Origin of the sequence: Paenibacillus glycanilyticus, from assembly GCF_030161375.1 — a bacterium.
Lineage (GTDB): Bacteria > Bacillota > Bacilli > Paenibacillales > Paenibacillaceae > Pristimantibacillus > Pristimantibacillus glycanilyticus_B.
Window position 1 is genome coordinate 1 of record NZ_BSSQ01000030.1, and the last position, 57,178, is coordinate 57,178.

The 57,178-nt window shown below is 49.8% G+C and carries 61 protein-coding genes, 2 tRNA genes, 1 other RNA gene and 1 riboswitch (1 of these 65 cut by a window edge); of the genes, 19 read left to right on the plus strand and 45 right to left on the minus strand.

What is annotated here, in order from left to right:
- Positions 1–220: 220 nt before the first annotated feature.
- The 14 genes from QQK89_RS28390 to rpoE form a co-directional block, all read right to left on the minus strand.
- Complete coding sequence (locus tag QQK89_RS28390) at positions 221–484, minus strand: pro-sigmaK processing inhibitor BofA family protein (protein ID WP_284242132.1); 264 nt, start codon at positions 482–484, stop codon at positions 221–223.
- Positions 481–798: a DUF2508 family protein gene (locus QQK89_RS28395; RefSeq protein WP_284242133.1), complete on the minus strand. Its 318-nt coding sequence runs from the start codon at positions 796–798 to the stop codon at positions 481–483. The genes QQK89_RS28390 and QQK89_RS28395 overlap by 4 nt, the downstream gene beginning before the upstream one ends.
- 147 nt (positions 799–945) lie before the next feature.
- A complete protein-coding gene (gene recR, locus QQK89_RS28400; RefSeq protein ID WP_284242134.1) occupies positions 946–1,545 on the minus strand; it encodes a recombination mediator RecR in 600 nt (199 codons plus the stop codon).
- A gap of 101 nt (positions 1,546–1,646) precedes the next feature.
- Positions 1,647–1,958, minus strand: a complete 312-nt coding sequence (locus tag QQK89_RS28405; RefSeq protein WP_284242135.1) for a YbaB/EbfC family nucleoid-associated protein — start codon at positions 1,956–1,958, stop codon at positions 1,647–1,649.
- 26 nt (positions 1,959–1,984) lie between these two features.
- Positions 1,985–3,757, minus strand: coding sequence for a DNA polymerase III subunit gamma/tau (gene dnaX, locus QQK89_RS28410; protein ID WP_284242136.1), 1,773 nt, complete (start codon positions 3,755–3,757; stop codon positions 1,985–1,987).
- A gap of 157 nt (positions 3,758–3,914) precedes the next feature.
- Positions 3,915–4,182, minus strand: an RNA gene (gene ffs / locus QQK89_RS28415) — signal recognition particle sRNA large type.
- A gap of 61 nt (positions 4,183–4,243) precedes the next feature.
- Positions 4,244–4,678 carry a hypothetical protein gene (locus tag QQK89_RS28420; RefSeq protein WP_284242137.1) on the minus strand — a complete coding sequence of 145 codons (435 nt, stop codon included), beginning with the start codon at positions 4,676–4,678 and terminating at the stop codon, positions 4,244–4,246.
- Positions 4,679–4,756: 78 nt separating this feature from the next.
- Positions 4,757–4,954 carry a 50S ribosomal protein L31 gene (gene rpmE / locus QQK89_RS28425; protein WP_284242138.1) on the minus strand — a complete coding sequence of 66 codons (198 nt, stop codon included), beginning with the start codon at positions 4,952–4,954 and terminating at the stop codon, positions 4,757–4,759.
- 109 nt (positions 4,955–5,063) lie between these two features.
- On the minus strand, positions 5,064–6,317 hold the full coding sequence (locus QQK89_RS28430; protein ID WP_284242139.1) for a radical SAM protein: 1,254 nt from the start codon (positions 6,315–6,317) through the stop codon (positions 5,064–5,066).
- A gap of 24 nt (positions 6,318–6,341) precedes the next feature.
- Complete coding sequence (rho, locus tag QQK89_RS28435; protein WP_284242140.1) at positions 6,342–7,706, minus strand: transcription termination factor Rho; 1,365 nt, start codon at positions 7,704–7,706, stop codon at positions 6,342–6,344.
- 109 nt (positions 7,707–7,815) lie between these two features.
- On the minus strand, positions 7,816–9,069 hold the full coding sequence (locus QQK89_RS28440; protein ID WP_284242141.1) for a UDP-N-acetylglucosamine 1-carboxyvinyltransferase: 1,254 nt from the start codon (positions 9,067–9,069) through the stop codon (positions 7,816–7,818).
- Between the two features lie 304 nt (positions 9,070–9,373).
- Positions 9,374–9,772 carry a response regulator gene (locus QQK89_RS28445; RefSeq protein ID WP_012772140.1) on the minus strand — a complete coding sequence of 133 codons (399 nt, stop codon included), beginning with the start codon at positions 9,770–9,772 and terminating at the stop codon, positions 9,374–9,376.
- 132 nt (positions 9,773–9,904) lie between these two features.
- Positions 9,905–11,509: a CTP synthase gene (locus tag QQK89_RS28450; protein WP_284242142.1), complete on the minus strand. Its 1,605-nt coding sequence runs from the start codon at positions 11,507–11,509 to the stop codon at positions 9,905–9,907.
- 378 nt (positions 11,510–11,887) lie between these two features.
- On the minus strand, positions 11,888–12,433 hold the full coding sequence (rpoE, locus tag QQK89_RS28455; protein ID WP_284242191.1) for a DNA-directed RNA polymerase subunit delta: 546 nt from the start codon (positions 12,431–12,433) through the stop codon (positions 11,888–11,890).
- Positions 12,434–12,844: 411 nt separating this feature from the next.
- On the opposite strand from rpoE, the gene QQK89_RS28460 reads away from it, so the two are divergent.
- Entirely contained in the window at positions 12,845–13,975 is a 1,131-nt protein-coding gene (locus QQK89_RS28460; RefSeq protein WP_284242143.1) for a S8 family peptidase, read from the plus strand.
- A gap of 493 nt (positions 13,976–14,468) precedes the next feature.
- Here the strand turns inward: QQK89_RS28460 and argS are convergent, their stop codons facing one another.
- The 4 genes from argS to speE all read right to left on the minus strand — a co-directional run bounded on the left by argS (position 14,469) and on the right by speE (position 18,147).
- On the minus strand, positions 14,469–16,148 hold the full coding sequence (gene argS, locus QQK89_RS28465) for an arginine--tRNA ligase (protein WP_284242144.1): 1,680 nt from the start codon (positions 16,146–16,148) through the stop codon (positions 14,469–14,471).
- A gap of 5 nt (positions 16,149–16,153) precedes the next feature.
- Complete coding sequence (locus tag QQK89_RS28470) at positions 16,154–16,594, minus strand: DUF1934 domain-containing protein (RefSeq protein WP_284242145.1); 441 nt, start codon at positions 16,592–16,594, stop codon at positions 16,154–16,156.
- A gap of 79 nt (positions 16,595–16,673) precedes the next feature.
- A complete protein-coding gene (locus QQK89_RS28475) occupies positions 16,674–17,213 on the minus strand; it encodes a DNA-deoxyinosine glycosylase (protein ID WP_284242146.1) in 540 nt (179 codons plus the stop codon).
- Between the two features lie 106 nt (positions 17,214–17,319).
- Positions 17,320–18,147, minus strand: a complete 828-nt coding sequence (gene speE / locus QQK89_RS28480; RefSeq protein ID WP_284242147.1) for a polyamine aminopropyltransferase — start codon at positions 18,145–18,147, stop codon at positions 17,320–17,322.
- Positions 18,148–18,299: 152 nt separating this feature from the next.
- On the opposite strand from speE, the gene QQK89_RS28485 reads away from it, so the two are divergent.
- From QQK89_RS28485 to QQK89_RS28515, 7 genes are all read left to right on the plus strand, one after another.
- A complete protein-coding gene (locus tag QQK89_RS28485; RefSeq protein WP_284242148.1) occupies positions 18,300–20,393 on the plus strand; it encodes a transglycosylase domain-containing protein in 2,094 nt (697 codons plus the stop codon).
- Between the two features lie 127 nt (positions 20,394–20,520).
- Complete coding sequence (locus QQK89_RS28490) at positions 20,521–20,829, plus strand: hypothetical protein (RefSeq protein WP_284242149.1); 309 nt, start codon at positions 20,521–20,523, stop codon at positions 20,827–20,829.
- 222 nt (positions 20,830–21,051) lie between these two features.
- The gene (gene cyoA / locus QQK89_RS28495) at positions 21,052–22,020 is read left to right on the plus strand and encodes a ubiquinol oxidase subunit II (RefSeq protein ID WP_284242150.1); all 969 of its coding nucleotides are present in this window, start codon (positions 21,052–21,054) and stop codon (positions 22,018–22,020) included.
- Between the two features lie 24 nt (positions 22,021–22,044).
- A complete protein-coding gene (locus QQK89_RS28500; protein ID WP_284242151.1) occupies positions 22,045–24,021 on the plus strand; it encodes a cbb3-type cytochrome c oxidase subunit I in 1,977 nt (658 codons plus the stop codon).
- Positions 24,022–24,648, plus strand: a complete 627-nt coding sequence (gene cyoC, locus QQK89_RS28505) for a cytochrome o ubiquinol oxidase subunit III (protein WP_284242152.1) — start codon at positions 24,022–24,024, stop codon at positions 24,646–24,648. It begins immediately after the preceding gene.
- Position 24,649: 1 nt separating this feature from the next.
- Entirely contained in the window at positions 24,650–24,982 is a 333-nt protein-coding gene (gene cyoD, locus QQK89_RS28510) for a cytochrome o ubiquinol oxidase subunit IV (RefSeq protein ID WP_284242153.1), read from the plus strand.
- A 130-nt stretch (positions 24,983–25,112) separates the two neighbouring features.
- Positions 25,113–25,838 (plus strand): peptidylprolyl isomerase, encoded by a 726-nt coding sequence (locus QQK89_RS28515; RefSeq protein WP_284242154.1) that lies wholly within the window; start codon positions 25,113–25,115, stop codon positions 25,836–25,838.
- 56 nt (positions 25,839–25,894) lie between these two features.
- Here the strand turns inward: QQK89_RS28515 and QQK89_RS28520 are convergent, their stop codons facing one another.
- The 5 genes from QQK89_RS28520 to QQK89_RS28540 form a co-directional block, all read right to left on the minus strand.
- Positions 25,895–26,527: a hypothetical protein gene (locus QQK89_RS28520; protein WP_284242155.1), complete on the minus strand. Its 633-nt coding sequence runs from the start codon at positions 26,525–26,527 to the stop codon at positions 25,895–25,897.
- Positions 26,528–27,691: a hypothetical protein gene (locus QQK89_RS28525; RefSeq protein ID WP_284242156.1), complete on the minus strand. Its 1,164-nt coding sequence runs from the start codon at positions 27,689–27,691 to the stop codon at positions 26,528–26,530.
- A 16-nt stretch (positions 27,692–27,707) separates the two neighbouring features.
- Complete coding sequence (locus QQK89_RS28530; RefSeq protein ID WP_284242157.1) at positions 27,708–28,268, minus strand: zf-HC2 domain-containing protein; 561 nt, start codon at positions 28,266–28,268, stop codon at positions 27,708–27,710.
- Positions 28,265–28,861 carry an RNA polymerase sigma factor gene (locus QQK89_RS28535; RefSeq protein ID WP_284242158.1) on the minus strand — a complete coding sequence of 199 codons (597 nt, stop codon included), beginning with the start codon at positions 28,859–28,861 and terminating at the stop codon, positions 28,265–28,267. The genes QQK89_RS28530 and QQK89_RS28535 overlap by 4 nt, the downstream gene beginning before the upstream one ends.
- A gap of 119 nt (positions 28,862–28,980) precedes the next feature.
- Positions 28,981–29,502 carry a YwhD family protein gene (locus QQK89_RS28540; RefSeq protein WP_284242159.1) on the minus strand — a complete coding sequence of 174 codons (522 nt, stop codon included), beginning with the start codon at positions 29,500–29,502 and terminating at the stop codon, positions 28,981–28,983.
- A gap of 104 nt (positions 29,503–29,606) precedes the next feature.
- On the opposite strand from QQK89_RS28540, the gene QQK89_RS28545 reads away from it, so the two are divergent.
- The 3 genes from QQK89_RS28545 to QQK89_RS28555 all read left to right on the plus strand — a co-directional run bounded on the left by QQK89_RS28545 (position 29,607) and on the right by QQK89_RS28555 (position 33,386).
- Positions 29,607–31,613 (plus strand): M1 family metallopeptidase, encoded by a 2,007-nt coding sequence (locus tag QQK89_RS28545; RefSeq protein ID WP_284242160.1) that lies wholly within the window; start codon positions 29,607–29,609, stop codon positions 31,611–31,613.
- Between the two features lie 10 nt (positions 31,614–31,623).
- Positions 31,624–32,445: a hypothetical protein gene (locus tag QQK89_RS28550; RefSeq protein WP_284242161.1), complete on the plus strand. Its 822-nt coding sequence runs from the start codon at positions 31,624–31,626 to the stop codon at positions 32,443–32,445.
- A 311-nt stretch (positions 32,446–32,756) separates the two neighbouring features.
- Positions 32,757–32,913, plus strand: a riboswitch (cyclic di-AMP (ydaO/yuaA leader).
- Between the two features lie 5 nt (positions 32,914–32,918).
- Positions 32,919–33,386, plus strand: coding sequence for a C40 family peptidase (locus QQK89_RS28555; protein WP_284242162.1), 468 nt, complete (start codon positions 32,919–32,921; stop codon positions 33,384–33,386).
- A 117-nt stretch (positions 33,387–33,503) separates the two neighbouring features.
- Here QQK89_RS28555 and QQK89_RS28560 read toward each other — a convergent pair whose 3' ends face one another.
- Complete coding sequence (locus tag QQK89_RS28560; protein ID WP_284242163.1) at positions 33,504–34,730, minus strand: MFS transporter; 1,227 nt, start codon at positions 34,728–34,730, stop codon at positions 33,504–33,506.
- Between the two features lie 102 nt (positions 34,731–34,832).
- On the opposite strand from QQK89_RS28560, the gene QQK89_RS28565 reads away from it, so the two are divergent.
- Positions 34,833–35,360 carry a GNAT family N-acetyltransferase gene (locus QQK89_RS28565; RefSeq protein ID WP_284242164.1) on the plus strand — a complete coding sequence of 176 codons (528 nt, stop codon included), beginning with the start codon at positions 34,833–34,835 and terminating at the stop codon, positions 35,358–35,360.
- On the opposite strand, the gene QQK89_RS28570 is transcribed toward QQK89_RS28565, so the two are convergent.
- Both QQK89_RS28570 and QQK89_RS28575 read right to left on the minus strand, forming a co-directional pair.
- Positions 35,357–36,595 carry an EAL domain-containing protein gene (locus QQK89_RS28570; RefSeq protein ID WP_284242165.1) on the minus strand — a complete coding sequence of 413 codons (1,239 nt, stop codon included), beginning with the start codon at positions 36,593–36,595 and terminating at the stop codon, positions 35,357–35,359. The two genes, QQK89_RS28565 and QQK89_RS28570, sit on opposite strands and share 4 nt — an antisense overlap.
- A 24-nt stretch (positions 36,596–36,619) precedes the next feature.
- A complete protein-coding gene (locus QQK89_RS28575; protein WP_284242166.1) occupies positions 36,620–36,913 on the minus strand; it encodes a hypothetical protein in 294 nt (97 codons plus the stop codon).
- A gap of 168 nt (positions 36,914–37,081) precedes the next feature.
- On the opposite strand from QQK89_RS28575, the gene motA reads away from it, so the two are divergent.
- Both motA and motB read left to right on the plus strand, forming a co-directional pair.
- Positions 37,082–37,879 carry a flagellar motor stator protein MotA gene (gene motA / locus QQK89_RS28580; RefSeq protein WP_284242192.1) on the plus strand — a complete coding sequence of 266 codons (798 nt, stop codon included), beginning with the start codon at positions 37,082–37,084 and terminating at the stop codon, positions 37,877–37,879.
- A complete protein-coding gene (gene motB / locus QQK89_RS28585; protein WP_284242167.1) occupies positions 37,866–38,684 on the plus strand; it encodes a flagellar motor protein MotB in 819 nt (272 codons plus the stop codon). Before motA ends, motB begins: the two co-directional genes overlap by 14 nt.
- 62 nt (positions 38,685–38,746) lie before the next feature.
- Here the strand turns inward: motB and rluF are convergent, their stop codons facing one another.
- The 3 genes from rluF to QQK89_RS28600 are packed head-to-tail and all read right to left on the minus strand — an operon-like array spanning position 38,747 to position 42,091.
- The gene (gene rluF / locus QQK89_RS28590) at positions 38,747–39,451 is read right to left on the minus strand and encodes a 23S rRNA pseudouridine(2604) synthase RluF (protein WP_284242168.1); all 705 of its coding nucleotides are present in this window, start codon (positions 39,449–39,451) and stop codon (positions 38,747–38,749) included.
- A gap of 6 nt (positions 39,452–39,457) precedes the next feature.
- Positions 39,458–40,198, minus strand: coding sequence for an NAD-dependent epimerase/dehydratase family protein (locus tag QQK89_RS28595; protein WP_284242169.1), 741 nt, complete (start codon positions 40,196–40,198; stop codon positions 39,458–39,460).
- Between the two features lie 18 nt (positions 40,199–40,216).
- On the minus strand, positions 40,217–42,091 hold the full coding sequence (locus tag QQK89_RS28600; RefSeq protein WP_284242170.1) for an ATP-binding protein: 1,875 nt from the start codon (positions 42,089–42,091) through the stop codon (positions 40,217–40,219).
- Positions 42,092–42,306: 215 nt separating this feature from the next.
- Between QQK89_RS28600 and tadA the strand changes: the two genes are divergently transcribed.
- Entirely contained in the window at positions 42,307–42,777 is a 471-nt protein-coding gene (gene tadA / locus QQK89_RS28605; protein WP_284242171.1) for a tRNA adenosine(34) deaminase TadA, read from the plus strand.
- 5 nt (positions 42,778–42,782) lie between these two features.
- Here the strand turns inward: tadA and QQK89_RS28610 are convergent, their stop codons facing one another.
- On the minus strand, positions 42,783–42,974 hold the full coding sequence (locus QQK89_RS28610; RefSeq protein WP_284242172.1) for an aspartyl-phosphate phosphatase Spo0E family protein: 192 nt from the start codon (positions 42,972–42,974) through the stop codon (positions 42,783–42,785).
- 275 nt (positions 42,975–43,249) lie between these two features.
- Here QQK89_RS28610 and QQK89_RS28615 point away from each other — a divergent pair.
- Positions 43,250–43,327 (plus strand) — tRNA-Arg (locus QQK89_RS28615).
- A 46-nt stretch (positions 43,328–43,373) separates the two neighbouring features.
- On the opposite strand, the gene QQK89_RS28620 is transcribed toward QQK89_RS28615, so the two are convergent.
- Positions 43,374–43,949, minus strand: coding sequence for a hypothetical protein (locus QQK89_RS28620; protein ID WP_284242173.1), 576 nt, complete (start codon positions 43,947–43,949; stop codon positions 43,374–43,376).
- Between the two features lie 12 nt (positions 43,950–43,961).
- Entirely contained in the window at positions 43,962–44,693 is a 732-nt protein-coding gene (locus QQK89_RS28625; RefSeq protein WP_284242174.1) for an MBL fold metallo-hydrolase, read from the minus strand.
- Between the two features lie 158 nt (positions 44,694–44,851).
- Between QQK89_RS28625 and QQK89_RS28630 the strand changes: the two genes are divergently transcribed.
- Both QQK89_RS28630 and QQK89_RS28635 read left to right on the plus strand, forming a co-directional pair.
- Positions 44,852–45,121, plus strand: coding sequence for a hypothetical protein (locus QQK89_RS28630; protein WP_284242175.1), 270 nt, complete (start codon positions 44,852–44,854; stop codon positions 45,119–45,121).
- Positions 45,122–45,496: 375 nt separating this feature from the next.
- Positions 45,497–46,012: a DinB family protein gene (locus QQK89_RS28635; RefSeq protein WP_284242176.1), complete on the plus strand. Its 516-nt coding sequence runs from the start codon at positions 45,497–45,499 to the stop codon at positions 46,010–46,012.
- Between the two features lie 7 nt (positions 46,013–46,019).
- Here QQK89_RS28635 and QQK89_RS28640 read toward each other — a convergent pair whose 3' ends face one another.
- From QQK89_RS28640 to QQK89_RS28650, 3 genes are all read right to left on the minus strand, one after another.
- Positions 46,020–46,622 carry a methionine ABC transporter permease gene (locus tag QQK89_RS28640; RefSeq protein WP_284242193.1) on the minus strand — a complete coding sequence of 201 codons (603 nt, stop codon included), beginning with the start codon at positions 46,620–46,622 and terminating at the stop codon, positions 46,020–46,022.
- A gap of 22 nt (positions 46,623–46,644) precedes the next feature.
- Positions 46,645–47,427 (minus strand): methionine ABC transporter ATP-binding protein, encoded by a 783-nt coding sequence (locus QQK89_RS28645; RefSeq protein ID WP_284242177.1) that lies wholly within the window; start codon positions 47,425–47,427, stop codon positions 46,645–46,647.
- A gap of 116 nt (positions 47,428–47,543) precedes the next feature.
- A complete protein-coding gene (locus QQK89_RS28650) occupies positions 47,544–48,350 on the minus strand; it encodes a glycosyltransferase family 2 protein (RefSeq protein ID WP_284242178.1) in 807 nt (268 codons plus the stop codon).
- Between the two features lie 135 nt (positions 48,351–48,485).
- Here QQK89_RS28650 and QQK89_RS28655 point away from each other — a divergent pair, with 135 nt between their 5' ends.
- Positions 48,486–49,814, plus strand: a complete 1,329-nt coding sequence (locus QQK89_RS28655; RefSeq protein ID WP_284242179.1) for a nucleotide sugar dehydrogenase — start codon at positions 48,486–48,488, stop codon at positions 49,812–49,814.
- An 80-nt stretch (positions 49,815–49,894) separates the two neighbouring features.
- Here QQK89_RS28655 and QQK89_RS28660 read toward each other — a convergent pair whose 3' ends face one another.
- From QQK89_RS28660 to QQK89_RS28705, 10 genes are all read right to left on the minus strand, one after another.
- A complete protein-coding gene (locus tag QQK89_RS28660; RefSeq protein WP_284242180.1) occupies positions 49,895–50,620 on the minus strand; it encodes a DsbA family oxidoreductase in 726 nt (241 codons plus the stop codon).
- Positions 50,621–50,645: 25 nt separating this feature from the next.
- A complete protein-coding gene (locus QQK89_RS28665) occupies positions 50,646–51,704 on the minus strand; it encodes a hypothetical protein (protein WP_284242181.1) in 1,059 nt (352 codons plus the stop codon).
- Between the two features lie 121 nt (positions 51,705–51,825).
- Complete coding sequence (locus QQK89_RS28670) at positions 51,826–51,975, minus strand: small acid-soluble spore protein P (RefSeq protein WP_284242182.1); 150 nt, start codon at positions 51,973–51,975, stop codon at positions 51,826–51,828.
- A gap of 23 nt (positions 51,976–51,998) precedes the next feature.
- Complete coding sequence (locus QQK89_RS28675) at positions 51,999–52,175, minus strand: hypothetical protein (protein ID WP_284242183.1); 177 nt, start codon at positions 52,173–52,175, stop codon at positions 51,999–52,001.
- Positions 52,176–52,187: 12 nt separating this feature from the next.
- A complete protein-coding gene (locus QQK89_RS28680) occupies positions 52,188–52,532 on the minus strand; it encodes a hypothetical protein (RefSeq protein WP_284242184.1) in 345 nt (114 codons plus the stop codon).
- A gap of 249 nt (positions 52,533–52,781) precedes the next feature.
- Positions 52,782–52,870: transfer RNA gene (locus tag QQK89_RS28685), tRNA-Ser, on the minus strand.
- Between the two features lie 78 nt (positions 52,871–52,948).
- Positions 52,949–54,232, minus strand: coding sequence for a serine--tRNA ligase (gene serS, locus QQK89_RS28690; protein ID WP_284242185.1), 1,284 nt, complete (start codon positions 54,230–54,232; stop codon positions 52,949–52,951).
- 30 nt (positions 54,233–54,262) lie between these two features.
- On the minus strand, positions 54,263–54,850 hold the full coding sequence (gene pdxT, locus QQK89_RS28695; protein ID WP_284242186.1) for a pyridoxal 5'-phosphate synthase glutaminase subunit PdxT: 588 nt from the start codon (positions 54,848–54,850) through the stop codon (positions 54,263–54,265).
- Positions 54,851–54,881: 31 nt separating this feature from the next.
- The gene (pdxS, locus tag QQK89_RS28700; protein ID WP_284242187.1) at positions 54,882–55,763 is read right to left on the minus strand and encodes a pyridoxal 5'-phosphate synthase lyase subunit PdxS; all 882 of its coding nucleotides are present in this window, start codon (positions 55,761–55,763) and stop codon (positions 54,882–54,884) included.
- Between the two features lie 154 nt (positions 55,764–55,917).
- A protein-coding gene (locus QQK89_RS28705; protein ID WP_284242188.1) for a D-alanyl-D-alanine carboxypeptidase family protein crosses the window boundary here: on the minus strand, positions 55,918–57,178 show its 3' portion. The gene runs 26 nt beyond the window's last position; the window shows 1,261 of its 1,287 coding nt (coding positions 27–1,287); its start codon lies beyond the right edge, outside the window; the stop codon is at positions 55,918–55,920.

The window sequence follows — 57,178 nt, forward strand, 5'->3', positions numbered from 1 at the left end:
GTTTCGCTCGTTGTTCAGTTTTCAAAGAACAATTTTTTCTCGTTGTCTTCGCTGTGTTTCAGCGGCGACTTTTATAATATATCACAGCTGCCTAGATGATTGCAAGTACTTTTTTTAAAAAGTTTTTTGAAGCTTTTATTTCCTTGCACTTGGCGCGAGAAGTAATATACCACGAATAAAAGGACGAGGTCAACCCTTCGTCCAAAAAAGTTTGTTTTCCTCAAACGATAAAGTATTGAACCCCTGCGATTAAAGCGATACCCGGGACTCCAAGGACGACAACAGTACCTATTGTAACCGGATTTAGCGGAATATATATATTCGGAATTAGGCCAGAGAAATTAAGTACATATAAGACGAAAGCCGCAAGCACAAAATGAATAGCGAAGTTACGGATCCAGCTCCATGACAATTTGCTTCTAAGTACAACTGCCACTAAAGCAACCGAAGATAAAATGAGCATCGCAAGCCATATGGTTTTCATTGAAGCGCCCCCCTCCAATGCGGCCAAGCGCTGCATGTGCGTTTGGCGATTCGAATAAGCATTTCATATCGCTTCTCCGCCGTAATAAGGGCAAAGATCGCATAATCTATTTGATCTTCGCCTACAGCGACGTTAAAGAAGCGCGTAGCGTTAATCCACTCTTTATGGGCCTCGGCTATTTCTTCGCGCAAGTGCTCCCTCCACTCCGCCGTATCGGCCTCAGGCACAGGTTCTACATAGGTTTTCTTTGCCCCTAATTGCAAAGTGTATGTTTCGTTCGATTGTTTTGTTGTTTTGCCTAGGTTACTCAACACACATCGCCTCCTTATAGCTCGTCCATTCGGACGAGACATTTCTATATATGTATAGAGGCTTGGACGAATTTAGAACGTACGCGTCACCGAAAACAAAAGAAGAGCCGCTTCCGATAACGGAAAGGGCTCCTCTTCATCTATTATGAATCATCTTAATTCCCGGCGACCTTCCAACGCTTTGGATAAAGTAACCTCGTCGGCATATTCGAGATCGCCTCCCACAGGTAAGCCATGGGCAATGCGCGTTACCCGAATGCCAAACGGTTTAACTAGCCTCGAGATATACATCGCCGTTGCTTCACCTTCGATATTCGGATTCGTTGCCAAGATCAGTTCTTGCACTCGCTCATCGCTCAAACGACGAAGAAGTTCAGCAATCTTGATCTGGTCCGGACCGATTCCCTCAATAGGCGAAATCGCTCCCTGAAGGACATGGTAATAGCCTTGAAATTCTTTTGTCCGCTCCATCGCCACAAGGTCCTTGGATTCCTGTACAACGCAGATAACCGAGTTGTCCCGCGATTTATCCTGACAGATCCGGCAAGGATCGGTATCGGTAATATTACAGCATACCGAGCAATACGTTAGGTTTCGCTTAACGCTTACCAGCGCCTTCGCGAAATCGATGACATCGTCTTCTTTCATACGGAGCACATGGAATGCCAATCTGGCAGCGGTCTTTGGTCCCACGCCGGGAAGCCGCGTAAAGGCATCGATCAATTTTGCAATCGGTTCGGGGTAAAACAAACGCTTTAGCTCCTTTCAAGCCTAGCGTAAACGGCTGACGCCGCCCTGAAGGCGGCGTCAGCAAACGTTTAAGCATGTATAGGATGGGACGTTACTCAGGCTTAGAACAAGCCCGGAATTTTCATGCCGCCAGTAAATTTGCCCATGTCTTGGTTTGCGATTTCGTCAACTTTGGCCAAGACGTCATTAACAGCCGTCAGAACAAGGTCTTGCAGCATTTCTACGTCGTCCGGATCTACCGCTTCCGGTTTGATCGTAATGCTCGTAATTTTCTTATGGCCGTTTGCTACGACAGTTACAACGCCGCCGCCCGCCGTACCTTCAACTGTTTTGTTTACGAGTTCTTCTTGCGCCTTCATCATTTGCTCTTGCATCTTCTTCACTTGCTTCATCATTTGATTCATGTTATTCATACTAATCACCTCATCATTATAGTTAATCAATCTTCTTTAATGACAACCAAATCCTCACCAAAAAGCTTAACCGCTTCCTCTACCCATTGTGGACGCTGTGCCTCTCCGGTGTCAATCGCGTCAGGCTGTAATTCCAGCGTTTCGCCTTGTTGATCGCCTGAACGACTGGCTGCATTCTGCCATTCCTTGATCATGCAAGTAGCAAGCCTCGTTGGGTTGCCGAATACGTCCTGCATCACCCGCTCGATAATCTCGCGGTGTGCCGGTCTTTCCGTAGTCTCCCGGTGCATGGTGTTCTTAAAGGCCACCAGAACCGTTCCATCGTTTGCCGATACCGGTTCGCCGTCAACCAGCCACGCATGGACCGTGATTCTAGCCTCCTTCACCCGATGAAGCACCTCGTTCCACTTCATCCGAACTTGCCCCGTACCCGGAGTTCCCGCCGCAGCGACAAAAGGATCCAGCTTCACAGTAGCTCTGCTGATCGCGGCGCTGCTTCCGCTAAAACCGCCTTTGCGGGATTGGCTGGAAGCCTGGCGAACCGCTCCTCCATCGGAAGCACTCGCAGCGGCAGCACCGCCACTCTGGATCAACTGCTCAAGCTTACGTTCCAGGATCTCAACTTGCTGGCGAAGTCGCTGTACCTCAGCAGAGGCGGCCGGCGCAGCGGCAGAAGCCCCTGATCCATCGCCTGCCCCGGAACCTGAAGCGCCTTCGTTGCCAATTGTACAAATTTTCATTAGAGCAACTTCAAACAACGTCTGCGGTTGTGAAGCATGCTTCATATCGGATTGATAGGTATTAAGCGTATCAATCATCTTAAATAACCGTTCGGAAGTAAAAGCATCCGCCATCTCCCGGAACCGATCGGCGTCAACAACCCGTTCCGTGACTGCCCCTTGCGGAGCTAGCTTTAACACAAGCAAATCGCGGAAATAAAACACTAAATTTTCCATGCATTTGTCCGCGCTTTTACCGGCTTGCGTCAAACCTTCCACGAGCGGCATAATGGCCGCAACGTTCCGGTCTCTAATTGCCTCCGCAAGCGCATAGAACTGATCCGCAGCCATGCCGCCCGTTACATCTACCGCTCCGTCCAGCGTAATTCTCGAACCGCCAAATGCGGCTACCTGCTCGAGCAGGCTGATCGCATCACGCATCCCGCCTTCGGACAATCTCGCGATGTAAGCAATCGCATCTTCTTCGGCCTCAATTCCTTCTTCCTGGCAAATCTCCCGAAGACGTTCCGATTGCTCTTCAAGCGATACTTGACGGAAGTCAAATCGTTGACAACGCGATATAATCGTTGCCGGCAGTTTATGCGGCTCCGTTGTAGCCAGAATAAAGATAACATGTCCGGGCGGCTCCTCCAACGTCTTCAGCAGCGCATTAAACGCCTCGGTGGTGAGCATGTGAACTTCGTCAATAATATATACTTTATACCGGACTTCAGATGGCGCGTACCGTACTTTGTCGCGGATATCGCGAATCTCATCAATACCCCGGTTAGACGCCGCATCGATCTCCACAACATCCATTATATGCCCCGCTGTTATGCCGCGGCAGGCATCACATTCATTACAAGGCTCCTCAGCAGGTCCGCGTTCACAGTTAACCGCTTTCGCCAACACCTTGGCAGCCGTTGTTTTCCCCGTTCCCCGGGGTCCGTTAAATAAATAAGCGTGCGAGACACGATTCTCCCGAATCGCATTTTGCAGCGTTTGTATGATATGCCGTTGTCCGACCATGTCCTGGAACGTCTGCGGACGCCAGGCACGATATAATGCAATATGACTCACGCGTTAACGTTCCTTTCGCAACTGCTTTTTATTCTTCTATTATACATCATGATGTCTATAAGCAAAACAAAAACACCTGCATTCTAGGCATCTGACTTTGGCAGCAGATACGCTTAGCTGGTGTTCCTCATTTGAAAACTATGAATAAATCTAGGTACCGTGCACCTGCCCTCGATAACATGCGATCCAGGCGGCACTCTTGCGTCTCAGCTCGGGTCAGGCACTCCCTCGGCACATGAACTAACTTGCTTATGGCTGCTTCCTTCCGGACCTGACCAGGTTCACAAGCGTCCATTGCGAAGGACCCAACCGTCAACACTGATTGCAAACGCCAAACCCTGCATCACATAACCTAAAGCAGGAATTCAACCTCGCTAAAGCGGATTGCGAGTTACAGGGCACCGCTAACTCCCCATCTAGCACGGCAAAACTAAGTATAGCCCATCCAAACGCAAAGCGCAACCGTAGTATAATGGCTGCCGCCTATTAACGGGATACTTTAACCTTGACATGGTAACGCGGCATATTAAATGCCACAACCTGCTGGACCTTGGCCTCAAGCGCCTCCATTTGGTCAGCCGTCAGTCCCGGAGTAGGATAAATGCGCACATTCAGATCTTCCCCGTTAAAAGAAACGCGGCTGCTCTTAACTCCGTCAATCGGTTGCAATACTTGATTAACCAGCTTCCTGTCCGATTCGTAGTTAAGGAAAGTCAGGTTATTGGGCAGGTTGGGATTACTGTTGGAATAACCCATGTACCCATCATGTCCATAGGTTTCCGACTTGCCGTCATTGGTCCGGTGGCCATTGTTGATGCCATCAGCCGCACAGCCGGCTAAGCTTCCAATCAGTAGAGCAGCAATAGCAAATCCCATAAATATTAAGCGCAGTTTGCGGCGCAGCATTTTTTTGGTAAGCAATCAAAAAACCTCCCTTTAACCATAGGATGGCTAAGGGAGGTTTTCTTATTCTGCCAATTTATGCGGCAGATGATGAGATTAGATGCCGTATTTCTTTTTGAAACGATCGACGCGACCGCCTGCATCCAAGAACTTTTGCTTACCCGTGAAGAACGGGTGGCATACGGAACAAACCTCTACGCGAAGGTTCGCTTTGATCGAACCAGTCTCGAACGTGTTACCGCAAGCGCAAGTGATGTTGGATACGTGGTATGTCGGATGAATACCTTGTTTCATCTCGTTCACCTCTTTCTGCCCTGAACCACATGCGGGTCCAGAGTTATAAATCACACAACTCGGATTATAGCACGACGATTACAAGCATGCAATGCCGATGTTTTGCCAACTACCTGCGTGCCGCAGCCGGCGGGAGATGCGTATACGAACCGATCACGACATCCGGAAGTTCTTCTCGAAGGATTTCGAGCATCTGCTTCATGCCGTAAATCTCGCCTTGGGCAGGCGGGATAAGCTGCAGATAGCTCTCCGGGTCGATATTGAGGTTCCTCATCTGAATCAACTTCAGACCCGTACGCTTCGCGAATCCGATCATTGCTTCGATCTCTTCCTCGCGATCCGTAACGCCAGGGAAAATGAGGTAGTTAATGGACGTATATACCCCTTTGTCCGTTGCGTACTTCAACGATTTCTCCACATTGGCCAGCGTATAAGCCCGCGGTTTGTAGTACGCATTATAATGATCGTCAAGCGCACTGATCGTGCTGACGCGCATAAGATCGAGACCCGCATCTACAATAGCCCGCATAAAATCGGTAAGTCCGGCGTTCGTATTGATATTAATATAGCCTTGCTTTGTCTGACTTCTGACAATCTTCATCGCTTCAACAATGATTTTGGCCTGCGTGGAAGGTTCGCCTTCGCAGCCTTGACCAAAGCTGATGATCGATTCCGGCGTCTTCAGATGCTCAAGCATAACTTCAACAATCTCATCGACCGTTGGTTTAAAGTTCATCCGTGTCTGAGGAGCGACAAAACCGCTGTCATCCGGCTGCTCCGAAATACATCCGAAACATCCCGCGTTACAGGAATAGGAGACAGGTACGCCGCCCTCCCAGCGCTGCAGAAACGTATTTGATGAAGTGAGGCATTCATAGCCGAGCGCGCAATGCGACAAATGCTTGTACAAACGGTTTTCCGGGTATTTCGCGGTCAGAAGTTCTACCCCTTTGCGCACATCTCCCCGGTCGCAGTTCAGCGGATCCCATTTGTAAGGATCATCGCTTTGCTCGGCCGCAACGTAAAACTCGCCGTCTTTCCAAACGACGGACGTGTATCCAAAGAGCGGAAACTTCTCATTCTTATCGGTCTTCACATAACTTGGCAGCGCCAACCGCGTAAAGCCTTGAGGAAGTAAAGCCCCTACCGCTTGATAGTTGCCGGAGAGCATTTGCATCTCACCGGTGTCCGGATCCATAAAGACCGGCCGGGTATGCGGCAGTCCTACTAGCGTAGCCCCCCTTGGCAAAGGGATCAACTCTTCCTCCATCAGCTCGACGATCATGTCGCCGCTCCGTCCAAGCGCAATATAATCGGGATGATCAAACACATTGCCTTTCTCATCCGCGTATACGAGATTCATCTTGATGTCCTCCTTCCAGCGGCACTACGAGCCGTGCGTCGTGCGCGGCGCTGGTCGCCTTCCGGTTGCTGCGCTGCTTTTGAGCCCCGTACCTGTCGCGCTTGATCCCGAACTTGTCCGCTGCTGCGGCGTAGGTTTATCTTCCAATGTATCAAGCGACATAAGGAATTCCTCATTCGTCTTCGAATCGGCAAGCTTCTTAAGGAAGCCGTCCACGAAGTCAGGCGTATCGGTCATATTGCGGCGCACAACCCATAATTTATCCAGTTCTTCTTTTGATAAAAGCATTTCTTCGCGGCGCGTACCCGATCTGCGGATATCCAGCGCCGGGAAAATACGGCGTTCTGCAAGCTTGCGGTCAAGATGCAGCTCCATATTGCCCGTACCTTTAAATTCTTCATAAATGATATCATCCATACGCGACCCTGTCTCAATAAGCGCCGTAGCGAGGATCGTCAAGCTGCCGCCCTCTTCCACGTTCCGTGCAGCGCCGAAGAAACGTTTCGGACGATGGAATGCTGCCGGATCAATACCGCCGCTAAGCGTACGGCCGGATGGCGGAACGACCAAGTTGTAGGCGCGGGCAAGACGAGTGATGCTGTCGAGCAAGATAACAACGTCTTTCTTATGCTCCACTAGACGCAAAGCTCTCTCAAGCACAAGCTCGGCCACCTTGATATGGTTCTCCGGTACTTCATCAAACGTCGAAGCAATGACTTCGCCTTTCACAGAACGCTGCATGTCCGTAACTTCCTCCGGACGTTCATCAATTAGCAACACAAACAATTCGATATCGGGATGATTTGTCGAAATACTGTTCGCTATTTCTTTGAGCAGCAAGGTTTTACCTGCTTTGGGCGGTGCTACAATCAATCCGCGTTGACCTAAGCCAACAGGTGCAAGCAAATCCATAATTCGTGTAGAAAGTTTGGAAGATGCCGTCTCCAGCACGAGTTTTTTCTGTGGATAAAGAGGAGTTAGCGCGGGAAAATGAAGTCTTTCAGCCGCTTGTACAGGATCGGTGCCGTTCACGGCATTTACCTGGAGGAGGCCAAAATATTTCTCCGAGTCTTTCGGCAGGCGGCATTTGCCTGATACTAGGTCGCCGGTACGCAGGTCAAACTTTCGAATCTGTGAAGCGGAGATATAAATATCCTCTTTGCTAGGCAAATAGTTGATCGGCCGGAGGAAACCAAAGCCTTCCGGTAAGGTTTCAAGTACACCTTGCATAAACATAAGGCCGCTTTTTTCCGCTTGCGCGCGTAATATTGCAAAAATCAGTTCCTTCTTCTTCAGCTGACCGTAATACGGAATTTGATACTGCTTCGCCAATTTGTACAGTTCGGTCAGCTTCATTTCTTCGAGATCGGAGATCTGAAGATCTGTCATATTCTCACCACTTTGTATTCAGTTTTAGCTATCATTATATACCCGATTTGGCGTCTTCTATTCGTTCTAACCCGCAGAAAGACGCCAAATCAAGATATTAAAATCCTACTTACTCCGACTCCCGCCAAACATCGGCGCCAAGCATGCGCAAATTATCAACAAGGTTGTCATATCCGCGATCGATGTACTCTACGCCCGTAATTTCCGTAATACCTTCCTTCACGGTTAAACCGGCGATAACTAGCGCAGCGCCTGCGCGCAAATCCGCCGCTTTGACTTTGGCCGCGAACAGCTCTCCGCCTTCAATAATGGCCGAACGGCCTTCAACACGGATATTAGCGCCCATGCGGTTGAGCTCCGGTACGTGCTTAAACCGGTTGCTATATACGTAATCGCTCAAGATACTAACACCTTTGGCCATAGCAAGCAAGGTAGTCATCGGAGATTGGAGATCCGTTGCAAAGCCCGGATAGACAAGCGCCTTAACGTCAACGGACGTGTAATCCGGAGCGCCGATAATGCGAATAGACTCATCCATCTCCTGAACCTTAACGCCCATTTCTTCCAGCTTGGCCGTCATGGCTTCCATATGTTTGGGTATGACGTTGTCGATCGTCACATCGCCGCCCGTTGCAGCGGCTGCAATCATATACGTGCCTGCTTGAATCCGGTCGGGAATGATCGAATGACGGCAGCCATGCATGCTGTCTACCCCTTCAATTCGGATCGTCTCCGTCCCAGCACCCTTAATTCGCGCACCCATCGAATTTAGAAGAGTTGCTACATCTATAATCTCCGGCTCTTTTGCCGCATTTTCAATGATGGTTGATCCTTTGGCACGCGATGCCGCCAGCATGATGTTAATGGTGGCCCCTACACTGACAACGTCTAAATAAATTTTAGCTCCGCGCAGCTCTTTTGCGTGAATACGCATCGAGCCTTGCTCGTTCGTAACCTTAGCTCCCAATGCTTCGAAACCTTTAATGTGCTGGTCGATTGGTCTTGGCTCGAAATTACAGCCGCCTGGCAAACCGATAATCGCTTCGCCAAATCGCCCAAGCATTGCACCCATCAAATAATAAGATGCACGAAGCAGCTTCACTTTACCGTTAGGCATCGGCTTCGACTCAAGACGCGATGGGTCAATCTTCATCACATCGCCCTGCCAGCTTACGACAGCGCCAAGGTCCTGCAGGATCTCACTATATACGACAACATCGCTTAAATGGGGCAAATTGTCCAATACCACTTCTGATTCTGCCAGTATAGCTGCCGGAACCAGAGCGACGGCACTGTTCTTCGCTCCGCTTATTTGGACGGTGCCTCGCAGTGGACGTCCACCGCGTATCATCAATTTCTCCATCAAATATAGTCCTCCCGAGATTTAAGAAGAGACAAAGGAAAACCGCCTTAGGGGCGAGCTTATAATAAAAGACTCGCTGTAATGGGCGGCTCATGATCCCGTGCTCCTATTATGCTTTTTCAAGAAATGCCTCAGTAGAAAGAAGCGGAATGTATTCATTTTAAAAAAATAGCAACATATCTATTAGACTTTTTATTCTGAGCCATTATACCATATCGGGACATGGAATGGTATTTGACTTACAGAAGTAGGCAAGTACTTAAAAATTATTAATTATTATCTCATAAAATAAAAAAAGGGCCCCTTAGGACCCTACCGCAAAGCGGTTGTTCGAGTTGCCGCCGTGAAGCTGCATATTAACCGCAATTCGCATCTCGTCAATATCAAACGGCTTCGTGAAATGCATAACGGCACCAAGATCCGTCGCTTCCTTGATCATGTCCAGTTCACCGTAAGCGGTCATCATAATGACTTTGATATCTCGGTTAATTGCCTTAACATGTTTCAAAATTTCGAGCCCGTCCATCCCCGGAATCTTCATATCAAGAAGAACAAGGTCAGGATTTTCCGCTTTCACAATTTCCAGCGCCAGCCTACCGTTTGAAGCTTGGAAAGTATTGTAGCCTTCACTGCTGAACACTTCCATTAGAAGCACTCGGATGCCATTCTGATCATCAACGATCAATAGCTTCTTCTTCTCCAAGATATTACCTCCCGCGACTCGAGCGACAACTGGTCAACTCTTCCATAATCGTTAATATATTCGAGCCGAGAGAGGCATTATCCTGCTTTCCTGTTAAAAAAAATGAAACATTCAATATTAGAACAGCCGTTCTTATTGGCCGGAGTAATTTAATGCCGCGCGCACAAATCCGCGGAAGAGCGGTTGCGGACGGTTAGGACGCGATGTAAACTCCGGATGGAATTGTACCGCGAGGAACCATGGATGCTCTGGAAGCTCCACCATCTCGACTAGACGGCCGTCTGGCGAAGTACCGGAAATCTTAAGACCCGCCGATTCAATGCGTTCACGGTATTCATTGTTGAACTCGTACCGGTGACGGTGACGCTCGTACACAAGCTCGTCGTCATATTCTGTAGCCGCAAGCGAACCCGGCTTCAATTTGCAAGGGTAAAGGCCAAGGCGCATCGTGCCGCCCATGTCTTCGATATCTTTTTGGTCAGGCATAAGGTCGATAACCGGATACGGCGTCGAAGGATTGATCTCCGCACTGTTCGCATTGAACAAACCAGCTACGCTGCGCGCGTATTCGATAACGGCAACTTGCATGCCAAGACAGATTCCGAAGAACGGAATTTGCTGCTCGCGGGCATAACGGATCGCCGATACTTTCCCTTCAATACCACGATCGCCAAAGCCGCCAGGCACCAAGATGCCATGTACGCCTTTCAACATTTCCGAAACATTATCGTCGTCGATTTCTTCGGCATTGACCCAACGCAGCTTCACTTCGGAATCCGCATCGATTCCCGCATGTCCAAGCGCTTCTACGATGGACAAATAAGCGTCGTGCAAAGCAACGTATTTACCAACGATCGCAATCTCCGTTGTTTTGTGGAGCGATTTCACGCGCTCAACCATGCTCTCCCACTCCGCCATGTCAGGCTGATTGGTCGTCAGCTTCAAGTGGTTCACAACGATATCGTCGAGGCCTTGTTCGCGAAGCATCAGCGGTACTTCGTACAACGTCGAAGCATCGATACATTCGACAACCGCGTTAGCATCGATATCGCAGAACAAGCCGATTTTGCGTTTCAGATCTTCCGAAAGCGCATGTTCGGTACGGCATACGATGACATTCGGCTGAATGCCGATGCTGCGCAGCTCTTTAACGCTATGCTGGGTTGGCTTTGTTTTAACTTCGCCAGCCGCTTTAATATATGGGATCAGGGTAACGTGAATGTACATCACGTTGTCGCGTCCGATGTCGCTCTTGATTTGACGGATGGCTTCAAGGAAAGGCAAGCTTTCGATGTCGCCTACTGTACCGCCGATCTCTGTGATCACGACGTCCGAACCCGCTTCTTTGCCGGCGCGGTAGACGCGTTCCTTGATTTCATTCGTAATATGCGGGATAACCTGTACCGTTCCGCCAAGATATTCGCCGCGGCGTTCTTTAGAAATAACGTTCGAGTAAATTTTGCCCGTTGTAACGCTGCTGTATTTCGTCAGGTTAATATCAATAAACCGTTCATAATGCCCAAGGTCAAGGTCAGTTTCCGCGCCGTCGTCTGTTACGAATACTTCGCCGTGCTGGTACGGGCTCATTGTTCCCGGGTCAACGTTGATGTAAGGATCGAACTTTTGAATCGTTACTTTCAAACCTCTGTTCTTAAGCAGACGACCGAGTGATGCAGCGGTAATCCCTTTGCCAAGCGATGAAACGACGCCCCCGGTTACAAAAATATATTTGGTCACTTTGCTAATACCCTCCATGCTCCTCTGGTTATGTTTAGGTTTTCCCATTTGTACGATAAACATGGATTAACAGACGCTCTATCTCTCTGTCCAGTTTATGGATGAACAAATCAGGTCCCTGAACTTGCTTCTACAAACAAAAAAAGTGACACCCGTCTTCACGGGGCACTTTTTATTTGGCGTATTATTAAACGTTAGCTTGCCGGCAAAAACAACTCGGCAATTGCTATATCCGCAGTGACTTCCATCCTTCTACAAAGGGAAAGTAAGCCATTGCTTGCTTATGCGGTACGTTTACCGAATCTTAAAGCCCATGCAATAGTTTACTCTGCCCGTATACGGACTGTCAAGGGTAAAGACAGCCAAGCTAAGAGACGACTATTTGTCGTCTTCTTCGTCCTCTTCGTCTTCAAAATCTTCTTCCTCATCGGAATCTTCTTCGCCGAGTTCAGCATCAGCGTCAAGCTCTTCGTCGACTTCTTCGTCTTCAAGCTCTTCGTCACCAATGCCAGCCTCTTCATCGGCTTCCGCTTCTTCTTCGGATTCGCTGAATTCGCGATCTTCATCGTAAGAATCGTAATCCTCTTCCTCGGCTGCGTACGAATCATCTTCCTCATCCGCGAACAGATCCTCATCGTCATCGTCGTCATCATTAATGATACGCGGACGTTTTGCGTTCGTAATCGGATCCTCGTTGCGTTCAACCGGATACCAGCGTTTCAGCCCCCACATGTTGCTGCCAACGCAGGCGAACCTGCCGTCAATGTTAATCTCCGTATATACTTGAGCGATTACATGATTGATTCCATCCGCGGAAAGTCCGCGAATTTTCGCAATTTCCATCATCAGGTCACGGTAGTAGTAAGGCGTATTGGCTGCCTTCAGCACTTCAAACGCCAAGTCCACCATAGGCATTTCTTTCATCCGCTCCGGATCGAGCTTCAATGTAATATTGCCGTTGCTCACATGGACACATCCTCTCTTGCTATCTTCATACTTTCGTAATCATAACCAATATCAAAGTATAGTAAAACCTATTTTATTCAAAAAAGCAAGCTGTCCGCCCGCTGCTTCAAATGATAACAATCTTCCCGCCAAAAAGAAAAAAAGCGAAGGGCTGTCCCTTCGCTTTGACTGTATCCATCCGGAGAACGCATTTGTCATGCATAACCGGAGCGGTAAGAGTCGCTAGAACTCTTACATCATCCTATGTCCTTCGTGCGGTTTTGACACGGTTTCACGCCTAATTATCTGAAAAAAGGCAAGTTGCTCATGCGGCCGAACCCCCGTCTTCATACAATAGTTCAGCATCGTCCGTCGGGAGGGGACGCGTAATTGGACATCACCGCTTTTCTCCATTGGTTGAAGGACACGATGGCTTGCACGGGCCAAACGACAAAAAATCGTATTATCCGATTTCAGCAGCAAGGGGATTATCGACGGTTTCTGCAAGAAATGTCAGAAGAGTCGACAGCTTCTCCGGAATTGAAGTCGGTTAAGCAAATGCGTATCATACGTGCAATTTCTTGTCAGCTCCCTGTCGAAGCAACTTTATCTGGATTTTCCGGCGGCGTATGGATTGAGAACGACCGCCGCGTTACCGTTCACACCGCAGCAAAAACCATGCCATTGGAAAAAGGCATCCCCTGGGGCGTGCAACAGATCAAGGCTCCGCTTGCCTGGAGTTCAACGACCGGCCATCGCATCAAAATCGGCGTCATCGATACGGGCGTAGACTTCAGCCATCCGGATCTCCGCCAATCGCTGTCGCGCGGCATCAACCTGCTCAACCGCAGCATGTTGCCTCATGACGACAACGGCCATGGCACTCATATTACCGGAACAATAGCAGCAGCCAACCAAATGCACGGCATGATCGGCATCGCGCCACGGGCGCAAATTCTCCCGGTAAAAGCATTCGACCATAATGGAAGCGCCTTTGTTTCCGACATTATACTCGGCATCGATTGGTGCGTACGGAACCGGGTCCATATTATTAATATGAGCTTTGGCATGAAAACACGCAGCAAAGCTCTCCTCAATGCGATTAACAACGCTTATAATGCCGGTGTTATCGTTGTCGCTTCCTCGGGCAACGACGGCAAACGCCGGTCCGTCGACTACCCGGCCAGATATCCCCAGACGATATCGGTTGGCGCAACCAACAAGCTGCGGCGCATCGCTCCCTTCAGCAACCGGGGAACGTTTATTGATATTTATGCGCCCGGCGATAAAATCTTTTCTGCTTGGCTCCGCGGCAAATACCACGAGATGAGCGGAACATCGATGGCCACTTCCCATGTGAGCGGGGCCATCGCCTTGCTGCTTGCTTACAAGCCGGGACTGACACCCGCGGAGATTAAAGCTATTTTGAAAAAATCGTACCTGCCGCTGCGGAGCACAAAAGCTCCCCGTTATACCGGGGAGCTTGATGTGATGAAGATGCTCGGGGCCGCGGAACGATAGCAAGAAGAGCATACACTGCCTTTGAAATTATTGGCGGCGAACCATGTATCTCCCTCCGGTTGCAGTTGACGCTGAGAAATTTGAACTTACTCATTACAAACGAGATTTCTCAGTCGTCAAAGGCAAGCGCTGCGCTCCTCCGGGAGATACATTGTCCTTGCCCTTTTTCATCGTTCCTGTTGAAGGGACAGTAGAACCCGTTCTTGGGATTTCCCCGGAACGGGTTCTTTGATTAGGAATTACATTACGTGATTGCTACGCTGTATGGAGTGCAGTATATTGGCTCGATTCTAGCCAGTACAGCGTATGAGGCGCTGGAGTGCTAATAGATAGGAATATACTGTATTTGGTGCATTGTAACTGCATGGAGAAAGAGAAAAAGTCGCCGATTAGTGATAGTACAAGCAAGTTTGGAACATAGATCGGGAGTCTCCAAACGCAGCAAAGCCGCCAGAGTTAACTGGCGGCTTTCTAGTATAGGCGGGCGGATAAGCTACATCCGCTCCGGAGCCGATACGCCAACGAGGCGGAGCGTGTTGGCGAGAACGGTGCGGACAGCGCCGAGCAAAGCGATGCGCGCCTGGGTTTGAGCCGCGTCTTCGGTAATGACGCGCTCGGCTTTGTAATAGCTGTGGAACTGCGAAGCCAGTTCATACACGTAACGGACCAGGCGATGCGGCGCGTATTGGGCCGCAGCTTCCGACACTTCCTGCGGAAGCTCGCCGAGCTTGCGAAGCAGGTCGAATTCGGCTTCGGAGTTCAGCTTGCCGAAGTCGATTTCGCTGATAGGCAGAAGAGCAACGTTTTGCTCCTCCGCCTGGCGGAAGATGCTGCAAATGCGCGCATGCGCATATTGCACATAGAAGACCGGGTTCTCGTTCGAAGTCGAGATCGCAAGGTCCATATCGAAATCCAGATGCGAGTCCATGCTGCGCATCGTGAAGAAGTAACGAATCGCGTCAACGCCAACTTCGTCCATCAGGTCCTGCATCGTAACGGCTTTACCGGTACGTTTGGACATTTTTACTTTCTCGCCGTCTTGGAACAGGCTTACCATCTGCGCGATCAACACGACTAATTTGTCCGGATCGTTGCCGAGGGCTGCCATTGCCGCTTTCACGCGCGGGATGTAACCGTGGTGGTCAGCGCCCCAAATGTTGATCATTTTATCGTAACCGCGGCTGAATTTGTCGCGGTGGTACGCGATATCCGGCGTCAAATAAGTGTAAGAGCCGTCATTTTTCACAAGCACGCGGTTCTTGTCGTCGCCATAAGGCATAGTCGACAGCCATGTCGCGCCTTCTTCTTCATAGACTTGGCCTTTCGCCTTCAGCGCTTCAAGCGCTTGCTCCACAAGGCCGCTCTCATACAGCGATGTTTCGCTGTACCAGATGTCGAAGCCAACGCGGAAGCGTCCGAGGTCGCGCTTGATCTTGTCCAGTTCCTTCTCCAAGCCGAATTGGCGGAAATAAGTGAAGCGCTCTTCGTCGGACAACGAAAGAAGGCTGTCGCCTTTTTCCCCGGCAAGCAGCTTGCCAAAGCCCACGATGTCTTCGCCATGATAGCCGTCTTCCGGCATTTCAGCAGCTTGTCCAAGCGCCTGACGGTAACGTGCTTCGATCGAGCGAGCCAGGTTATTCACCTGGTTGCCAGCGTCATTGATATAGTACTCGCGCGTAACTTCGTATCCTGCGAAGTCGAGCACGTTGCAAAGCGCATCGCCAACGGCCGCGCCGCGGGCATGTCCAAGGTGAAGACTGCCTGTCGGATTCGCGCTTACGAACTCGACCTCAACCTTTTGCCCAGCTCCGTCGCCTACTCGACCGTAGTTGTCTCCCGCTGTTGTAATTTCACCGATAACGGAATATAAATAGCTCTTGTCCATGCGGAAGTTAATAAATCCCGGACCTGCAATCTCGGCCGATTGAATGCCGAATTTCTCGCCGTTCAGGTTCGCAATAATCGTCTCGGCGATTTGACGGGGATTTTTCTTAGCCAGCTTCGTCAGCTGCATAGCCGCGTTCGTCGCGAGGTCGCCATGCGCTTTGTCTTTCGGCACTTCCAGCACAAAAGCAGGAAGCTCCTCGCGTGCAGCAAGACCACCCGCAACTGCCGCATCCGCGATGGCTTCCTTCACCTTCTCATACATTTGATCCAATACGTTCGTACTCATTCTTCCTACTCCTCCTGTATATGGAGCCGGTTATGGAACCGGCCCGATAAATGTTCATGTATCCATAGCTCGTACTTCCATTCGATCGTACACGGCGGCTCGGCTAAAGACAGATCTTCGCCGTTCTCCCCTTTAACCGCGAGAAGTTCCGTACCCGTCTCCATCGCAAACGATGTATATGGCGATCGGTAACGGCCGCTGCGTCTCGCTTCCCCGGGAACAAACAGCTGATCCGACTCTACAACGCCGCGGCGTGTAATCGACAGCTCCCCGGTCTTGTAGCGCAAAAGCGTACGAATGGGATCTTCAGTACCTTCCACCAGTTCGTCATAACGAATATATACGGAACGATCCTTGCGGAACCATTCCCCTTTATACGTATGTACCTCCGACTCACCGTCTTGGGTGCTTGTCAGCGTAATCTTTACCGCCACTCTATCTGGCATAACCAATGCTCCTATATCTCCAGTCTTCTCGTATGTTACTACTATATACAGGAAGCCCCGTAATTTCAACGATTGTGCGCTATTCCGGCAATTCCAAATAAGGCAAAAGAGCCTTCCACACTTCAATCCGGTCCTCCAGATTGCGCATCTTTTGAGTTGGAATCGGACTGGTTGAGGGCATCTTCAATAAGGTGATATCGCGGAATGCCGGATGATCGCGGAAATATTTGCGGAACGTATCATAAGCTTTGCTTCCATTAAAAGCAAAACCTTTCAAGCCCGGATACTGCTTCAGCAAGGCAGGAAGGTCATTAGGCCTCTCGTTCTTGATATTCACGTCAAGGCTTCCGGGACGTTCGCAAGATTCGATTACATCAAATACCGCCAAATGATGGTCCTGCAAAAAAGCAAGCCGTTTCCCGTAATCCTCATCCGGTGCTCCCGCGTCAAACAAACCGTACACCATTCCCCAGAAATAATTGCGCGGATGGCCGTAAAACTGCCGGTGCTCCAGCGACTTCACGCTTGGCGCCGTCCCTAGCACGAGCACCCGGGCGCGCTCGTCGATCACGGGCGGGAATGAATAGATTCGCTCTGCTTGCCCTTGCTCCTGCTCCATACAAAGACCTCCCCTTCTTACGGTCAATCGAAAAGAGACGGCTGCCCTACAGCTTGCACAAGCCGTAGGTTGCAGTCGTCTCTTCAGGTTACGCAAAAGATTAAAATTACTTCACGAGGTCTTCCACAAATTTAGGCAGAACAAATGCTGCTTTGTGAAGGCGTGGCGTGTAGTATTTCGTAGCGATCTCGCCGATCGAAGCTTCGTCCACTTCAAGCGGATCATACTTCTTGGAGCCCATTGTAAATGTCCACAGACCGCTTGGGTAAGTCGGAATGTTAGCGCCGTAGACGCGTACGATCGGGAATACTTCCTTCACGTCTTTGTTCACGCTTTGGATCAGGTCCGCTTTGAACCAAGGGTTGTCGGTTTGAGCCACGAAGATGCCGTCTTCCTTCAACGCTTCGTAAATGCCTTGGTAGAAACCGCGAGTAAACAAGTTAGCTGCCGGGCCAACAGGCTCCGTCGAGTCAACCATGATAACGTCGTACGTATTTTTATGATCATGAATATGCATGAAACCGTCGTTTACGAGCACTTCAACGCGTGGGTTGTCCAGTTCGCCCGCAATCGTCGGCAGGTATTTCTTCGAATATTCGATAACCTTGCCGTCGATATCAACGAGTACGGCTTTTTTCACTTTTGGATGTTTCATAATTTCACGGATAACGCCGCCGTCACCGCCGCCTACAACAAGTACATGCTCCGGGTTCGGATGCGTGAAGAGTACCGGATGGGCTACCATTTCGTGATACACGAACTCATCTTTAACCGTAGTCATGACCATGCCGTCGAGAACCAGCATCGTGCCGAATTCTTCCGTTTCGATCATATCGAGCTGTTGAAAATCCGTTTGTTCATTTACATACGTTTTTGTAATCTTCGCCGTAATGCCGAAGTTTTCGGTTTGTTTTTCTGTATACCACAATTCCATAGCGATAAATCCCTTCTTTCCGTCAATGGTTCTCCATGTATTATAGTAGTTCGGGGCGAAAAATCAACCTTTTCTAGCATCCTTCCATGAATATCGCTCCCCACCTTTTTCCATACTAAGGAAAAGGTCGTTCTTGCGAAGGGAGCACCATCATGAAGAAGCAGCAGATCAGGCCGGGCAAACCGCGCCGCAAATATGCTTTTCCTATTATAACCGAACGTTTTCTCCCTCATGTTATGAGGTTCAAAAAAAGCTTGCGCTTAACCGCCGCCATTACAGCTGTAATGGTGCTTGGCATCGTGTCTATGTTGCTTTATTTGCGTTTTCAGTCTCTGCCGGCAACGTCAATCAGCCAGTCCTCCCGCATGCTTGATTTGCAGGGACAGGTCATCGATACCTTCCATACGGGAGAGAACCGCAGTTCGGTTCCGCTTAACGATATTTCGCCTTATCTCATTAAGGCCACGCTGGCGATTGAAGACCACCGCTTTTATGAGCATAAAGGCTTTGATATGAAAGGGATGGCCCGTGCCGTAATGGTCAACGTAGAGACGATGTCGGCGAAACAAGGGGCCAGCACCTTGACCCAGCAGCTTGCGCGCAATCTATATCTTACCCATGAGAAGACATGGGAGCGCAAGCTGAAGGAAGCGATGTATACCGTTCAGCTCGAGATGAACTACTCCAAGGATGAAATCCTTGGCCTGTACTTGAACCAGATTTATTACGGGCATGGCGCTTACGGCATTGAAGCCGCTTCGCAGCTGTATTTCAAGAAACACGCTTCGCAATTGACGCTTGCCGAAAGCGCCATGCTGGCCGGCATTCCGAAGGGGCCGAAATATTATTCCCCGTTCATGGATATGAAAAACGCCAAAGACCGCCAGCTGACCATTCTGCACGCCATGAAGGAAGCAGGCGATATTACAGAGGAACAGGCAGATGCCGCTTATAAGGAAGTATTGACGTTCCAACCGCTCGGCTCCGGCGAACAAGCGGGTTTTGCCCCTTACTTCCGCGACTACATCCGTTATATTGCCGTCGATAAGCTGGGCATTAATGAACAGCTATTAAATGAAGGCGGAGTGACGATCTATACAACGCTGGATCCTACGGCGCAGCGTGCAGCCGAAGACGCGGTGAAGAACGGTCTGGCCGGAAGCGAAGAACAGCAAGCCGCGCTTGTTTCCATCGACCCGCGGAATGGGTATATAAAAGCAATGGTCGGCGGGCGCGACTACAAGACCAACCAGTACAACCGGGCGCTTGCCGAAACCCGTCAGCCGGGATCTTCATTTAAACCTGTCCTTTACCTGACGGCTTTGCACAGCGGCTTCATGACGCCGGTTACCCGGTTCAAAAGCGAGCCAACCGCCTTCACCTATGATGAAGGACGCAAATCTTACGAACCGCACAATTATAATGACAAGTATTTCAATGACTTCATCGATATGCGCACGGCCATTGCAAGCTCGGACAATATTTATGCGGTCAATACAATTATGACGGTGGGCGCCGATCGCGTCATTGAGACCGCGCGGAAGCTCGGCATTACAAGTCCGATGAATCCCGTCCCGTCTCTAGCGCTTGGCACATTCCCGGTCAGCCCTCTTCAGATGGCTTCGGCGTTTGCCGTTATTGCCAATGGGGGCGTAAAGGTAGAGCCTATCGCGATCTTGCGCATCACGGACAAGAGCGGACATATTATATATGAAGCGGAACGTCATGAAGAGCAAGTGATTAACCCGGCAGAGGCGTACGTGATGACTAGTCTGATGGAAAGCGTATTTGAGGGCGGGGGAACCGCGAACCGCGTCTCTTCCATTATAAAAAGACCTGTAGCCGGCAAGACCGGCACAACATCGACGGATGCATGGCTGGTCGGGTATACGCCTGAGCTTACTACCGCCGTATGGGTCGGTTATGACAAAAACCGGAAGTTGACCCTGACCGAGGCCCATCGCGCCGCTCCAATCTTCGCCCAATACACCGAGCAGGCCTTATCGGCCATACCTCCGAAAATTTTTCCGATTCCGGGCGGCGTGGTTAACGTATACGTGGATCCTTCAAGCGGCAAGCTAGCAGCAGCCACTTGTCCCAATAAACGGCTGGAATCCTTTGTTGCGGGCACGGAACCAACGGAAGTATGCGGCGGACCGGCAGCCAAAGATACGCCAGCAGACAGCACCGCGAAGGAAAACAATCGCACCTGGTGGAACGATTTGAAGCGCTGGTGGAAAAACTAGTGTAGATTGGATCGTAAATTTGTCTGAAATTTGATCAAAAAGTGAAATTTCTTTGAACAAACCTCATATACTGTGGTATAGTAGAAACAAGAAGTAAGCACTTACAAACTTTATGGGAGTGTTTCAGATGGCTACGAAAACTGCATCGGTAAACAATGTAAAGTCGGATACGGAATTAGCGGCTGCAAGCGTAAAACGTCTCGTTACTCTTATGACCATATTCGCTTGGACAGCTCTGACAGTTGGCGTGTTGTTGTGCCTAATCAAAATCAGCCACTTTAGTGATAAGAATACAACTTTGATGGTTGGCGTTGGTTTCCTCGTCGGCAGTGTATTCATTTACACCATCGGCACAGCTATTGCTCTAGTCCATGCAAGACTCCAGCAAGCCAAAGAAGACGAACCAAACGACGATCAATCCAACCATATATTGTAGGGTAGGATCTACTTTTAAAAAACCGCCTTTTCGTCAATATTGACGGAAGGCGGTTTTTTTGTGTTGTTTTTCCATGGAAGTTTCGAACAGTTGTCAATATGGTGAAGATTCTTTTACAGAAAAAAGACGAATTGTTGTCGTAATTGTTAATCCCGCAGTTATTTTCCGCGACTTCTGCTAATCTTAATGACAAGAAGCAATATTGAGGAGTTGAAACAAAAGATGAGAAAGACTATTCGCTTTCTGGTTCCGATGATGCTTATGCTGATTGCCGTTATGCTGTCCGGCTGCAGTGACAAATACATTGTCCTCGATCCAAAAGGTCCGATAGGCGAATCACAAAAAGATCTCATTTGGATCACGGTTTGGCTGTGTGCGATCATTCTCGTTCCGGTCCTAATCTTGACCGCGGTGATCGTGTGGAAATATCGCGATAGAAAAGATAACAAATCCGCTTACCAGCCTAACTGGGAGCACAGCACAAAGCTGGAGACGATTTGGTGGGCGATTCCAATTGTCATCATCGCTATTCTTGCGACAGTGACGATTAAATACACGTACGATCTCGAACCAAGCAAACCGCTGGAATCGGCTAAACAGCCTATTACTATTGAAGCAACCTCGCTTGACTGGAAATGGCTCTTCACTTATCCGCAAGAAGGGATCTCGACGGTTAACTACGTTCAAATCCCGGAAGATACGCCAATCCGCTTCCGTGTAACGGCAGACCAAGCGATGAACTCCTTCTGGATTCCGCAGCTTGGCGGCCAGATTTATGCGATGTCCGGCATGGCGATGACCTTGTACCTGCAAGCTGACGAGGTTGGCGACTTCTTTGGTACAGGAGCGAACTTCACAGGCGAGCAATTTGCGAAAATGACCTTTGACGTGAAGTCGACATCCGAAGCCGATTATAAAACTTGGGTAGATAGCGTGAAATCTTCTGCTCCCGAATTGACGGAAGAAGGCTTCCAACAGCTGAAACAGCCAGGTTCTTCGGATAAACAGTCCTTCTCTGCGTTCCCTAAAGGATTGTTCGATCAAGTCGTTATGCAATATGTCGGCCCTAACGGCGCCGATGCTCCGCACTCCGGCCAGAAATCCGGTCCCGTGAAAGACGAGGAAGGCGGCGGCCACGATACTTCCAGCACGGAAGTAGAAGGCCAACTCTTGCCTGTTATGAACCATTAATAATGTAAGGAAAGGAGATGCACTATGCTTAAAGAATTTTGGGATTTCTTGATGAATGACTTCTTCATCACCGGCGATCCGCTTATCCTGGGTGCCCAGGTATCCATTGGTCTTTCCATGGTAGCGATCGTAATTGCTCTGTCCTACTTTAAAAAATGGCGCTGGTTGTGGACCGAATGGCTGACAACCGTCGATCATAAAAAAATCGGTATTATGTACGTCATCGCAGCGCTTCTCATGCTGTTCCGCGGAGGCGTTGACGCCCTGCTTATTCGTACGCAGCTTGCGATGCCGCAATTAGAGTTCCTGCACGCAGGACATTACAATGCCATCTTCACTACCCACGGCGTAATCATGATCCTCTTCATGGCGATGCCTCTCATGTTTGGTTTGTTCAATATCGTTGTACCGCTCCAGATTGGCGCGCGCGACGTTGCGTTCCCTTATTTGAACTCTCTCAGCTTCTGGCTCTTCTTCTTCGGAGCGATGCTGTTCAACGTATCGTTTGTTATCGGAGGTTCGCCTGACGCAGGCTGGCTGGCTTATCCGCCGCTCTCCGAATTGTCCGGTAGCCCTGGCCTTGGCCAAGACTTCTACATTTGGGGCATTCAGATTTCCGGTATCGGTTCCCTTGCGTCCGGTATCAACTTTGTCGTAACGATTCTGAAGATGCGCGCGCCAGGCATGAAGCTGATGCAAATGCCGATGTTCACCTGGTCCGTACTGTCTTCTTCCATTACTATAATGTTCGCATTCCCGATTCTGACGGTTACGCTGTTCCTTCTGTTCATCGACCGTTATCTCGGCGCGCACTTCTTCACGCTTGACGGCGGGGGCAACCCGATGATGTATATCAACCTCATCTGGATGTGGGGTCACCCGGAAGTATATATCGTTATATTGCCGGCCTTCGGGGTATTCTCGGATGTCGTATCAGCCTTCTCGAAGAAAAAACTGTTCGGTTATAAGTCCATGGTATTTGCTCTTATGTCGATCAGCTTCTTCTCGTTCTTTACATGGCTTCATCACTTCTTCACCATGGGCTCCGGCGCCGACGTCAACGCGTTCTTCGCGGTCACGACGATGCTCATTGCCATACCGACCGGTGTAAAAGTGTTCAACTGGCTGTTCACGATGTTCCGAGGAAGGATCACCTTCAGCCAGCCAATGCTTTGGACCATTGCCTTTATACCGTGTTTTGTCGTCGGCGGTATGACGGGGGTTATGCTCTCGGTTGCGCCTGCTGACTTCCAGTTCCATAACAGTTACTTCCTGATCGCCCACTTCCACCAAGTGTTGATCGGTGGCGTGGTATTTGGTTACTTCGCCGGTCTCTATTACTGGTGGCCAAAAATGTTCGGCTTCAAGCTTCATGACGGCCTTGGCAAATGGGCATTCTGGCTGTGGAACATTGGTTTCTACGTCTGCTTCATGCCGCAATACGCGCTTGGTCTGATGGGTATGACCCGCCGTTTCAACGAATACAATTTCGACCTTGGCTGGCAGCCGCTTAACATCGTTTCGACGGTGGGCGCCTTCATCATGGGTCTGGCGTTTATTTTCCAAGTATGGCAAATCGCGCATAGCATCAAGTTCCTGAAGAAAGAAAAATCCGGAGACGCATGGGGCGACGGTCGTACACTCGAATGGTCGATTCCATCGCCGGCTCCTATGTACAACTTCGCGCGTCTTCCCGAGGTTTCGAGCTCGGATGAGTGGTGGGAAGAGAAACAGCGCCGTGCGAATGGCATTAAGCCAAAACCGCTCGCGCCGCTGGAACCAATTCATATGCCGAAAAACTCCGGTATTCCGTTCATTATGTCTGTGTTCTTCTTCATCGCCGGCTTCGGCTTTGTATGGCACTGGACCTGGATGCTCGTGCCGGGCCTGATCGGCGTTGCTGTCTGCATGTTTGCTCGTTCCTTCGATTACGATACGGATTACTACATTCCGGTTGACGAGATTGAACGCACAGAAGCAGCATTAAAGGGGGGGCACTAAATGGCACACACAGTGACGCCTCATGGCGGTCATGGTCATAACGACCACGGCCACCATGATGATCATCACGATCATGAATCCATTAAGGTTCTTGGCTTCTGGATGTTTCTTGTAACCGACGTTATCTTGTTCGGTACGCTGTTTGCGACGTTCGCCGTTCTGCACAACAGCACAAATGGCGGTCCTACGCCACATGAGATGTTCGAGATGCCTGGCGTAATCGCCGAGACATTTATCTTGTTAACATCAAGCTTCACCAGCGGTCTAGCTGTTCTTCAAATGCATAGAGGCAACAAAAAAGGCCTGATCGGCTGGCTGATCATTACGGCTTTGCTCGGCGCATCGTTTATTTTCCTTGAAGTATCCGAGTTTATCAAAATGGTCGACGAAGGCGTAACGATCGGTACAAGTGGCTTCTGGTCCGCGTTCTTTACTTTGGTGGGAACTCACGGTCTTCACGTATCGGTTGGTCTCTGCTGGATGATTGGCTTGATGATTCAAATCGGCAAGCGCGGTATTACGCCGGTAACGAAGCGTAAAGTTACGATTGTCAGCTTGTATTGGCACTTTCTTGACGTTGTGTGGATCTTCGTCCTCACGGTCGTTTACTTGATGGGGGTGATGTAGGATGGGAGGCCCTAACACGCACGGACATGGACATGATGAGCATGAGTCTCATGGCTCGCTGAAATCCTATGTCATCGGTTTCGTTCTTTCGATTGTGCTTACAATTCTGCCGCTTGTTGTCGTATTGAACGACATGATGGACAGAACGCCAACTCTGATCTTTATTATGATCATGGCGATCCTGCAATTCCTAGTACAGCTCTTCTTCTTCATGCATCTTCGCGAAGAGAAGAAACCTCGTTTCAACGTGATGGCGCTTATCTTTGGCGTCGTCATCCTGATCACCATTATTGCCGGTTCGATCTGGATTATGACTTACAATTCCGTAGGCTAAGCGATCAAAAGATACAACAAGCCCGGGTCTTCTCCATCGAGAAGCACCTGGGCTTTTTTTCATTTCATCCGCTATGTTATGATGAGTGGGAACAATAGGACAACTACCCTCATGAGGAGGCCTTCTTACGATGTTTAAACGCAACATGCGCCTGCCGGTTCTTGTACTGCTTGTAGCAGCGGTACTTCTCGTTATCGCCGGCTGCGGCGGCGGCAGCAAGACAAGCTCCAACGGCAATAACAACACTAGCGGTTCCGGCAACACCAATGCAACCGCCACTCCAGAAGCAACGGAAGCACCTGTACCGGACAAGCTTCTTGGTTCCGACAAACATCCGGTTGTTACGATCGAGATGGATACGGGCAAATCGTTCCAAGTCGAGCTGTATCCGGAGATCGCTCCGAATACCGTTAACAACTTTGTTTCCCTTGTTAAGAAAGGCTTCTATGACGGCACGATCTTCCATCGCGTTATTCCGGGCTTCATGATTCAGGGCGGCGACCCGGAAGGTACAGGCATGGGCGGCCCCGGCTATTCCATTAAAGGCGAATTCATGAGCAACGGCTTCCAGAATGATCTGCTGCATACGCGCGGCGTGATCTCAATGGCGCGTTCCGGCGATCCGGATTCCGGCGGTTCTCAGTTTTTCGTGATGGTTGCGGATGCTCCTTCGCTTGACGGCGATTATGCGGCATTTGGCAAAGTCATCGAAGGTATGGATACGGTTGACGAGATTGTTAACCAGGAGACGGAAAAATCGGGCGAAGGCTCCACTCCGGTCAAACCGATGGCAATCAAAAAAGCAACGATAGATACAAAAGGCATGACGTTTGCCGAGCCTGAAAAGGTCAAATAGTTAAGCAAAAAGGCAGTTCCTCTTCTATAGAGGAACTGCCTTTTTGGCGAGTGCGATTAGAAGCCCCGCTTCTCAATCTCAATTTCTTGCGGAAGGACAAGCGTCAGCTCCTGATTAATGCTCTCCGAGCCAATCGAGCCGTCCTTATGCTCGAAGCCGTTAATAAGCACGTACATCGTGCTGCCTACCGTGCTTGTTGCTACCATCTGCTCCGGCTGTTTAAGCGGCTTAGGCGACCAATACTGTACCTGGCCGAGCAGCTGCACGGCGCGGCTCTCCCCTTGATCGAGCTGAACGGGGCGGAGCGACTGCACGACGATTTTCTTAATGCCATCCGGTACCGAGACTGGCTCGGATTGCACAATCGCCGTACGTTCCGTCATCTGCAGTTGATCGCGCACCTCGCCAAGCAAACCCGTTGAAGTAAATCCAGCCATAAGTAAACTTCCAGCCCCAATTACCGCTACGTAAAACATGCTCATCCAATCGTAACGTAGAATCGGCTTCTCCTCCTTGGAGAGCTTCAGATGAACCAACATCTCTATTCCAAGCAGAATAAAGACGGCGGGCGCCACCCACAGCAATAGCTCAAGCGATTCCGTTCCAATCCATATGGATAACCCTATCGCAATGCCGATCAGGAGCAGCGTGATCCCCATAGACAACGATCCTACGCGCCATTGCTTCATCTATTCTCCCTCCCTGTCCGACATCCTCGAAGGATGAGGCGGAAGCGGCTCCGGAGCCGGATATGACTTGCGGCCGCCGCCGAAGACCAACCGAAATCCAAGAGCAATCATAATGAAGGCGACAAACGCCGTTGGCAAATTGTATTTCAAATTCATATATTCCTGATAAATATCACGGAAATTAGGGGCGATATAAGTAGCCATAATCCGATCGCCTAAATAATAAACACCTAAGACAAGCAACCCGATGCCAATCCATTTCTGATACGGAGCAAGCTGCGCCACAACAGCCTCATCTCTCATCTCTCCGCGCTCATAGCGGGCCATTTGCTGCATGGAATCAAAAAACGCGTAGAACCATAGGAGCGGCATAAGGAACAAAAAGATAGAGAGTCTAAGCGAATCCATCAAATAGATGGCGATAAGGAAGCTGCCCATCAGTTGAAGCCCGCGTTTCTGCTGGCCAATATACAGATGTCCAACGCCAGGGAACAGCGAGAGAATCATGGCGAGCACTTTGTTTTTCCGTCCGTCGCCCATATGATTCTCAATCTCCTCAAAGAGCGGCCGGTCGTTCAGTTCCTCTCCGCGCTGCTTCCGGTGAAGCTGCTGAATCGCGTCAAAGATGCTGTAAACCCAGATGACCGGCAATCCAAGCAGGAAGACGAGGAAGGCGGAGGTATTGGTCACGACGCCGATAAAGACCACAACCGCGAACAAGCCAAGGAAGGCCACCAGGAACGTAATGCCGCGTTGCATAAGGCCAAGCGACATATGGCCAAGTCCCGGAATAAGCGATAACATCACGGTACTCGTTTTCTCCCGTTGCTGCTCGTACGCCATATAACCCGGATCAAACGGGATATCTCCGTGTTCGCTATATGGCATAGCAACAGGCGGTTTGGGCGACAGCAGCGTTACAATCATATCAATCATGTTAATGAGCCAGCTTAATGCACCTATAAAGAAGAAGAAAAGACCAATGTCTCCTCCATCTCCGGATTGTAAAGCGATGAAAAATAACAATAAGGAGCCAAAGAACCCTCCTCCGTACAGCAGGCAGCGGAATGGCCGCCCTAGATAGGCATGCCCGACGCCTGGAATAAATGACAACAACAAAGCGACTATCGGATTTTTCGTCATCTTGCCTTTCCTCACTTTCATGAAATATATAACCTCTTTATTTGAAACGATCGTTCTCAAGCTTATCGAACCAGGTAGAAGTACGGTTGACCATCCGGTCCGACCATGTAGGTTCTTGCGGCTGCTCTTCCCCCTGCTCAATTGTTTGCTCGGAAGGCATGGCATGGGAATCGAGTTCTCCCAACTTGGCCGAAATCCCGCTGAACGTCCCTGTACCAAGCAGCAGCAGCGTAATGGCAGCGGCGGCAGCGAAGTGAACAGCCGGCCGTTGCAGGAATGACTGGCGGCGGGCAGGCTCCGCCCGCATAACCGGACTTTTCCTTGCCGACTCGGCGAGCAGGACGTCGATGACCCGCTTCCCCAGTTGTTTCATGTCCGGAATAGCTGCCTTTGCATTTGCTTGTGCCGCCATATTTGGCAAAGATGCTAATTCCCCTGCTTCGGATGCTTCTATCGCAGATATGAACAGCAACATACATGGCTCGCATTCCGCCATATGCCCTTCCATCTCTTCACGCTTCTGCTCCGTGAGCCGGTCTGAGACATAGGCATCTAGTTCCGATGCCGTCAAATGGTTGTTCCACTCTTCCTTGTTCATTCGAAGTCCTCCTTCCGCCAATGCCGCTTAATCCAGTTGCGTGCCCGGTAGAGCCTCGACTCCACGCTTTTTTTCTCGAGTCCGGTCTGAGCAGCGATCTCTTCGTACGATTTGTTCTCCATATAATAAGCCGTTACGACTTCGCGATAATTGTCCGGCAGCTGATCCACCTGCTCCCGCACTTGTCGTTTCTCTTCTTGGTCTATAACGGCGGCCTCAACGGGTTGTCCGCGGGCTGCCAAGACTCCTTCTGCCTCAAACCCGACAAGGTTATCGACCAGCTCCTCGGGTTTGCGCATACGGCTTCTTTTCCAATCGATTGCCTTATTGACGGCTATGCGGGTAATCCATGTCTTGAAGCCGTCCATTCTGAACTCCGGGAGGGAGCGATAGATTTGCAGCAGCGCTTCTTGTGTCACGTCTTCCGCATCATGCGGGCTGCGGAGCACGGCATACACGGTACGATAGATATAGGGCCCATATTCGTCTACAAAAGTTTGAAACGCCGCAGGACCGCCGTTTTTGATGGCTGTGATCCATTGTTCGTCTTGAATCTCGCTCTCCTCCCTTCCCGCTATAATAGACGACGGCATATCCGCCCACCCCTGCACATCCTCGAAAAAACTTTCCTGCTAATAAAATCCAACAAAAAAACCGGAGAACGCATGGCTCCCTGCCTTGCGATCCCCGGTTATTCAGTTAACGAATTTGTTTACGCCAACGCTTCCTTGAGCTCTTCCGGCGAGTTGTTCCACCATTCTTCATTATGCTCAATCAGAAGCTTGCGGTATGCCGCTTTCTCTTCCCCGTCCAGCTCTTCCAGCTTGTACTTGCGCTTAATAGCCGCATCCAGCTTGTTCACATGGTCGGCGAGAATCTTCCAGCCGCGGCGCGCTTCGGTATCGATCCACATCTCGCACGCTGTTGCCCCCGCATAATAAGAACCTTCCTCACCGCGTTCAACGGCGGTCCATACGATCCAGCACTTGCGGCCGTTTGGCGTGTCCTCCTTGTTTGGAGTGAACTTAATGCCCCGCTCCACCTTGCTCTTCGCATGCATGGCGCCATCATCAATATAGGCTACGCCGCCATCAATAATAACGCATGATACCGCGCTCAAATCTATCGTTCCGGCTCCAAAGCCTTTATGTTTTTTGTTGCTCACTACGTTAAGCGAGAGTGACTTCTTTTCTTTCTTTTCCGGCTCGGCCGGCTGTCCTTGCTGTTCCGTCATCGCTCTTCCACCTTCCCCGTACAATAATTCCATTTTAGCTAATAATCCGCGAAAAGCAAACATATACATGCTGTAGATGCTTGTCAACGGGAGGGAATTGTATCATGTCTCCACGCTACGTCAAACGATTGTTGCTGTTTACGCTTACCGCCGTCCTGCTCGGCCTCTCCATCCAGCAGGGCTTCGGCCGCGCTTGGCAATCCCAATATACCTATGCCCTCGCCCCTGCCGCCAAAGCAGCGACCGATTCCGCGCCAAAATCGGCCAAGCCGCCTGCCTCGTCCCAACCTGACCAGGTGGCGCCTAAGCCGGAGGCGCTCAGCAAACGAGTTACCGAATATCATATCAACGTCTCTCTGCGCGACGATATCCGGTATCTCGACGGCCAGCAGACCGTTACCTGGACCAATCCGGGCAAAAAAACGGTGTCCGAGCTGTACTTCCATCTCTACCCGAATGCCTTCATGTCAGACAAAACCACCTTCATGCAGGAATCCGGCGGCAAGCTGCGCTCGGATAAGGCTACGGAGGCCAGCCAGGGCTACATGAAACTGCTCACGCTGCAAACGACCGAAGGAGAAAGCCTGCTTCCGCGACTTCATTATGTACAACCCGACGACAACAATCCAAATGACTTTACGCTGGCCAAGCTTAAGCTTCCCGAGCCGGTAGCACCGGGCAAAACCGTTACGCTCCAGATGGGCTTTGAAGTGAAACTTCCGGAAGTATTCGCCCGGATGGGGTACTCCGGCAATTATGTGATGGCCGGACAATGGTTCCCTAAGCTGGCCGTCTATGAGACGGCAGGCACAAGAGGCCGCACGACTGAAGGCTGGAATACGCATCAATACCACGGCAATTCCGAATTTTACAGCGACTTCGGCATTTATTCGGTCCGCATCCAAGTGCCGGAATCGTATACGGTGGCGGCAACCGGCTTCCAGACGAAAGCGGTGGAGAAAAAGGATAACCGTTCCACTTATCAGTTCTACGCCGATGATGTGCATGATTTTGCATGGGCCGCCTCGCCGGATTTTATCTACTATGAGGATACGTTGTCCGGTCCGGGTATACCGGGCGTCCGCATTAAGTTGTATTTAGACCCTGCGCATGCGGACTTGAAAGACCGTTACATGCATGCCGCCAAATCCGCCTTGTCCAAATACGGACAATGGTATGGCGAATATCCGTATTCCACCTTGTCGGTCGTTGTACCGCCCAAAGGAGCAAACGGCTCGGGGGGCATGGAATATCCAACGCTTGTGACGGCTTTTGCCGCAGAGACGAGCAATCCGGGCTACAGCCTCGAGCGAACCGTCGTCCATGAAGTGGGCCATCAATATTGGTACGGCATGGTTGCCTCGAATGAATTCGAGGAAGCGTGGCTCGATGAAGGCTTTACTTCCTATGCGGAAGACAAAGTCATGGCCAGCGCTTATGGCTTAGAAGCCAACCTGCCGCTGGAAGCCAGTTATATGACCGATCCCGCTCCGCTTAAGCAGCCGTCATGGGCGTATCCAAGCAATAACGTGTATGCCGAGAATGTGTACATGCGGGCAAAGCTGGTTCTGATCGGCATCGAAAAGAAGGTCGGCGAGAAAACGATGCAAAAAATTATGCGCACCTACTTCCAGAAATATAAGTTCAAGCATCCAACGAGCGCAGACTTCCAGCGGGTTGTCGAACAGGTCACCAAAGAGAAGTGGACCAACTACTTCGACCAATATGTCTACGACAACCAGATGGCTGACGTAGCCGTGCAGTCCATTAGCGTCCGCCCGGTCGAACAAGACGGCACGCAAATGTACGAGTCGTCCGTCCTCTTTCAACGCAACGGCGGTTATAACGGACCGATCCCGGTTGTACTGAAGTTTAAGGACGGCACGACTATCCCCAAGACCTGGGATCCGACGGAATCGCAGGTCGAATATAAAGTGGTCCACAGCTCCCCGCTTGAATGGGTGGCCGTAGATCCGCAGCATACGAACGTGCTCGACAATAAACATATGAACGACTATATGAAGGCGGACTTGTCGGAGGCCACTCGTACGCGTTGGAGTCTTGGTGTCTCCAACGTCATCCAGGGTCTGCTCGGCTTATTGGGATGGTAGGAGGGTTTCAATGAAAAATCATATGATGCAAGGCTGGCGGCTCGCGATCAAGCATTTTTATATCGTTATTCTGCTATTCCTATACCAGCTTCTGTGGGGATTTTTCCTATACCGGTTTATAGATTCGGTTGTATCGCCGTTATTGCGGAGGTTTCCCGATCATTCGCCCTCTAAGGCGGCGGTTCAGCTATTCATGAGCGAAGCGCAATTTCAGATCATGAAGACTGACGTATTAACGCCATACTTATGGCTGCTCGGCGGCTTATTCCTTGCCAGAATGCTTCTCTCGCCTTTATTTAATGCCGGACTTCTCTATTCTTTGCAGCATGCGACCGAATCCGGCGGCACGCAATTTCTCCAAGGGATCCGAAAAGCGTGGAAGCCGGTCACGTTGCTCTACTGGACGGAGTCCCTTCTTGTTCTAGCCCCTGCCTGGTGGCTCGCGCCACGCGGCTTGGATGCGTTGCTGCACAGCCGTTCCATAAACGATTTGCTGCAGAAGACGCTGCCTGCTGCAGGAGGCTGGATCTTGTGGGGTATCCTGCTCCATCTGCTGTTCCTCGCCATGCAGCTTGGCGCAACCAGCCAGAAACGCGGAGGTATCAAGCAAACGCTTGGCACAGCTGTCAAACATCTGCTCCCTTTCGCCAGTTTATCGCTGTTAATGTGGGCGATTGGCTCCGGAATCGGCTTATTCGTGAGCGGCCTGTCTCTCGTGTGGGCCGGATTTATCGCCCTCCTCGTACATCAAGGGTATCATCTTGTCCGAACCTTGCTGAAGGTTTGGACTCTAGCCTCCCAATACGACATTTTAAGATCAAAGGAAGTTTAAAATTTTCTCATTATTATAGAATCGACCCGCCTTGCGACCTAGTCGCAGCGCGGGTTTTTCGCGTTTTCCCGAGAAAGCTTGCCCTAGCATTCTCCAAATAAATCAACATATTGGCTAGCAACCGCACATAGTAAAGAGTTAGTAAATTAAAATAGTACTTATCTGCTAGTCTATGCGCCCTATGAGGATGACCGATGGATGAGAAGATAGATATTTATGCATAGATTAGTCAAAAGGTTCCATGAGAATTATTAGAATTTGTCGGATTGGGGAGGAGATAAGCGGAAATTACCGAATAGTTACCAAGTACATAAAACACACTGCCAAATTCCTTGTACTGGAAACGGGGGAACCACCCTGGGTGAATTGACTTCGACGTCCGAATAGATTGAATCGGCGCCTGAGAAGTCATAGGGATCCTTCAACCGAACCCCACAGCTAACCTCGTCGGCATTGGAAGGAGCTTTACCGCTTTGAAAAAGGTTACAGCACTTATTCTTGGGCTTGCGTTAATGCTGGCTTTTCAGGCTGGAAGCGTTTTCGCAGACTCCAAAATGGACGGTATTGTCAGCAATGTGATTGGCACACCGTACGTTGCAGGTGGAACATCCTCGAAAGGATTCGACTGCTCCGGATTCACTTCTTACGTATTCGACAAAATGGGCATCGATCTTCCTCGTACTTCCACTTCGCAATCGCAAACAGGTAAGAAGATCGCAAAAAGCGATCTGATCGCCGGAGATCTCGTGTTCTTCAACACGAATGGTCGTGGCGTATCCCATGTCGGCATTTATGTAGGAGATGGCCAATTTGCTCATGCATCGTCCAGCAAGGGCGTTACAATTAGCAATCTTAGCGACTCTTATTACGTCAACCGGTATGTAACTGCACGACGTATCATGAATCCTAGCACTTTTGAAAAATATGCCGACGAACAATAGAATCATGCAACCCGCTTCCCCTGAGGCGGTAAGCAAGATTGCTGCAATAAAGCCGCAGGCTGCTTGTCCAACCGGACAAACCGCATGCGGCTTTATTGTTTGTTCTATATCTATATATTAGGAAGCGGTTGCCGCCTCCGCCTGCTGCCGCCGTCCCAAAGCCAACATGGCTATTAGAACGATGAACATAACGACGATTAACGCTCCAAGAATCCAGACCGTACGGTCCGCCCCATAACTATCCATCATCCAGCCCGTCAATTTCGGGAAGATCGCCCCGCCTATCCCTCCGCAAGCAACAAGCAAGCTGGTCGTCCGTTCCGTCGTACCCGGAAGTAGGCCATTAGCGAACACGAGCGCAATGCCAAACACGCCGGAGAAGAACAAGCCGCTTAATGCGATTAACACCATCATCCCGCTCAACTGCAGGACGGCCCCCATCGCGACAACAACTAGACATGCTCCCGCAATGGCAACAAGCAGGTATCGGAAGTAACCGACACGGTCCGCCAGACGCCCCGCAAACAACCGGCCAACAATCATGGTTGCCCAGAACAAGCTGAGCGATGAAGGCGCGCTTGCCTCCGTCATGCCGGAACGCGCAATCATAATGGAAGGCAAATAATTAGAGAAGCTCATTTCCACGCCAACATAGATGAGGAAGAACAAAGCCGACAGCAGCAAGAACGGTATAGCGGATGCCTTATAACCGAAGAAACCTTTGGCCCCGGCAATAGTCGGTTTGGACTCCGCATGCTCTTTGCGCACTCTGGCATGATAACCGATCTTGTCGTCGATCGGTCCAAACGACAGGGTCATCCACAAGATGAAGGTGATGCCTGCCAGTGCCGATAAAATCGGGAACGATAGCTGCCATACATCATAGCGGATCAATATACCCGCCAGCGTTGGCATCAGGAACGCCCCGATTCCGAAAAACGTCTCCAGCTTGGTCATGGCATTGGCTTTCCCATTCTCCTCCGCCATGTCGATAACCATGGCACCAATAACGGACTCCGTCATGCCAAAGCCAAAGCCGGCAAACAAGGCGATAAACAACATAAGTCCCCAGGAGTGGGGAGTAAGGCTGTACGCCGCTTCGCCTAGAGTAAGCAACCCAAGCGAGACGAGCACGCCACCCCTCTTGCCTATTTTGGATGTTATGTACGGAGAGAGCAGTACGCCAACGAGAAAACCGAAGAACTGATTCATCATCCATTGCCCGCCGTCATCGTAGGACAAGTCGTATTTGTCCAACATTTGCTCCATTACCGATCCGCCCACAACATGAGCTAATCCAATTACGAGATAAGACAAACAGCCAAGCGCTATTAATTTCCGCATCGTAAAAGTTCTCCTTCGTTGTCCTTCGCCAAATCCTCATGAAGTTGATTTCTGAAATGTTATAATGGAAGAAACCTATAGATTCATAAAAGAGGTATATCCATGACTAATTTTATTGATGAGCTTCATTATAAACCAACCTTGACGGACATGACTATCCAGCCGCTGGAAATTGAACATGCGCGGCAAATTTGCGATTGGCACTACGCCGAACCTTATGACCTGTACAAATGGCCTTCCTGGGATAAGATGCAAAAGGACGAGATCGAATTCGGCGATCCCGTCCTGCGGCGCATGCAATATGCGGCTGTCGTGAATCGCGAGCAGAAGCTGATCGGCTTCGCTCAGTTCTTCCCTATCATTGGCGTCACGCGCCTGGGGCTTGGCCTTCATCCCGCCTTATGCGGCAGGGGCATTGGTACGGATTTTACCCTATTATTAGTTCGAGAGGCGTTCCGCAGAGCTCCCCAGAACAGCGTGGATCTGGAGGTACTTAGCTGGAACCATCGTGCTATTCGGGTTTATGAGCGCGCTGGCTTTGTGATTGACGATACTTATGTAAAAAAGACGCCGGAAGGACCCGCAGAGTTCCATTGTATGGTGTACAAGTCCAATCCTTCCTATGCCTAGCCACGGCAATCATCAAGTTCCGGATCCTTCATATCCACGAGCAGAATAATGCCGGGCTTCACGAGGATCGATAAGGTTCGAATCCAGGCCCGGGAATCCAGATCGGTATAAGCGCGGGACACGATGGAGCGGCGGCTGTCGCTAAGCTGCACGGCATTCGGTACAAAATACGGACGCCAGCTCCAGTTCGCTCCGCTATATTCCTCTTCCCGCCGCCAGCTTCCGTCTACTCGTCTCGAATAGTTGGAAGAAATTTGAATGCCGTCATCGCGGCATAGGTATACGCGGGTGCAGTTGTTCTCAAGCACCGGCAGAAGACGGGCAATCCATTCCTGCTCCTCTTCCTCCAACTCCTCCAGATGACCAACCCGGTCAATCTTGCCGGTCAGCCTATCCGACAAATACCGCCAATAGTTCTCCGCGTACAGCTTCAGCTGCCGGTGGGCTTCCAGTTCTTCGTCTAATAGGGAGGAATAACGGTCCGGTACATCGAACTCCGGCCCGGCCTGGGCAAACAGATATCCTTGCACATAACGCACGCCTGCCTGAATAGCTCTCTGCAAATCCTCCCTGGTCTCCACGCCTTCGGCAAGCAAGGACGCCCCGAGCTGGTCAGCCAGCGCCGAGAAAGAACGTAGCGTGGCTAGAAATCCGTCATGGCTTGCACTCGCCTTAAGCATATGAATGTCGATCTTCAGAATGTTAGGCTGAATCTGTGCGATCCGGTCCATTCCGCTAAATCCGCTGCCGACATCGTCAATAGCAATAAGGCAACCTTTGGAACGGTACCCGGCAATCGCTTCCAACAGCGCCTCCATCCCGCCGCCAAAGCTTTCCTCCGTAACTTCAATGACTACCGTGCTAGGATCAATCCGATACTTATCCAGCAGGGACAACGTATACTGCTCGCCAGACAACATCCCGCGGTGCATCCAGTTAGGCTTCAAATTAATAAACAGCATGGGAGGCTGCTTGGTTGCGGCGATTTTCCGGAAAGCCTGTTCCCGCAATAAGCGGTCGACGGCAATGTGATCCTGATCCGGTACTTCCGGGTCGCAAAAAAACGGTCCCAGACTACGTACCGCCTCCCCCTTGCACGCTCTCCCAAGCACCTCGTACCCCATTACTTCTCTTGTATCAAGCGCAATGATCGGCTGATAGAAAGCGGACAATTGCTCGTCATCCAGCCGCAACGTCTGCGGTATCGCCATATTGAATAAGAAGTCGTTCGTCACGCTCACGCTCTCCCTTTGAACCCTTTATGTCAAACGAATCATACGAGTTACATTATCCCCTTGCGCCACTTCAATGACATGATGCTTCGGATGGTACGTAATGGAACCTTTGCCTACTTCAATCATCGGATGTTCGCCAAGCCCATAGAACACGTCATCGGCGAGCGCTTCCATCACTTCATGGCGATCATCTTCCCCTAATGCCACCCATTCCTCTTCTTCCATCTCAAAAAACGTATAGCTGCCTTCCACTTCGCTTACCGCTTCCGTGAGCTCTTTCAATATATCCGCATATTCTCTTGCGTGTCTAACTCCCACCTTGAAAACCACCTTTTCCATAATTAACATCTCTATCTCCATTTTACCGCATTTTCACGAAAATTAACGCTTCTCTCTTAAATCATTTCTGAAAGTCTAATTTCCATACGATCACTTGTCGATATAAACACTAGAGACTTGTCGAAAACGTACTGGACGGGGTGCATGATGAAAAATTCTACGTTAATCGGAATTATATTAGGACTTGTAGCGGTACTGGTCGGCATGACGCTGAAAGGCGCCTCCCTTAGCAATCTGCTGAATCCCGCCGCTTATATGATCATCGTCCTCGGGACTATTGCTGCTATTCTGATCGCCTTCCCGATGTCGGAGCTTTCCAAGGTAGGCAAACTGTTCAAGATCGCATTCAAGGAACAGCCGCTGATGCCCCGCGAGCAATTGATCGAGAACTTCATGGAATGGGCTTCGATTACGCGCCGCGAAGGTCTTCTCGCCTTGGAAGCCAAGGTTGAAGATATCGAAGACGACTTCCTCCGCAACGGCATGCGCATGATTATCGACGGGAACGACCAGGATTTCGTGCGCGACGTATTGCTTGAAGATATCTCGGCGACGGAAGAACGCCATAAAGCCGGCGCTCTAATCTTCACGCAAGCAGGAACATACGCTCCAACCCTAGGTGTACTTGGTGCCGTAATCGGTCTGATTGGCGCCCTTGGCCATATGGATGATATGGCGACTCTCGCCCACTCCATTGCAGGCGCCTTTATCGCTACGCTGCTTGGTATCTTCACCGGTTACGTCTTGTGGCATCCGATTGCGAATAAGTTAAAGCGTTTGTCCAAAAAAGAAGTCCAGCTTCGCCTCATGATGGTAGAAGGCCTGTTGTCCATTCAATCCGGCGTATCCACGATTGCGATCAACCAGAAGTTGTCTGTATTCCTCACCCCAACGGAACGTGCGGCAATGAGGGAGAAGGAGGCTGGCGCCGGTGAAAAAGCGTAAGCACGACGACCACGAGGAACATATCGACGAGTCATGGCTCATTCCCTATGCCGACTTGTTAACCCTGCTGCTCGCGCTGTTTATCGTATTGTATGCGGTAAGCGCCGTGGATGCCAGAAAGTTCGAGCAGATGAGCGAAGCGTTCAGCGCAGCCTTTAACACGGGGGCAGGCGTTCTGGACAACCCGTCCGTTATCAAGAACGGCACTCAATCCCAGCAGCGGATTGAGGATCAGGATAAAACAAACACCAACCAACACGAGAATACGGAATCGAATCTTCAAGAGCTTATGAAGAAAGAGCAAGAAGATTTAGAGAAGCTGAAGAAACAGCTGGATCAATACATTAAGAAAAACGGCTTGTCCGCTGAGCTCGACACGAAGCTCAATCAATCGCAGCTGATGATTACGATCAGCGACAATGCGTTGTTTGCCTCCGGCAGCGACGCGCTCAAGTCGGAATCGAAAGAACTTGCCAACAACATCTCCAAGATGCTTGAGCCTTATACCGGGTATGAGATCGTCGTATCCGGCCATACCGATAATCAACCGATACGCACGCAATCGTTCAAATCGAACTGGGATCTCAGCTCCTCGCGGGCCATCCGGTTCATGGATGTACTGCTCCAGAATAACCATCTTCAACCGGAACGGTTCAGCGCGATCGGTTACGGCGAATACCGGCCGGTTGCTTCCAACGATACGATTGCCGGACGTGGCAAAAACCGTCGCGTTGAAGTATCCATCATCCGCAAATATGTCGATTCCAGCAATACGCAGCAAATTCCCGCAACGCCAAAACAATAAGCATTACCGTATAAAAAAATCCCCTGATCCATTGGATCAGGGGATTTTCTATAGTCCCGGTGCTAGGAGGAAGGACGGTAATCGAGGGAATCGAACAATTCCGCTTTCTCGGCTTCCGTCAAATCCCGCCATTTGCCCGTCGGCAATTGTCCGAGATGAATATTCATGACGCGGATGCGTTGCAGCTTCCGTACATGGTAACCAAACGCTTCGCACATCCGGCGGATTTGGCGGTTCTTACCTTCGGTCAGAATAATCCGGAATACCCGCTCCGCCACCCGAGTCACTTGGCATGGCAACGTCATGCTGCCAAGTATACGGACGCCGGACGACATGCCGTTCACGAACTCGGCTGTAATCGGCCGGTCAACGGTGACGATATATTCTTTCTCGTGCTTACCTTCTGACCGGAGAATCGGATTAACGACATCTCCGTCATTCGTTAGCAGAATCAATCCTTCCGAGTCCTTGTCCAACCGGCCAATCGGGAAGATTCGTTCCTTGTGACCGACAAAATCAACAATATTGCCGCGAATATGTAGCTCGGTCGTGCTTGTAATGCCCACTGGCTTATTGAGCGCAATATACACATGGCTTTTTTGCTCGCCGATGCGTTTGCCGTCAATCCTTACGTCATCGCCAAGTTCGGCTTGACTGCCAAGCTCGGCTTTTTCCCCATTAATCGTGACACGCCCGCCGTCGACCAGCTTATCCGCCTCGCGCCGCGAGCAGTATCCCGTCTCGCTTATAAATTTATTAATACGCACAAAAATTCACCCCGTAGTCTGTGCTGCCATCTCTGCTATTCGATCGGAGGAATAAGTATGGACAGCTGTCTGTCCTCCCGTTGTTCTCTCCATGGCTTGCTCCATAATAGCTTGCTTCGCCGCAATTCGCATCGCCTTCGCGACCGCTTCTCCCGCAATCGGGCGGTATTGCCGAAGCGATCCGACCATCCCCCATTGCACAGCCTTCGATACCGCTGCCCCAATCGTCTCTCCAAGGCGGAAAGACTGGCGTGAGCCCAGTAATAAGGAAGGCCGGAAGATCCGGACCGATTCCAGCGTAATGCCCGCAAGCTGCTCTTCCAGCTCGCCTTTTACCCGGTTATAGAAAAAAGTCGACGCGGAGGAAGCCCCCATTGCGGTGATGACCAGATAATGACGCGCTCCCGTATGCGCCGCCCATTCCGCCAAACCTAGCGGATATTCGTAATCCACCTTGCGGAACGCTTCCTGGGAACCTGCCGTCTTAATCGTTGTCCCTAGCGTGCAAAACACCACGTCAACCGCCACATCGTCCAGCGCTTCCCACATCCGGTCGAAATCCGCGATAATGACGTGCAGCTTCGATCTCGCTTCGGATTCTATGTCAACGGGACCAAGCGGACGCCTAGCCAATACCGTAATGGAATGGCATGCCGGATCCTTCAGCAGCTGGACAAGCAGCGCTGATCCGACAAGTCCGGTAGCTCCCGCAATTAAACAGCTGTATGTACCTGTAACGTTGTCCATTGGCGGTAGATCCCCCTTTTAGCCGGCGTTTGCGTTTGGTCCATTTAATCCTTCAACCAGTATACCGCTCCTGCTGCCTTCTTTCAAAGTAGGAAGCGTAATCGTAATGGTTGTTCCGACGTTCACTTGGCTCTGGATCTCCATCAATCCATGATGGCTGTGGATAATCCTCTGGCTGATCATCATGCCAAGCCCCGTGCCGCTTTCCTTGCCGGTGAAGAACGGATTGCCGATCTTCGGAATCATGTCTTCCGGAATTCCGATTCCTTCATCGGTAATGGATATCGTAATCTGATCATTCCTTGAACCAATATGGGTATGGATTCTTCCTCCGGCCGGCATCGCTTCAATTCCGTTCTTGAGCAGATTGATAAATACCTGCTTCAGCTGATTTTCTTCGCAGGATACAAGACAGTCCGCCTCTGTAAAAGATGTCGTAAAAGTGACGTTATGCAGATGGCCCTCGCTATCAATTAACGACAAAACGCTGCGGAAGACATCCCTTACATCCTTCGTTGCAAATCTTGTTGCCTGCGGTTTCGCCAGAATGAGAAATTCCCCGACAATCAGATTGATCCGGTCAAGCTCCGACAACATAAGCCCCGTATGCTCCAGATTCATTTTGCCCGTATGCTGCTGCAACTGCAGAAAGCCTCTCAGCGTCGTAAGCGGATTACGGATCTCGTGCGCAACACCGGCCGCCAATTGCCCAACGGTCGTGAGCTTCTCAGAGCGGCGCAGCAGCTCTTCCATCCGGTTACGGCTTCTCATATCGCGGGTAATGCTTGCGAAGGCCTGAATGACACCTTCCGTGTCTCTAATAGGAGATATCGTAACGCTGACCGGAATAATCTCACCGCTTTTGGTCATCCGGAACGTTTCTTGCGCGGGCAATACCTTCCCTTCCTGCAAAGATTTGATGATGAGGCGCATCTCGCCTCTATGCGTTTCGGGAACAAGCTCGATTTCCGCGCCAAACACCTCTTCCGAGGTGTAGCCGAACAGCTGCTCAAAAGCTTTGTTGACCTGAATCGTCTTGTTCTGCAAATCCATCACATGAATCGCGTCGCTTGTATGATCGATAAAGGATTGCAAATACTCCTTCATTTGGCGGTTATCCTCAAAGGCTTGGCGAAGCTTCTCCATATAGATGCTCAAATTTTGCGACATCGCATTAATCTTCAGCGCCAGCAAACCGAACTCATCCTTGCCCCTAACTCTGATCGCCGTCTGAAATCGGCCAAGAGATACTTCGTTGACTTTCCACAAAATCGCGTTAAGCGGCCTCATCATAAATCCGCCCAGCAAATAGCTGCTGATTAGCACGAACAACAGAATGATGCCCGCATACGTGATCGCATCCGACCGCTTCATGCTCATAATCTGGTTATATTCCTCGCAGTCGTATACCATGCTGATTACATAAGGCGCCAGGCTGGGATCGCTATAATAGCTTTTAATATATTCCTTGCCGCCGAGCTCCACTTCGCGCACCTGAAAGCCCTTGTCGGCCGCTTGCCAAGCATACACCATATCAGCCGCTTCATCCCGAATGGTATAACTTCCGAAGAGTACCTTGTCTTCAGACATCGCCTCGCCTGAATCCGGCTGGAATACGGTTACTTCCTCCAGATCCGGGTAAAGCTTTTTTAATAGCAGCTGCATCTCGTTCGGTTCAAATTCAGGATCTTCCCGCAAAGACGAAGAGGCAGACGACCAGCCCGGATGCTGCTCGAAAGATTCCGATAGCTTGGCGGAAGCCTGCTTCATCAACCGCTCCATATCCTGATTCATATTGCGCAGCGCGGCATATTGGTCCAGAATAACGATTAGGATAAACATCGCCAGAACAATCATAAATATGTAGATGGAGAACTTGGCTTTAAAAGACACTGGCTATGCACATCCTTTAAATAAGGCTATAGTTACCCACAAGTTATTCACAATATCAACAACTAGTCCACATGCCCATAGAATAGTTTGTGTGTAGTTTTGTGGACATTGCAATAGTTATCCACATTTTTATCCACTACATGTTAACAACAGAATATTTGTTCGATGCATAAATGCGATTTTGTTCGATTTATATCGTTAAGTTGGAGGGTACAATGATTCGAGAACAAGAAGATCAGACCTGGATGCAGCTCGCCATCGAGGAAGCCAAAAAAGCCGAAGGAATAGGCGAAGTACCGATCGGCGCAATCGTTGTGAAAAACGGGGAGATTGTCGGAAGGGGTTATAATTTGCGTGAAACTAACCATGATCCGACTGCGCATGCCGAAATGGTCGCTATTCGAGAAGCTTGTGAACGGCTTGGTGCTTGGCGGCTCCTAGACTGTACGCTGTATGTCACGCTAGAGCCTTGTCCGATGTGCGCAGGCGCCATTGTCCAATCCAGGGTGAAACGGGTCGTATACGGGACGGGCGATCCTAAAGCAGGCTGTGCGGGCACATTAATGAACCTGCTCCAAGAGCCCCGATTCAATCATGAAACCGAATTAACAAGCGGCATTCTGCAAGCGGAATGCGCTGCGTTGTTAACGAATTTCTTCAGAAGTTTACGGAACAAGAGGAAGTAAATCATTTATTCGCTTTTACGCATGGAAGAACAAGCAACTTCGTTACGTTGTATATATTGCAAAGCAACAATTAATTGATCAGCTTCTTCACTAATGGCCAGAACGTCGGGATCGGTCAAACTACCGCGTGCCTCTGCAATTTCATGAAGCTTCAGCCGCAGCGATTGTAATTGTATTAGCAGATCGGTTTTGTCCATAATCGCTTTGGGGCACGCTCCTTACATTCATTGGTGTAGGTATATGAAATAATTATACGCTTTCTTCATTTGACTGTTTGTAAAAACCTGTCGACAAGAAAACACAATTTTTAGGCAGAATTCGACAACTTTTAGACCAACAGTACTAAATTACCATCTTTTGTGGGAGTCGTCTAGATGTTTCATGCTCGTTCATATATTTGTTAAATAAGAAATGGGCCTAAGCAGAGGCGTTGCATGTTCCAAGCCCGTCATGCTAAAATAAACCATACTGCGCGCCCGTAGCTCAGCAGGATAGAGCGACAGTTTCCTAAACTGTGCGTCGCGGGTTCGAATCCCGCCGTGGCGCGCCATTACTTAAATAGCAAAAGAACCGCAGAAATGCGGTTCTTTTTTTGTTTAGTTCTGACCGAGCCACTTATTAAAGGCCGACAATGTTTTTTTAGCGGTTGTTTTTTGATAATGCGACTCGAAGTCCTGCTGCAAAGTACGGTCATAGAAGAATAGTTCATTATTTTTTACAATCTCGCCTATTCCCTGTTGGCCGCCCTTAATGAAATAGATGTTATCCTCAGCGTCTAGTTGTTTGCCTAAGAACAATAAATACGATTTGTTAGGCACAAGAATGGTGCCCATACCTGGCGTACCAACCTGCAGGATGTCAATTGTACGCGATTCAACGTTTCCTTTTCTCTGCGCGATTACTTTGACGGTGGACAAAATGGAGAACTCGCCATACTCTCGCTGTGAAAGAAGCTTCCCATTAATAATGAGATCCGAATCGTTTTTAAGCTCCTTGAGCGTCATGACGGCATCCATATAGTCAACCTCAAAGCTTGTATATCGTTTATTAGATAGACTGGCGCTCTTGAAAGAGGTTAATACAGGTTCTTGCTCTTCTTCTGAATAATGACTCGCAACTAAACCGCAAACGAGTACGGCTGCAACAATAATGCTAATTAGATTACTCTTCAAATGTTGCTCATCCTATTTGGGTAGTTCCTCTGTTAAGGCTGAAAGACGGCCTTGCACATCTCCTCTGAAGATCCCGCCGTGATAGCAAATCACCGTTTCAATATCGTACGCTTTCAGTTTCTTCAGCGATTGAAGCGCTGTTGCCATGTCCGGCGTTACCGCTTCCCTAGGGCCTTTAAGCTCGCCGTCCTCGACGACCATTGCGTCTCCCGCAATCAATGTTTTGCTTGGCTGATGGTATAGGCTTACGTGTCCCGGCGTATGGCCTGGCGTATGAATGACCGTAATGCCGCCAGCAAGCGGCAAGGTCTCGCCGTCTGCCATCAAACGATCGACATTCTCGCCTGATGGCTCCAGAAATGCCGCTGCGAATTGGGCGCGCACCTCTTCCGGAAGAGCGCCAAGCAGGCCGGCCATTCTCTCCGGCGACACTTTCAGCATAGGCTGTTTTCCGTCAATAACGGCCTTGTCGCCTTCATGAGCGTAGACAACAAGTTCTGGGTTGTCCGCTTTAAATGCAGGCAGTCCCCCGATATGATCGATATCCTGATGCGTGAGAAGAACCGTACGCAACTGCTGTTCTTCAATGCCTTCCTGCTTAGCAAGCTCTATAATGACCGGGGCAGAACCAGGCATGCCGGTATCCACCAGAATCCACTTCTCCTTATCGAACAGAATCGTCGGGCATACCGTCATCGGCCCCAAATTAAGCTCCAACATAGCAATTCCTTCAGCAATACGCATATCACTGCCTCCTTTTCAAATAAACGATAAACATACGAGAAAAGTATAGATCTCCCGCTTGTCGCGCGTCAAATCGGCTAGATTCTGCCCGCTGCTTAACGAAGGATGTTATACTGGATTTCGTGTTAATATTATCCAAACCAAGAGGAGGTCTGTTAATGGCATTTATACTTATTACTCTCGGAATTATTGTTGGCGGCCTAATCGCTTCTTGGATCTTATACGAAGTTATTCAAAGCGCCATAGATAATTCAGCGATGGCAAGAAACATCAAGGAGATCCGCGATCATCTGGTTGGCAAACCTGCAGAGCCTTCTGCAGCGGATGGCGGTGCGGAACATGGTCTATGCCCTGGCTGCGGCCATCGCGTTCATAGGACGGACAGAGTGTGTCCCGGCTGTGCATTAGCCTTGAAGGACTGGGATTAGATAAGTTTACAATTTCTCAATAAATCGCGCATAACAACCAACTAATCAGACCATAATACTTTTGACGGTGTAAGTGAGGTGTGGTTCCATTGTCCAATTTGGTGCATGAACTGCTGAGGGATCTTAACTAGCCACTTAAACCGATGGAAGCGAGGGGTTGTGCCGCAGAGTACATCCAAACGCGTGCCTAACACGTTCCGTTCATACGGTTCGTACAAAGCCGTGCCCGAGTGATCAAAACGTGAAGTGTGATATGTAAAGTCTCATTCAAACAACACACCGTCGGAAGAGGGGCCTGTAAAAGGGCTCCTCTTTTATATTGAAAACAACCTGCCCAAGCGGTATACTCCAAGTAATTCCAAGGAGGTGCCATTCATGATTGAACGTCCGCAAGCAGGCGAATATCAAGGATTTGTAACCGGTTATATTAACCTTGTCCCAGAAGGGGATCTCATTGCGTTATTAACCGAGCAACAAGCGGAAATGAACATGATTTACTCCGGGTTATCGGCCGAACAAGCGAATTATCGTTACGCAGAAGGCAAGTGGTCGCTCAAAGAGGTTCTGGGTCATGTGACGGATACCGAACGCATCATGAGTTACCGTCTGCTCCGCATCGCAAGAGGAGACTCCACCCCGCTTCCCGGCTTTGACCAAGATGCTTACATGGAAGGCAATCCGTTCGACGGGCTTTCCGTCTCCGATTTGCTCGAGAGCTATAACGCCGTCCGGCAAGCAACGATCGTTCTGCTCAAGCAGCTGCCGAAAGAAGCATTTTCCCGAATGGGCACTTCAAATCAGTTGCCGCTTAGCGCCCGAGCGATAGCTTGTATCATCTACGGGCATGAACGGAATCATATTTCGATTATTTCAGACCGTTATTTGAAATAACCGCTTTTTATTTGCGCTTATCCAGCCGGGAGGCAGTGAAGCTGCCTACCCACTGGACAAGTTGAACAATAACGACAAGAATGACGATACACGCAACCATTACCTCCGTGTCAAACCGCTGGTAACCGTAACGGATGGCTAAGTCGCCAATGCCTCCCCCGCCAACCGTGCCTGCCGCAGCCGAATACGAAATAAAGCTGATCACCGTTACCGTGAGGCCGGATACAAGCCCCGGACGGGCTTCAGATAACAATACTCCCCAAACGATATGTTTCATGGACGCTCCCGAAGCTACCGCGGCTTCGATAACCCCTTTGGGCACTTCCCGCAAACTTTGCTCCACCAGCCTCGCATAGAACGGAATGGCCGCTACCGACAGCGAGACAGATGCCGCAAGCGGACCAATTGCAGTTCCCACAATCATTCGGGAGAACGGAATTAAGGCTACCAGCAAAATAAGAAAAGGAAAGGAACGAACAAGGTTCACCGCGTAACTGGCTACTCTATACACCGGGCGATTAGAACGCAAATGACCCGGTGCCGTCAGAAATAGCAATATGCCGATTGGCATTCCGATCATAACAGCTGCGGCAACCGAAATGGAGACCATGGTACAGGTTTGTCCAATCGCTTTAATAATCTCCGATTTTAAGGCCAGGATGTGATCCACGGAAACCCTCCCCTTCGGTATCAAACAAGAACTGTCCGAGCGGCGTTGCCGGCTTAACTGCTGGAAGGCTCATATCCAGCTGCTCCGTGATCGCACCGTTCTCCATAACGGCAACACGGCTGCACAACCGTTTAGCTACTTGAATCTCATGCGTCACGAGCATGATCGTCACTTGAAATTCTCGATTGATTTTTTCCAGAAACTCCAGGATGGACAACGTCGTTACGGGATCCAGCGCCGAAGTAGGCTCGTCACAGAGCAGAACCTTCGGATTATTCGCGAGAGCTCTGGCGATCGCCACCCGCTGCTTCTGCCCACCGCTTAGCTGAGCAGGGTATTGCCGCGCTTTCTCCGCAAGACCAACGATCTCCAGACATTCCTCTACCCTTTTCTTCCGCTCTCTAGAAGGCAGTTTGGCCGCTTTGAGCACAAACTCCACGTTGGCCGCACAAGTCTCGTTACTGAGCAGATTATAATGCTGAAAAATCATTCCGATCGAGCGTCTCGCCTCCCGAAGCTCTCCTGTGCTAAGCCCCGTAAGCTCCTGTCCATCTATGTATACCTCGCCTGCCGTAGGCTGCTCAAGCAAATTAGCCATCCTTAGCAAAGTCGATTTGCCAGCTCCGCTAAAACCGATAATTCCTTGAATGTGCCCTTTCTCGATATGCAGCGACGTTGGCTTAACCGCATCAACCCACTGCCGGCCGGTTTTGTACCGTTTGCTAACTTCCTTGAACGTAATCATATGATTTCTCCTGTTATCTTCTGCATAAGGAACTGCCCTAATGGTAGCAAACATCATCAAGCGCGAGCAAGCTAAGCCTCTCGATAAGAAACTTAGCCTGCATGCTGTTTATCCGCTTATTGGACGCCAGTAGCATTTGAAGAATTGGAATGATTGGTAGCATTGGTGCTATTCGGACGCTTGAGCCCAAGTGCGCGAAGCTGCTGCATCGTACGGTTCACATGCTTCCGGTAATAAGCGGTTCTGGTGATGACGTTACCTTTGCCGCGCAGCAAGTGACGATCCGTGATTTTCCATGTATGCGTTCTGCGGTCTGCTCTGCGCAAGGCAGTAAAATTATACGGCGAGGTTGTGAATAACTTAAACTTATTATTTAAAGCTCCCCTAATAAACCGGACATCCGAACCTTGGCGGACCTCGGTATTGAAGGATACCTTCTCCAGCACCCTCTTGTGGAACATAATCGTAGCTCCCGCGACTTTACTGCACGGCGCGTACCAGGTCACTCTTTTTTTACGCAGCATCAAGGTAGAACGGTGGGGGAAAAAATAATAAATTTCCAGCTTTCCGACAATGTCCGCCTTACTGGTCTGAAACATCGCCATCGCTTCCGGAATGTAATTGGCGCCATAATAATCGTCATCGTCAAACTTCGCAATGTACTCATGTTTGGCGAGGGAAGCCGCATAATTTAAACATGCGCCAAGCTTGGCGCTCTCGGCCATCCGGAACACCTGCACGTTCGGGTAGGACTTCGCCTTTTTCACATATTGGCCAAGTCCCGCCTTATCGTTATTCACAATAATAATCAGTTCTTTTTGGTCCCAATCCTGACGGGCATAGTTCTGAAATATTTGGTGGATATGTTGGGGCCGCATGGTTGAAGTAATAATCGTAACGCCTTTTGCTTCCGCAGCGCTCATTGCTTTCGCAACCCTCCTATTAATCTCCGAGAAAATGGACATGGTACACGGGCATATGTCGTGCTCATCTCTAGCAGCATTTTAATATTTTAGTAGAATAGGTTCGCGGTTTTGCGAAAGGAGAGAGATACATCTATGAAGGAAGACCATAATTTTGAAGTCCTGCACAGAAAAGTCGCGATTATCGGTCTCGGTTTTGTAGGACTGCCGCTCTCGATGATGTTTATTCGTAAAGGATTCCATGTTGTCGGAATTGACTATGATTCGGGGAAAATCTCTGCCATCCAGCAAGGAAAAAGTTATATCCAGGACTTATCCGACACGGATCTGGCGGATGCCATGCAATCCGGGCGCTGGCAAGTATCTGCGGACTATGCCGCCCTTGCAGGTGCCGATACCGTTATTATATGCGTACCTACACCATTATCGCCGGACAACAGCCCGAATTTATCCTATCTGACCGATACTTGCGCCAGACTATCGCCGCTCCTCACCCCCGGCCAGCTTGTTGTCGTTGAGAGTTCTACTTATCCGGGAACTACCCGGGAGGTCGTGTTGCCTTTGCTGGAGAAGAGCGGTCTAGCGATCGGACAGCAGCTCTATATCGGGTATTCCCCCGAGCGAATTGACCCTGGCAACACAAGCATTGCTTTTACCGCTATCCCAAAAATCATAAGCGGCATCACAACCGCCTGCGAACAGAAGTTAAATGAACTTTATTCCCAAGTATTCGAGCACGTTATTACCGTCTCGTCTACCGAAACGGCCGAGACAGCCAAGCTGCTTGAGAACAGCTACCGATTCGTCAACATATCGTTCATTAATGAATTCGCCCAGCTGTGCGACCGGCTAAACATCAATGTATGGGAAGTCATCCAAGCCTCGGCAACGAAACCATACGGTTACAGCGCTTTTTATCCCGGTCCGGGAATCGGCGGACATTGCATTCCTGTAGACCCGCTTTATTTGCAGTGGAAAGCAGCAGAAGCCGGTACGACAAGTCGCTTCATCGAGCTGTCCCAACAGGTTAATGACAGCATGCCGAATTATCTGGCCGATCGCATCGAGCAGGAACTCCAAGGGGGCAAGAAACTTACCGCTGCACGTATTCTTGTTTATGGCGTTACGTATAAGCCCAATATTGCCGATGTAAGGGAATCCGCGGCCCTTCCGCTCATCCATACCTTGCTGCAGCGCGGAGCCATCGTGGATTTCCATGATCCGTATGTTCAGCAGATCAAGCTGGATAAGGATACGATTCTTCTTGGCGTCGAGCTGACAGACGAACGGCTGGAACAGGCGGACTGCGTGTTGGTTTGTACCAATCATGACGTCATGCCGATTGAACGGCTTATCAAGCATAGTTCGTTTATTTTTGACACCCGTAACGCCGTATCGCCGGCACTTGCTAACCGCGCAGGTACCAAACTTGTTATCCTGGGCGACGGCAAGGCTACATCCTAACAGCAAAAAAGGCCTTAGCATCCACGGCTATGCTCCGTGCCTGCTAAGGCCTCTTGCTGTTATTCCCCTATCTATATGCGTTAGGAGTTAGACTTTGGCGCGCAAACGCCGTCAACGCAAGCTTCGTCTGTACCGTTCGTCTCGCCGTCTCCGCCAATGACCGTTAACGGCTTGCTTTCCTCCCAAGCCTTTGTTACAGCCTGCAGGAACACTTCGCTTGGCTGAGCTCCGGATACCGCGTATTTACGGTCAATAACGAAGAATGGAACGCCCCGGACGCCAAGCTGACCCGCTTCCTGCTCATCCGAACGTACTTCCTGTTTGTACGAGCCTTCTTGCAGTGCCTTCAATGCTTCCTCGCGGTCGAGTCCGATTTCAGCGGCTAGATCAGCCAGTGTTTCCTTTTGTCCCAAATGCTTCGAATCCGTAAAATACGCTTTGAACAGATGCTCTGCCATCTCTTCGCGTTTGCCGAATTGAGCCGCAAAATGCGTCAGCCGATGCGCATCAAACGTATTGGTCAAAATCATCGTGTCAAAATGATAATCCAGACCAAGCGTCTTCGCCTGCTCGGTCAGCTGCACATTGTTAGAAATAGCCTGCTGACGGGACATTCCGTATTTATTAGACAAATAGTCGTACACGTCATGTTCGATCTCTACGGGAGCATTAGGATCAAGTTCAAAGCTCTTGAACTCCACTTCCACTTGATCGCCATGTTCGAATTCGCCAAGTGCCTGCTCCAGACGGCGTTTGCCGATATAACAGAATGGACAAGCAAAATCAGACCATACTTCAACTTTCATTCAAGAACACCATCCCTTATTGTCATTACAGTCCCAGCGGAAGCTGCATCTGCTTCGTTAAATCTTCGAATTTCACGGGATCCGCAGGAATCTCATAAAGGAACTTCGAATCCCCATTTATATCACTGTACTTCATATCAAAATGAACATTCAACTTGAACACGCCACTCGTTGCCTTATCCGTTACTTCGACATTAACTTTGCCCGCTTGATAAGTCAGCAGCTTATCCTTGTTAATGGCGCCAATCATCGATAGCTCGCTAACCTTTACGTTCTGGTTCATGTAATCGATCTTCGCTTGTTTGCTCGCTTCCCAATCCGTCTTTAACTTCTCCACGTCTTCCTTGGACTTCTGGATCGCCTGCAGATAAGACTCATTAGAGGAAATAACCGTCAATAATTCCGGTACCATCTCGTTTACAACCATCTGGACGGATTGCTCATAATTGCTGTCATCTACTTTAAACTGTACGATTTGCTCCGCTTTTACATCTTCCGGAACACCGGCGTCTTTAGCCTTTACGCTCTTGAAATACGTTTTCTCGTCAAAATGCTTAAGAATCACCTGACCGAGATCATTGGCGAATTGACGGCTTGCCGCAACGTCGAGCGTTGAAGCCGCTGCACCTTGCTGCTCAGCCAACGTTTTCAAATCCAGTTCGATAAATTTGTCCTTTGCGGATTCCGGCAGTTGAAGCATCGGCAGAGCCGGCAGCTTCATATATAGCTTCTCATCCGTCATAATCATCGGTATCGTAATGGTTGTTCCGGATAAATGAAGATTCAGCTCCATGTCCGTACGCTGCGGCTCCTTTGCATAGACCATCTTAATATCCAGCTTAGCGCCCTTTAGCATACCGGTTATAACCGTAGCCATATTCAATTCATTTTGTGCGGAACCAGCGGGCAGCTCCACATTATCTATGCCAAGAGACATATTCGCCGAGTAACTGTCTAAATCTTCCATATTCTTCATAGCATCCTGAAGCGCCTGTTTTGGCGGCGTATCGCTGGAGCTACAACCTGCAATTACGAGTAGAACAGCAAGGAGTGCAACATAAGCCAATCGCTGTACAATCTTCAAATCTTCTCGTCCCCCTTTTAGAACAATACCTTCATTTTATACCATCACTCCTCCATTTAGAAGATCATGCAACAAAATCCCGTTCCGGCTGTCCGGAACGGGATTTTTAATTTCATACGAATTAGCCCTGAGGGTTATGATGATCGACATGATTTCTTTGCTTAACCTTCTTGGAACCAGAGAGAGGCTCCTGCTGGCGGCCCCGGCCTTGACGTTGTCTTCCGCCGTTATCCTGCGCTTCAGGAACTGGATAGGAATCGGGTTTGCTCATAATAAACGCCTCCTATAGAAAGGTTAACTGCGCTGATGATGCAAGTCCGTTGGTTCATCATGATTCAGCGCGTCTTGATGGCGCCGGTCATTGACATCCTGGTTCAATTGCTGAGCTTGATGACTGTTTACTGGCGTTTGAGCCAAATCATCAACGACATTGGACAGGTTTTTGTCCAGCGAACCTTTTGCTTTTGTCATCTGTTATTCCTCCTACGCATGTGTCAGCTGTTGAAGGGCTTGCGCACATTCATGAATGTGACGGGTATAATCCTGAATCAGCTGCTGCATCGGGTCTGTTCGCTCATCAATCGCGACATTATTTTTTTCCACATCAACCACTTCGACCTTCACTTCGCGGCTATCCACATAGCATACTTTAAAGTCAAAGGAATAAGCCTGATGTCCTGCCGTATTAATGGTTACTCGAAGGGCACTGGGATCCGACTCATCCGCGAGAACTTCGCATTTGTCCGCATCCTTGATCCACTCCGGCAAGGTACGCTGCCATGCCGCTGCAAGCTCATTCTGGTCAATTTGAAGCTTATCATTAGCCATTAGTAAAAGCACCTCCACAAGTTATAAGATGCGGCATTGCGAATCGAATTATTCGGCAATAGCCATACACGTTATCCACAGACTTATCCACATATTCTCCACTTTATTCACATCAGTGTGTATAAGGGATTGTGGCGTTTTATTAACAAGTTTACAACCATGAATACATGAATTATCCCCAGAACAAACAAAAAACGCCCGAGACCTTTGTCTCGGACGTAACTTATGTATGTTATTGATAATTAAAACTGGCGGAGAGGGTGGGACTCGAACCCACGTGGGCTTGCACCCTAACGGTTTTCAAGACCGCCCCGTTATGACCGCTTCGGTACCTCTCCATATAAGAACTGACAAAGGTTATTGTACCACAGGCCAAAAACCAGAAGCAACTGCATTTTTGGCCCATGGGAAATTATTTATGCGCGAGGGCTGATTTTATCCAGGCCACCCATGTACGGACGAAGAACTTCAGGAACTACGATCGTTCCGTCTGCTTGTTGATAGTTCTCCAAGATCGCGGCAAACGTACGTCCAACTGCCAGACCCGAACCGTTCAAGGTATGCACGAACTCCGGTTTGCTCTTCGCTTCGCGGCGGAAGCGAATACCTGCGCGGCGCGCTTGGAAATCTTCAACGTTCGAACAAGACGAGATCTCGCGGTAAGTGCCCGCGCTAGGCAGCCATACTTCAAGATCGTACGTTTTGGCTGCGGTAAAGCCCATATCGCCGGTGCAGAGCGCCAATACGCGGTATGGAAGACCAAGTAGCTGCAGCACTTTCTCTGCGTTAGCCGTCATTTTCTCGAGTTCGTCGTACGATTCTTCCGGCTTCGCCAGCTTAATCAGCTCGACTTTGTTGAATTGATGTTGACGAATCAAACCACGCGTATCGCGGCCTGCCGCGCCCGCTTCCGAACGGAAACACGAGCTGTAAGCAACGAAATATTTCGGCAGTTCTTCATTCGACAAAATTTCTTCCCTGTGAAGGTTTGTTACCGGCACTTCAGCGGTTGGGATAAGGAAATAGTCCGAATCGCTGATTTTGAACAAGTCATCTTCGAACTTTGGCAGCTGGCCTGTGCCGACCAAGCTGTCACGGTTGACCAGATATGGCGGCAGCACTTCTTCGTAACCGTGCTGGTCGCTATGTAGATCCATCATGAAGCTGATCAATGCACGCTCAAGACGCGCGCCATAGCCGCGATAGAACGTAAACCGCGAACCGGTTACTTTACCTGCTCGTTCGAAATCTAGAATACCTAGGTCTTGGGCAAGATCCCAATGAGCCTTCGGCTCAAAGTCAAAGGTTGTTTGCTCGCCATGACGGCGAATTTCGACATTGTCTTCTTCCGAAGCGCCTACCGGCACACTCTCATGAGGCAGATTCGGAATAGCCAGCATCAACTCTTCTACTTGAGTTTCTACAGCGCGAATTTCCTCATCCAGCTCTTTAATCCGGTCGCCGACTTCGCGCATCTCCACGATGAGCGCTTCCGCGTCGCCGCCCGATTTTTTCAGCTTCGCCACTTCCTGCGATACCGTATTGCGGCGGTTTTTCAAATTATCAGTTTCTACGAGCAGATCCCGACGTTTCACGTCCAATTCCGGGAAACCGGAAATAAGGTCGAGCGAAGCACCACGATTGTTCAGTGCTTTCTCCACCTGCTCATATTCGTTGCGTAACCATTTCACGTCCAACACGACAGTTGACCCCTCTCTATTGCTTCCGAACTACTTCGAAATAGTTGTAGCTGCTTCTTTCACCATGTCGACAAAATAAGCATGCAGACGGTAATCGTCCGTGAGCTCTGGATGGAAGGAACAAGCAAGCAGATGACCTTGTCTAGCTGCTACAATCTCATCATTGTATACCGACAATACATCTACATTATTGCCAACTTCTTTAATGAGAGGAGCACGGATAAACACCGCACGCACTTTTTCTTCAATTCCTTTGATCGGAAGATCCGTCTCAAAGCTTTCGCGCTGACGACCAAAAGCATTCCGAGCAACAACCATATTCATCAATTCCAGATGCGCATCTTCCTGACCTTCGATCTTGTCTGCCAGAATAATCAGACCGGCACAAGTGCCAAACAGGGGTTTGCCTAGTTCGGAAAATTCACGGAGAGCTTCCAGAAAGCCGTATTTACGGATCAACTTTCCGATCGTTGTGCTTTCGCCGCCTGGAATAACAATACCGTCAAGCTCTGCAAGCTCTTCGATTCGTTTAACGGCGACCGCTTCCGCGCCCGCCGCCTCCAAACTGCGTATATGCTCTGCTACTGCGCCTTGAAGCGCAAGTACACCAATTTTCATAGCCTACACGCCTTTCTATAGAAACCGCTTCTTACAGACCGCGGTCTTGCATACGTTCAGTTGCATGCAGCTTCGAGATTTCAATGCCTTTCATCGGAGTACCCAGGTTCTTGGACACTTCCGCGATCAGCTTGTAGTCTTTGTAATGCGTTGTTGCTTCAACGATTGCGCGAGCGAATTTCTCAGGGCTGTCCGATTTGAAGATACCGGAACCTACGAATACGCCGTCAGCGCCAAGTTCCATCATCAGTGCTGCGTCAGAAGGAGTTGCAACGCCGCCTGCCGCAAAGTTAACAACCGGCAGTTTGCCGCTCTCGTGAACTTGAAGAAGCAGATCGTAAGGAACGCCCAGAACTTTAGCTTCGTTGTACAGCTCGTCCTTGGACAAGTTTTGTACTTTGCGGATTTGACCGTTGATCAAGCGAAGGTGACGAACAGCTTCAACGATGTTGCCTGTTCCCGGCTCGCCTTTCGTACGAAGCATTGCTGCGCCTTCTTGGATACGGCGAAGAGCCTCACCCAGATCTTTCGCGCCGCACACGAAAGGAATAGTGAATTCGTTCTTGCTGATATGGAATACTTCGTCCGCAGGAGTCAATACTTCGGACTCGTCGATGTAGTCAACGCCCATCGATTCGAGAACGCGTGCTTCTACGATATGACCGATACGGGCTTTCGCCATAACCGGAATGGATACCACTTTCATAACTTCTTCTACGATGGTTGGGTCAGCCATACGGGCTACGCCGCCTGCTGCGCGAATATCAGAAGGTACGCGTTCCAGTGCCATAACGGCAGTTGCGCCTGCTGCTTCCGCAATTTTTGCTTGCTCGGCGTTCATAACGTCCATGATTACGCCGCCTTTTTGCATTTCTGCCATACCGCGTTTAACGCGCGAAGTTCCTGTTTCCATGCTTAGAAATCCTCCTTAAATGGAGCGTAGCCCCCATAATAGGGGCTAAACGCTAATTAGCTAATTTAATTGAAGCTCGCCGCTTACTCTAACCATTTATTTTACAGGAACGGCCTTTAATCGACAACCCTTGATTTACCTTCCTTGCCATGGCTTAAAACAAATCAACGATCCCGTTAAACAGATCGGAGAAGAAGCTTCCGATTCCGCGGAACATAAGAGCAAACCAGCTTGCTTTCTTCACGTCTTTGCTGGCGATCAGGTTAACCTTTTTCTCCAGCGTTTTTCCTTGGTCATCGGTGTACTTATACGTCGCCGTACCTACAACTTGGCCCGCTTTGATTGGAGCAACAAGTTCATCGGGCTTTTTAAGCTCATAACCGGTTAGCTCCACCTTCGGCTCGGCGCCTTTTTTAACAAGAAGCGAAATGTCGGATTCTGTAATAACCGGAACCGATTTTTTCACACCTTTTTTAATTTTAACCGATTCTGCTTTTTCTACCACGGATTTTGCCGCTACAACCGTTTTCTTCTCCAGGGAGTTGAACGCATAGTTGTACAGCTTTGCCGTTTCGTTGAAACGGGCTTCCTTCGACTTCGTATTCATAACAACGCTAATATAACGCTGGTCGCCGCGTTTAACCGTACCGGTAAACGTGTAGCCCGCTGCCGAAATATAACCTGTCTTCATACCGTCAACGCCGTCATAAGCAAAAGCTTTCAGAAACTTGTTGTTCTTATTAGCTTCTAACATCCAGTTAATATTTACAACTGGTTTATCGTCACGAGGACGGAACTTGTATTCGGTTGTAGAAGCATACTGCAGAAACTCCGGATCATCCTTAATGATAATTTGAGCCAGCTTAGCTTGGTCTCTTGCGGAAATGACCGTTGTATCTGCTAGACCTGTTGCGCTTGTATAATGAGCGGTAGTAAGTCCGAGTTTTTGTGCGGTTTCGTTCATTTTATCCACAAAACCTTGTTCGCTGCCGCTGATCGCGGAAGCCAAGGCGATTGTCGCATCGTTCGCCGAACCTACGGCCATAGCCATATACAGATCTTTCACTTTATATTGCTCGCCTTGCGCAAGATAAACTTGCGAGCCATCCGGAGGCGTTGATGCTGCTTCCTCACTGACCGTGATCATTTGATCCCAAGACATTGCCTTACTCTTGATTTGTTCAAGAACGATATACTCGGTCATCATTTTAGTCATGCTTGCTGGAGGACGAGGCTCGTCCGCGTTAACTTCATATACGACCTGACCCGTGTCGGCGTCGATCAAGATGGCTGAACTTAACTCAAGGCCAAGGGAGTTTTCCACCCATTCGCCGCCCGCCGTGCCTGCTGCATTCACCGAGGACGTTCCTAGCGATAATGCTACCAAAACTGCTACAAAAGCTACTACTACGGAC

What these genes read in the sequence shown, in the direction of transcription:
- QQK89_RS28550 (WP_284242161.1), top strand. Translation starts at nt 31,624, where the DNA reads ATGAAAAATCATATGATGCAAGGCTGGCGGCTCGCGATCAAGCATTTT.
- argS (WP_284242144.1), bottom strand. Translation starts at nt 16,148, where the DNA reads ATGAGTACGAACGTATTGGATCAAATGTATGAGAAGGTGAAGGAAGCC.
- QQK89_RS28440 (WP_284242141.1), bottom strand. Translation starts at nt 9,069, where the DNA reads ATGGAGAAATTGATGATACGCGGTGGACGTCCACTGCGAGGCACCGTC.
- QQK89_RS28535 (WP_284242158.1), bottom strand. Translation starts at nt 28,861, where the DNA reads ATGCCGTCGTCTATTATAGCGGGAAGGGAGGAGAGCGAGATTCAAGAC.
- QQK89_RS28565 (WP_284242164.1), top strand. Translation starts at nt 34,833, where the DNA reads ATGACTAATTTTATTGATGAGCTTCATTATAAACCAACCTTGACGGAC.
- QQK89_RS28520 (WP_284242155.1), bottom strand. Translation starts at nt 26,527, where the DNA reads ATGAAGCAATGGCGCGTAGGATCGTTGTCTATGGGGATCACGCTGCTC.
- QQK89_RS28390 (WP_284242132.1), bottom strand. Translation starts at nt 484, where the DNA reads ATGAAAACCATATGGCTTGCGATGCTCATTTTATCTTCGGTTGCTTTA.
- QQK89_RS28645 (WP_284242177.1), bottom strand. Translation starts at nt 47,427, where the DNA reads ATGATTACGTTCAAGGAAGTTAGCAAACGGTACAAAACCGGCCGGCAG.
- QQK89_RS28515 (WP_284242154.1), top strand. Translation starts at nt 25,113, where the DNA reads ATGTTTAAACGCAACATGCGCCTGCCGGTTCTTGTACTGCTTGTAGCA.
- QQK89_RS28630 (WP_284242175.1), top strand. Translation starts at nt 44,852, where the DNA reads ATGGCATTTATACTTATTACTCTCGGAATTATTGTTGGCGGCCTAATC.
- QQK89_RS28560 (WP_284242163.1), bottom strand. Translation starts at nt 34,730, where the DNA reads ATGCGGAAATTAATAGCGCTTGGCTGTTTGTCTTATCTCGTAATTGGA.
- QQK89_RS28680 (WP_284242184.1), bottom strand. Translation starts at nt 52,532, where the DNA reads ATGGCTAATGATAAGCTTCAAATTGACCAGAATGAGCTTGCAGCGGCA.
- QQK89_RS28525 (WP_284242156.1), bottom strand. Translation starts at nt 27,691, where the DNA reads ATGAAAGTGAGGAAAGGCAAGATGACGAAAAATCCGATAGTCGCTTTG.
- rpoE (WP_284242191.1), bottom strand. Translation starts at nt 12,433, where the DNA reads ATGAAAGAAATGCCTATGGTGGACTTGGCGTTTGAAGTGCTGAAGGCA.
- QQK89_RS28660 (WP_284242180.1), bottom strand. Translation starts at nt 50,620, where the DNA reads ATGAAAGTTGAAGTATGGTCTGATTTTGCTTGTCCATTCTGTTATATC.
- QQK89_RS28405 (WP_284242135.1), bottom strand. Translation starts at nt 1,958, where the DNA reads ATGAATAACATGAATCAAATGATGAAGCAAGTGAAGAAGATGCAAGAG.
- cyoC (WP_284242152.1), top strand. Translation starts at nt 24,022, where the DNA reads ATGGCACACACAGTGACGCCTCATGGCGGTCATGGTCATAACGACCAC.
- QQK89_RS28485 (WP_284242148.1), top strand. Translation starts at nt 18,300, where the DNA reads ATGAAGAAGCAGCAGATCAGGCCGGGCAAACCGCGCCGCAAATATGCT.
- motA (WP_284242192.1), top strand. Translation starts at nt 37,082, where the DNA reads ATGAAAAATTCTACGTTAATCGGAATTATATTAGGACTTGTAGCGGTA.
- QQK89_RS28545 (WP_284242160.1), top strand. Translation starts at nt 29,607, where the DNA reads ATGTCTCCACGCTACGTCAAACGATTGTTGCTGTTTACGCTTACCGCC.
- QQK89_RS28595 (WP_284242169.1), bottom strand. Translation starts at nt 40,198, where the DNA reads ATGGACAACGTTACAGGTACATACAGCTGTTTAATTGCGGGAGCTACC.
- pdxS (WP_284242187.1), bottom strand. Translation starts at nt 55,763, where the DNA reads ATGGAAACAGGAACTTCGCGCGTTAAACGCGGTATGGCAGAAATGCAA.
- QQK89_RS28635 (WP_284242176.1), top strand. Translation starts at nt 45,497, where the DNA reads ATGATTGAACGTCCGCAAGCAGGCGAATATCAAGGATTTGTAACCGGT.
- QQK89_RS28670 (WP_284242182.1), bottom strand. Translation starts at nt 51,975, where the DNA reads ATGAGCAAACCCGATTCCTATCCAGTTCCTGAAGCGCAGGATAACGGC.
- pdxT (WP_284242186.1), bottom strand. Translation starts at nt 54,850, where the DNA reads ATGAAAATTGGTGTACTTGCGCTTCAAGGCGCAGTAGCAGAGCATATA.
- QQK89_RS28430 (WP_284242139.1), bottom strand. Translation starts at nt 6,317, where the DNA reads ATGAATCTCGTATACGCGGATGAGAAAGGCAATGTGTTTGATCATCCC.
- QQK89_RS28470 (WP_284242145.1), bottom strand. Translation starts at nt 16,594, where the DNA reads ATGCCAGATAGAGTGGCGGTAAAGATTACGCTGACAAGCACCCAAGAC.
- QQK89_RS28500 (WP_284242151.1), top strand. Translation starts at nt 22,045, where the DNA reads ATGCTTAAAGAATTTTGGGATTTCTTGATGAATGACTTCTTCATCACC.
- QQK89_RS28475 (WP_284242146.1), bottom strand. Translation starts at nt 17,213, where the DNA reads ATGGAGCAGGAGCAAGGGCAAGCAGAGCGAATCTATTCATTCCCGCCC.
- QQK89_RS28540 (WP_284242159.1), bottom strand. Translation starts at nt 29,502, where the DNA reads ATGACGGAACAGCAAGGACAGCCGGCCGAGCCGGAAAAGAAAGAAAAG.
- QQK89_RS28530 (WP_284242157.1), bottom strand. Translation starts at nt 28,268, where the DNA reads ATGAACAAGGAAGAGTGGAACAACCATTTGACGGCATCGGAACTAGAT.
- cyoA (WP_284242150.1), top strand. Translation starts at nt 21,052, where the DNA reads ATGAGAAAGACTATTCGCTTTCTGGTTCCGATGATGCTTATGCTGATT.
- speE (WP_284242147.1), bottom strand. Translation starts at nt 18,147, where the DNA reads ATGGAATTGTGGTATACAGAAAAACAAACCGAAAACTTCGGCATTACG.
- QQK89_RS28625 (WP_284242174.1), bottom strand. Translation starts at nt 44,693, where the DNA reads ATGCGTATTGCTGAAGGAATTGCTATGTTGGAGCTTAATTTGGGGCCG.
- rho (WP_284242140.1), bottom strand. Translation starts at nt 7,706, where the DNA reads ATGACAGATCTTCAGATCTCCGATCTCGAAGAAATGAAGCTGACCGAA.
- QQK89_RS28490 (WP_284242149.1), top strand. Translation starts at nt 20,521, where the DNA reads ATGGCTACGAAAACTGCATCGGTAAACAATGTAAAGTCGGATACGGAA.
- QQK89_RS28650 (WP_284242178.1), bottom strand. Translation starts at nt 48,350, where the DNA reads ATGAGCGCTGCGGAAGCAAAAGGCGTTACGATTATTACTTCAACCATG.
- rpmE (WP_284242138.1), bottom strand. Translation starts at nt 4,954, where the DNA reads ATGAAACAAGGTATTCATCCGACATACCACGTATCCAACATCACTTGC.
- tadA (WP_284242171.1), top strand. Translation starts at nt 42,307, where the DNA reads ATGATTCGAGAACAAGAAGATCAGACCTGGATGCAGCTCGCCATCGAG.
- QQK89_RS28640 (WP_284242193.1), bottom strand. Translation starts at nt 46,622, where the DNA reads ATGGTCTCCATTTCGGTTGCCGCAGCTGTTATGATCGGAATGCCAATC.
- QQK89_RS28655 (WP_284242179.1), top strand. Translation starts at nt 48,486, where the DNA reads ATGAAGGAAGACCATAATTTTGAAGTCCTGCACAGAAAAGTCGCGATT.
- cyoD (WP_284242153.1), top strand. Translation starts at nt 24,650, where the DNA reads ATGGGAGGCCCTAACACGCACGGACATGGACATGATGAGCATGAGTCT.
- QQK89_RS28610 (WP_284242172.1), bottom strand. Translation starts at nt 42,974, where the DNA reads ATGGACAAAACCGATCTGCTAATACAATTACAATCGCTGCGGCTGAAG.
- QQK89_RS28675 (WP_284242183.1), bottom strand. Translation starts at nt 52,175, where the DNA reads ATGACAAAAGCAAAAGGTTCGCTGGACAAAAACCTGTCCAATGTCGTT.